56 protein-coding genes, 2 pseudogenes and 1 riboswitch (1 of these 59 only partly in view) are annotated in these 54,798 nt (G+C 62.7%); of the genes and pseudogenes, 23 read left to right on the top strand and 35 right to left on the bottom strand.

Annotated features, from left to right (window positions below):
• Positions 1–645, bottom strand: partial view of an ABC transporter substrate-binding protein gene (locus NKI37_RS26150; protein WP_023672498.1) — the 5' portion only. Its footprint begins 420 nt before the window's first position; only the first 645 of its 1,065 coding nucleotides appear in the window; its start codon is at positions 643–645; its stop codon lies beyond the left edge, outside the window.
• Between the two features lie 228 nt (positions 646–873).
• Positions 874–1,758, bottom strand: a complete 885-nt coding sequence (locus NKI37_RS26145; protein ID WP_023672497.1) for an AraC family transcriptional regulator — start codon at positions 1,756–1,758, stop codon at positions 874–876.
• Between the two features lie 309 nt (positions 1,759–2,067).
• Here NKI37_RS26145 and NKI37_RS26140 point away from each other — a divergent pair, with 309 nt between their 5' ends.
• The 4 genes from NKI37_RS26140 (at position 2,068) to NKI37_RS26125 (ending at position 5,944) form a co-directional block, all read left to right on the top strand.
• Entirely contained in the window at positions 2,068–3,129 is a 1,062-nt protein-coding gene (locus NKI37_RS26140; protein WP_352788692.1) for a maleylacetate reductase, read from the top strand.
• A 301-nt stretch (positions 3,130–3,430) separates the two neighbouring features.
• Complete coding sequence (locus NKI37_RS26135; RefSeq protein WP_352788694.1) at positions 3,431–4,312, top strand: metal ABC transporter solute-binding protein, Zn/Mn family; 882 nt, start codon at positions 3,431–3,433, stop codon at positions 4,310–4,312.
• Between the two features lie 26 nt (positions 4,313–4,338).
• Positions 4,339–5,133 (top strand): metal ABC transporter ATP-binding protein, encoded by a 795-nt coding sequence (locus tag NKI37_RS26130; protein WP_023828791.1) that lies wholly within the window; start codon positions 4,339–4,341, stop codon positions 5,131–5,133.
• Positions 5,117–5,944 carry a metal ABC transporter permease gene (locus NKI37_RS26125; RefSeq protein ID WP_023685454.1) on the top strand — a complete coding sequence of 276 codons (828 nt, stop codon included), beginning with the start codon at positions 5,117–5,119 and terminating at the stop codon, positions 5,942–5,944. The genes NKI37_RS26130 and NKI37_RS26125 overlap by 17 nt, the downstream gene beginning before the upstream one ends.
• A 741-nt stretch (positions 5,945–6,685) precedes the next feature.
• Here NKI37_RS26125 and NKI37_RS26120 read toward each other — a convergent pair.
• Entirely contained in the window at positions 6,686–7,039 is a 354-nt protein-coding gene (locus tag NKI37_RS26120; RefSeq protein WP_023685453.1) for a cupin domain-containing protein, read from the bottom strand.
• Positions 7,040–7,082: 43 nt separating this feature from the next.
• Here NKI37_RS26120 and NKI37_RS26115 point away from each other — a divergent pair, with 43 nt between their 5' ends.
• The gene (locus tag NKI37_RS26115; RefSeq protein ID WP_352794595.1) at positions 7,083–8,081 is read left to right on the top strand and encodes an SGNH hydrolase domain-containing protein; all 999 of its coding nucleotides are present in this window, start codon (positions 7,083–7,085) and stop codon (positions 8,079–8,081) included.
• Here NKI37_RS26115 and NKI37_RS26110 read toward each other — a convergent pair.
• Both NKI37_RS26110 and NKI37_RS26105 read right to left on the bottom strand, forming a co-directional pair.
• Positions 8,028–9,533 (bottom strand): ATP-binding protein, encoded by a 1,506-nt coding sequence (locus NKI37_RS26110; protein WP_081730947.1) that lies wholly within the window; start codon positions 9,531–9,533, stop codon positions 8,028–8,030. The two genes, NKI37_RS26115 and NKI37_RS26110, sit on opposite strands and share 54 nt — an antisense overlap.
• Positions 9,534–9,542: 9 nt before the next feature.
• Complete coding sequence (locus tag NKI37_RS26105; RefSeq protein WP_352788699.1) at positions 9,543–11,150, bottom strand: radical SAM protein; 1,608 nt, start codon at positions 11,148–11,150, stop codon at positions 9,543–9,545.
• 113 nt (positions 11,151–11,263) lie between these two features.
• On the opposite strand from NKI37_RS26105, the gene NKI37_RS26100 reads away from it, so the two are divergent.
• From NKI37_RS26100 to NKI37_RS26090, 3 genes are all read left to right on the top strand, one after another.
• Positions 11,264–13,036, top strand: a complete 1,773-nt coding sequence (locus NKI37_RS26100) for a PIN-like domain-containing protein (RefSeq protein ID WP_023828795.1) — start codon at positions 11,264–11,266, stop codon at positions 13,034–13,036.
• Complete coding sequence (locus tag NKI37_RS26095) at positions 13,033–14,682, top strand: ATP-binding protein (RefSeq protein ID WP_023828796.1); 1,650 nt, start codon at positions 13,033–13,035, stop codon at positions 14,680–14,682. The genes NKI37_RS26100 and NKI37_RS26095 overlap by 4 nt, the downstream gene beginning before the upstream one ends.
• Before the next feature lie 99 nt (positions 14,683–14,781).
• Positions 14,782–15,057, top strand: coding sequence for a hypothetical protein (locus NKI37_RS26090; protein ID WP_155923788.1), 276 nt, complete (start codon positions 14,782–14,784; stop codon positions 15,055–15,057).
• Here the strand turns inward: NKI37_RS26090 and NKI37_RS26085 are convergent.
• Entirely contained in the window at positions 15,054–16,424 is a 1,371-nt protein-coding gene (locus tag NKI37_RS26085) for a hypothetical protein (RefSeq protein ID WP_023828798.1), read from the bottom strand. The genes NKI37_RS26090 and NKI37_RS26085 overlap by 4 nt on opposite strands.
• 308 nt (positions 16,425–16,732) lie before the next feature.
• Between NKI37_RS26085 and NKI37_RS26080 the strand changes: the two genes are divergently transcribed.
• Together NKI37_RS26080 and NKI37_RS26075 are read left to right on the top strand one after the other, a co-directional pair.
• The gene (locus NKI37_RS26080) at positions 16,733–18,007 is read left to right on the top strand and encodes a DUF763 domain-containing protein (RefSeq protein WP_023828799.1); all 1,275 of its coding nucleotides are present in this window, start codon (positions 16,733–16,735) and stop codon (positions 18,005–18,007) included.
• A gap of 138 nt (positions 18,008–18,145) precedes the next feature.
• Positions 18,146–18,922 carry a COG3904 family protein gene (locus NKI37_RS26075; protein WP_352788703.1) on the top strand — a complete coding sequence of 259 codons (777 nt, stop codon included), beginning with the start codon at positions 18,146–18,148 and terminating at the stop codon, positions 18,920–18,922.
• 57 nt (positions 18,923–18,979) lie between these two features.
• On the opposite strand, the gene NKI37_RS26070 is transcribed toward NKI37_RS26075, so the two are convergent.
• Positions 18,980–19,864 (bottom strand): NmrA family NAD(P)-binding protein, encoded by an 885-nt coding sequence (locus NKI37_RS26070; RefSeq protein WP_352668572.1) that lies wholly within the window; start codon positions 19,862–19,864, stop codon positions 18,980–18,982.
• 204 nt (positions 19,865–20,068) lie between these two features.
• Between NKI37_RS26070 and NKI37_RS26065 the strand changes: the two genes are divergently transcribed.
• Complete coding sequence (locus NKI37_RS26065; RefSeq protein ID WP_023693854.1) at positions 20,069–20,377, top strand: hypothetical protein; 309 nt, start codon at positions 20,069–20,071, stop codon at positions 20,375–20,377.
• Between the two features lie 67 nt (positions 20,378–20,444).
• Here the strand turns inward: NKI37_RS26065 and NKI37_RS26060 are convergent, their stop codons facing one another.
• From NKI37_RS26060 to NKI37_RS26050, 3 genes are all read right to left on the bottom strand, one after another.
• The gene (locus NKI37_RS26060) at positions 20,445–21,044 is read right to left on the bottom strand and encodes a DUF6456 domain-containing protein (protein WP_352788705.1); all 600 of its coding nucleotides are present in this window, start codon (positions 21,042–21,044) and stop codon (positions 20,445–20,447) included.
• Between the two features lie 328 nt (positions 21,045–21,372).
• Complete coding sequence (locus NKI37_RS26055) at positions 21,373–22,065, bottom strand: GcrA cell cycle regulator (protein ID WP_023814871.1); 693 nt, start codon at positions 22,063–22,065, stop codon at positions 21,373–21,375.
• An 86-nt stretch (positions 22,066–22,151) separates the two neighbouring features.
• Complete coding sequence (locus NKI37_RS26050; RefSeq protein ID WP_023693857.1) at positions 22,152–22,526, bottom strand: hypothetical protein; 375 nt, start codon at positions 22,524–22,526, stop codon at positions 22,152–22,154.
• A gap of 80 nt (positions 22,527–22,606) precedes the next feature.
• On the opposite strand from NKI37_RS26050, the gene NKI37_RS26045 reads away from it, so the two are divergent.
• On the top strand, positions 22,607–23,269 hold the full coding sequence (locus NKI37_RS26045) for a LexA family transcriptional regulator (RefSeq protein WP_023727016.1): 663 nt from the start codon (positions 22,607–22,609) through the stop codon (positions 23,267–23,269).
• A 172-nt stretch (positions 23,270–23,441) separates the two neighbouring features.
• On the opposite strand, the gene NKI37_RS26040 is transcribed toward NKI37_RS26045, so the two are convergent.
• The 4 genes and pseudogenes from NKI37_RS26040 to NKI37_RS26025 form a co-directional block, all read right to left on the bottom strand.
• A complete protein-coding gene (locus tag NKI37_RS26040; protein WP_023814873.1) occupies positions 23,442–24,449 on the bottom strand; it encodes an ABC transporter substrate-binding protein in 1,008 nt (335 codons plus the stop codon).
• Positions 24,446–25,228: an ABC transporter ATP-binding protein gene (locus NKI37_RS26035; protein ID WP_352788709.1), complete on the bottom strand. Its 783-nt coding sequence runs from the start codon at positions 25,226–25,228 to the stop codon at positions 24,446–24,448. The genes NKI37_RS26040 and NKI37_RS26035 overlap by 4 nt, the downstream gene beginning before the upstream one ends.
• Positions 25,225–26,061, bottom strand: a complete 837-nt coding sequence (locus tag NKI37_RS26030) for an ABC transporter permease (protein WP_352510935.1) — start codon at positions 26,059–26,061, stop codon at positions 25,225–25,227. Before NKI37_RS26030 ends, NKI37_RS26035 begins: the two co-directional genes overlap by 4 nt.
• 255 nt (positions 26,062–26,316) lie before the next feature.
• Positions 26,317–26,924: pseudogene (locus NKI37_RS26025) on the bottom strand (YkoF family thiamine/hydroxymethylpyrimidine-binding protein).
• A riboswitch (TPP riboswitch) is annotated at positions 26,915–27,027 on the bottom strand. Its footprint overlaps the pseudogene before it by 10 nt.
• A 210-nt stretch (positions 27,028–27,237) precedes the next feature.
• Here NKI37_RS26025 and NKI37_RS26020 point away from each other — a divergent pair.
• Together NKI37_RS26020 and NKI37_RS26015 are read left to right on the top strand one after the other, a co-directional pair.
• Positions 27,238–27,627, top strand: a pseudogene (locus tag NKI37_RS26020) (GSU2403 family nucleotidyltransferase fold protein); the annotation flags it as partial.
• Positions 27,628–27,892: 265 nt separating this feature from the next.
• On the top strand, positions 27,893–28,144 hold the full coding sequence (locus tag NKI37_RS26015) for a hypothetical protein (protein WP_023684826.1): 252 nt from the start codon (positions 27,893–27,895) through the stop codon (positions 28,142–28,144).
• 157 nt (positions 28,145–28,301) lie between these two features.
• On the opposite strand, the gene NKI37_RS26010 is transcribed toward NKI37_RS26015, so the two are convergent.
• The 4 genes from NKI37_RS26010 to NKI37_RS25995 form a co-directional block, all read right to left on the bottom strand.
• The gene (locus NKI37_RS26010) at positions 28,302–28,541 is read right to left on the bottom strand and encodes a DUF2934 domain-containing protein (protein WP_023684825.1); all 240 of its coding nucleotides are present in this window, start codon (positions 28,539–28,541) and stop codon (positions 28,302–28,304) included.
• A 92-nt stretch (positions 28,542–28,633) separates the two neighbouring features.
• Positions 28,634–28,849: a hypothetical protein gene (locus NKI37_RS26005; RefSeq protein ID WP_023670360.1), complete on the bottom strand. Its 216-nt coding sequence runs from the start codon at positions 28,847–28,849 to the stop codon at positions 28,634–28,636.
• Positions 28,850–28,946: 97 nt separating this feature from the next.
• Positions 28,947–29,276 carry a DUF1236 domain-containing protein gene (locus NKI37_RS26000; RefSeq protein ID WP_023670359.1) on the bottom strand — a complete coding sequence of 110 codons (330 nt, stop codon included), beginning with the start codon at positions 29,274–29,276 and terminating at the stop codon, positions 28,947–28,949.
• A 342-nt stretch (positions 29,277–29,618) separates the two neighbouring features.
• Positions 29,619–29,921, bottom strand: a complete 303-nt coding sequence (locus NKI37_RS25995; protein WP_352788711.1) for a hypothetical protein — start codon at positions 29,919–29,921, stop codon at positions 29,619–29,621.
• A 161-nt stretch (positions 29,922–30,082) separates the two neighbouring features.
• Between NKI37_RS25995 and NKI37_RS25990 the strand changes: the two genes are divergently transcribed.
• Together NKI37_RS25990 and NKI37_RS25985 are read left to right on the top strand one after the other, a co-directional pair.
• Positions 30,083–30,412 carry a hypothetical protein gene (locus NKI37_RS25990; protein WP_352788714.1) on the top strand — a complete coding sequence of 110 codons (330 nt, stop codon included), beginning with the start codon at positions 30,083–30,085 and terminating at the stop codon, positions 30,410–30,412.
• A 140-nt stretch (positions 30,413–30,552) separates the two neighbouring features.
• Positions 30,553–30,783 (top strand): hypothetical protein, encoded by a 231-nt coding sequence (locus NKI37_RS25985; RefSeq protein WP_023702926.1) that lies wholly within the window; start codon positions 30,553–30,555, stop codon positions 30,781–30,783.
• Positions 30,784–30,803: 20 nt separating this feature from the next.
• Here NKI37_RS25985 and NKI37_RS25980 read toward each other — a convergent pair whose 3' ends face one another.
• The 3 genes from NKI37_RS25980 to NKI37_RS25970 all read right to left on the bottom strand — a co-directional run bounded on the left by NKI37_RS25980 (position 30,804) and on the right by NKI37_RS25970 (position 32,090).
• Entirely contained in the window at positions 30,804–31,025 is a 222-nt protein-coding gene (locus tag NKI37_RS25980) for a hypothetical protein (RefSeq protein ID WP_023670355.1), read from the bottom strand.
• A 266-nt stretch (positions 31,026–31,291) separates the two neighbouring features.
• Positions 31,292–31,699, bottom strand: coding sequence for a heme-copper oxidase family protein (locus NKI37_RS25975; protein WP_023693868.1), 408 nt, complete (start codon positions 31,697–31,699; stop codon positions 31,292–31,294).
• Between the two features lie 154 nt (positions 31,700–31,853).
• Positions 31,854–32,090 (bottom strand): hypothetical protein, encoded by a 237-nt coding sequence (locus tag NKI37_RS25970; RefSeq protein ID WP_023689015.1) that lies wholly within the window; start codon positions 32,088–32,090, stop codon positions 31,854–31,856.
• A 233-nt stretch (positions 32,091–32,323) separates the two neighbouring features.
• Here NKI37_RS25970 and dinB point away from each other — a divergent pair, with 233 nt between their 5' ends.
• The 3 genes from dinB (at position 32,324) to NKI37_RS25955 (ending at position 34,106) form a co-directional block, all read left to right on the top strand.
• On the top strand, positions 32,324–33,565 hold the full coding sequence (gene dinB / locus NKI37_RS25965) for a DNA polymerase IV (RefSeq protein WP_023742373.1): 1,242 nt from the start codon (positions 32,324–32,326) through the stop codon (positions 33,563–33,565).
• A 285-nt stretch (positions 33,566–33,850) separates the two neighbouring features.
• Positions 33,851–33,949: a hypothetical protein gene (locus NKI37_RS25960; RefSeq protein ID WP_023670351.1), complete on the top strand. Its 99-nt coding sequence runs from the start codon at positions 33,851–33,853 to the stop codon at positions 33,947–33,949.
• A 58-nt stretch (positions 33,950–34,007) separates the two neighbouring features.
• On the top strand, positions 34,008–34,106 hold the full coding sequence (locus NKI37_RS25955; RefSeq protein ID WP_023670350.1) for a hypothetical protein: 99 nt from the start codon (positions 34,008–34,010) through the stop codon (positions 34,104–34,106).
• A gap of 191 nt (positions 34,107–34,297) precedes the next feature.
• Here the strand turns inward: NKI37_RS25955 and NKI37_RS25950 are convergent, their stop codons facing one another.
• The 8 genes from NKI37_RS25950 to minC all read right to left on the bottom strand — a co-directional run bounded on the left by NKI37_RS25950 (position 34,298) and on the right by minC (position 41,104).
• Positions 34,298–35,500 (bottom strand): hypothetical protein, encoded by a 1,203-nt coding sequence (locus NKI37_RS25950; RefSeq protein WP_352788719.1) that lies wholly within the window; start codon positions 35,498–35,500, stop codon positions 34,298–34,300.
• A gap of 110 nt (positions 35,501–35,610) precedes the next feature.
• The gene (locus NKI37_RS25945) at positions 35,611–36,492 is read right to left on the bottom strand and encodes an EamA family transporter (protein ID WP_023735468.1); all 882 of its coding nucleotides are present in this window, start codon (positions 36,490–36,492) and stop codon (positions 35,611–35,613) included.
• Positions 36,493–37,090: 598 nt separating this feature from the next.
• Positions 37,091–37,672 (bottom strand): dihydrofolate reductase family protein, encoded by a 582-nt coding sequence (locus NKI37_RS25940; RefSeq protein WP_023735469.1) that lies wholly within the window; start codon positions 37,670–37,672, stop codon positions 37,091–37,093.
• A 165-nt stretch (positions 37,673–37,837) separates the two neighbouring features.
• The gene (locus NKI37_RS25935; protein WP_023695516.1) at positions 37,838–38,374 is read right to left on the bottom strand and encodes an SRPBCC family protein; all 537 of its coding nucleotides are present in this window, start codon (positions 38,372–38,374) and stop codon (positions 37,838–37,840) included.
• Complete coding sequence (locus tag NKI37_RS25930) at positions 38,371–38,802, bottom strand: ArsR/SmtB family transcription factor (protein WP_023693878.1); 432 nt, start codon at positions 38,800–38,802, stop codon at positions 38,371–38,373. The genes NKI37_RS25935 and NKI37_RS25930 overlap by 4 nt, the downstream gene beginning before the upstream one ends.
• Positions 38,803–39,139: 337 nt before the next feature.
• Positions 39,140–39,412: a cell division topological specificity factor MinE gene (minE, locus tag NKI37_RS25925; protein WP_023684809.1), complete on the bottom strand. Its 273-nt coding sequence runs from the start codon at positions 39,410–39,412 to the stop codon at positions 39,140–39,142.
• Positions 39,409–40,224, bottom strand: coding sequence for a septum site-determining protein MinD (gene minD, locus NKI37_RS25920; RefSeq protein ID WP_023670342.1), 816 nt, complete (start codon positions 40,222–40,224; stop codon positions 39,409–39,411). Before minD ends, minE begins: the two co-directional genes overlap by 4 nt.
• A 49-nt stretch (positions 40,225–40,273) precedes the next feature.
• Positions 40,274–41,104, bottom strand: coding sequence for a septum site-determining protein MinC (gene minC / locus NKI37_RS25915; RefSeq protein ID WP_023695517.1), 831 nt, complete (start codon positions 41,102–41,104; stop codon positions 40,274–40,276).
• A gap of 246 nt (positions 41,105–41,350) precedes the next feature.
• On the opposite strand from minC, the gene NKI37_RS25910 reads away from it, so the two are divergent.
• The 3 genes from NKI37_RS25910 to NKI37_RS25900 are packed head-to-tail and all read left to right on the top strand — an operon-like array spanning position 41,351 to position 44,362.
• On the top strand, positions 41,351–42,403 hold the full coding sequence (locus tag NKI37_RS25910; RefSeq protein WP_023695518.1) for a Bug family tripartite tricarboxylate transporter substrate binding protein: 1,053 nt from the start codon (positions 41,351–41,353) through the stop codon (positions 42,401–42,403).
• Complete coding sequence (locus NKI37_RS25905; RefSeq protein WP_352788722.1) at positions 42,403–43,305, top strand: tripartite tricarboxylate transporter permease; 903 nt, start codon at positions 42,403–42,405, stop codon at positions 43,303–43,305. Before NKI37_RS25910 ends, NKI37_RS25905 begins: the two co-directional genes overlap by 1 nt.
• Entirely contained in the window at positions 43,205–44,362 is a 1,158-nt protein-coding gene (locus tag NKI37_RS25900) for a tripartite tricarboxylate transporter permease (RefSeq protein WP_352794601.1), read from the top strand. Before NKI37_RS25905 ends, NKI37_RS25900 begins: the two co-directional genes overlap by 101 nt.
• 8 nt (positions 44,363–44,370) lie before the next feature.
• On the opposite strand, the gene NKI37_RS25895 is transcribed toward NKI37_RS25900, so the two are convergent.
• The 6 genes from NKI37_RS25895 to NKI37_RS25870 form a co-directional block, all read right to left on the bottom strand.
• Entirely contained in the window at positions 44,371–45,312 is a 942-nt protein-coding gene (locus NKI37_RS25895) for a class I SAM-dependent methyltransferase (protein WP_196814857.1), read from the bottom strand.
• On the bottom strand, positions 45,261–46,268 hold the full coding sequence (locus NKI37_RS25890; protein ID WP_023695521.1) for a hypothetical protein: 1,008 nt from the start codon (positions 46,266–46,268) through the stop codon (positions 45,261–45,263). Before NKI37_RS25890 ends, NKI37_RS25895 begins: the two co-directional genes overlap by 52 nt.
• A gap of 265 nt (positions 46,269–46,533) precedes the next feature.
• The gene (locus tag NKI37_RS25885; RefSeq protein WP_023695522.1) at positions 46,534–46,851 is read right to left on the bottom strand and encodes a DUF2934 domain-containing protein; all 318 of its coding nucleotides are present in this window, start codon (positions 46,849–46,851) and stop codon (positions 46,534–46,536) included.
• Between the two features lie 87 nt (positions 46,852–46,938).
• A complete protein-coding gene (locus NKI37_RS25880) occupies positions 46,939–47,526 on the bottom strand; it encodes a BA14K family protein (protein ID WP_023743854.1) in 588 nt (195 codons plus the stop codon).
• Between the two features lie 188 nt (positions 47,527–47,714).
• Positions 47,715–51,524 (bottom strand): methionine synthase, encoded by a 3,810-nt coding sequence (gene metH, locus NKI37_RS25875; protein WP_352788725.1) that lies wholly within the window; start codon positions 51,522–51,524, stop codon positions 47,715–47,717.
• A gap of 151 nt (positions 51,525–51,675) precedes the next feature.
• Positions 51,676–52,797, bottom strand: coding sequence for a KamA family radical SAM protein (locus tag NKI37_RS25870; RefSeq protein WP_352788728.1), 1,122 nt, complete (start codon positions 52,795–52,797; stop codon positions 51,676–51,678).
• 201 nt (positions 52,798–52,998) lie between these two features.
• Here NKI37_RS25870 and NKI37_RS25865 point away from each other — a divergent pair, with 201 nt between their 5' ends.
• Positions 52,999–54,645 (top strand): acyl-CoA synthetase, encoded by a 1,647-nt coding sequence (locus NKI37_RS25865; RefSeq protein WP_352788731.1) that lies wholly within the window; start codon positions 52,999–53,001, stop codon positions 54,643–54,645.
• Positions 54,646–54,798: the final 153 nt, after the last annotated feature.

Genomic DNA, 54,798 nt, shown 5'->3' with positions numbered 1-54,798 from the left:
GCCGCTTGCCCATTGCTGCGCCTTCGGCGGCGCCCATTCCGGCGTGTCGTATTCGGCAAGGATCTTGTAGCCGCTGTTGTCGAGGCTGGAATGGATGCCCTTCTTGATCAGCCCCGCGGCCGCGTCCGTCGGCGATCCGTTGATCTGCAGCAGGCCGCCGCTGGCCGGGTCGACCTTCAGCGCCTTGAGGTGTTCGACGAGCGAGTCGGCAATGGCCTTGCCGATGCCTTCATTGTTGAACGAGACGTAGAAGTCGGCAGGTGCAGTCGGGATCGGGCGATCATAGGCGATGACCTTGACGCCCTGGCTCTGCGCCAGCTTGACCAGCGAGGCGGCGGCGGTCGAGTCGACAGGGTCAAGCACGATCGCCTTGGCGCCCTGCGAGATTACCGAGTTGAACTGCTGCTGCTGGCGCGAGGCGTCGGCATCGGCGTTCTGGTAGATTACCTTGCAGCCGGGGCATAGTTTTTTCATCTCGGCGACGAAGCCGGGATAGTCGTGCTGCTCGTAGCGCGTCGAGGCCTGGTCGGGCATCAAGAAGGCGACCGTGGCGTCGGTAACCGGGGCGGCAAAGGCAGCGGTGCCGCCAAGAAGAGACAGAGTGAGCGCAATGGCTCCCGTCGATTTCCAGGCAAATCTGGTCATTTTGATAGCTCCGTTTCAAGGAATGGTTTCATGAAGCCCTGGACACCACATGGCGCCGGGCCTTGACTGTAGTCGGCTGTTGCGAGGAACAACGGAGCACTCGATCCGTGCTGCGCATCCCCTTGATATCGCTGGATTTCGGGACAGGCGATCTCCAGCACGGGGCGCCTCCAACGCACCCCGCGTTCTTACCTCAGTAAATGTCTAGGCTCCTCCCGGTCCTCCCTGTTAGGCGGCAATCTCCGCGCTGATGTTTTCCGCCAGCAGGGCCCTGAAGCGCGAAGGCGACATGCCTTTCTGGGTCAGGAACTGGCGGTTGAAATTCGAGATGTTGTTGTAGCCGGCGGCATAGCAGATCTCGGTAATCGGCATGTCGGCCTCGCTCATCAGCAGTTGGCAGGCGAGGTTGATGCGCAACCGGTTGACATACTGCACCAGCGCCATGCCGGTATGGCGGCGGAAGCTGCGCGAAAACGCGCTCGGGCTGCGGCCGGCGATCGCCGCCAGATCGCTTTCGCTGAACGGCTCGGTCAGGTTGGCGTTGATATAGGCAAGCGCCTTGTTGACGCCGGCCGACATGAAGCCTGAGGGATCTGGCAGATAGCTGGCGCTGGTGAGCGTCCGCACATCGGCGGCGCGGCTCAGAATATCGATCAGCTCCATGAACAAAGCGATGCGGCGAACGCCTTGCGCTTCGACCAGTTCGGCCAGCACAGGTGCGGCGAGCTTGGCGGTAGCGGTGGAGAACAGCGCGCCGCGGCGGCTGAGCTCGAGAATGTTTTCACAACCGGCAAGTTCCGGCAACGCGGCGGTGGCGTCGGCAATGAACTCTTGCGAGAACTGCACGACGCGGCCGCGCAGCGGCACGCTGGCGCCTGCCGGCACGTCGCTGACCCAGTTGTGCGGCAGGTTCGGGCCGGTGAGCACGAGATTGCCGGGCTCGAACTCGCCGATGAAGTCACCGACGAAATAATGGCCCGTGGTGGCGACGACGTGATGGATTTCGTATTCGGGGTGGAAGTGCCAGCGCACCGTGTGGAACGGGTAGCCGTGGGCCCAGGCTTTGAACGACTCGCCGCGTCTGATCTGGACGACTTCCAAGTCCGGATTCATGTCAGTTCCTCCCGGCGCCGGTCCGGTCATGCGACCAGTTGCAGTGCCATCTCCCGCAGGCCGCGTTTGCCGCTCTCTGCAGTGATCAAAGCTTAGGCGGCAATTCATGCAGCCGCCACCACGGTGTGTCCACCTCACTGATACTTTTTTGACGTTTTTGTGGTCAAGGCGATACGTTTGCGAGTACGCGGGAGAGATCAGGCCCCGCTTGCGAGACGGTGACGACGCAAACGATGTCGCCGGCGGCGAGAGCTGGTCGCTCGATTTCGGCTCCGTCACAGTGATAATATGCAAAGGGAGCGGATCGGCATGACAAGGACGTTCACCTACTCCGGCAGCCCTGCGCATATTGTCTTCGGCAATGGCGCGTCGTCCGAGGTGGGCACCTGGATCGAAAAACTCGGCTGCAATCGCGCGCTGGTGCTGTCGACGCCGCATCGGGCGGCCGACGGCGAGGCGCTTGCCAAATCCCTCGGCGCGCTGGCGGCCGGCACCTTTTCGGGCGCCGCCATGCACACGCCGGTCGAGGTAACCCAAACGGCAATGGCCAAGGCGACCGAGGTCAACGCTGACTGCGTTGTCGCGCTTGGCGGCGGCTCGACCACCGGTCTCGGCAAGGCGATCGCCTGGCGCACCGACCTGCCGCAGATCGTCATCCCGACCACCTATGCCGGCTCGGAGGTGACGCCGATCCTCGGTCAGACCGAGAACGGCGAAAAAACCACAATGCGTGACGCAAGGATCCTGCCGGAAGTGGTGATCTACGATTCAGAGCTGACCGTCGGCCTGCCGATAGCGATGAGCGTCGCGTCAGGACTCAACGCCATGGCGCACGCGGCCGAAGCGCTTTACGCGCAGGATCGCAATCCGATTTCCACCCTGATGGCGAAAGAAGGATTGCGCGCCATGACGGCGGCGCTGCCGGTGTTGACCAAGGAGCCTGGAAATATCGATGCACGCGGCGATGCGCTTTACGGCGCCTGGCTGTGCGGTACGGTGCTCGGCGCCGTCGGCATGGCGCTGCATCACAAGATCTGTCACACGCTGGGCGGCTCTTTCGACATGCCGCATGCCGAGACGCATGCGGTGATGTTGCCGCACACGATCGGCTTCAACGCCGTCGCGGTGCCCGACTTGTTGAAGCCGGTCGCCGACTTGTTTGGCGGCAGCGCCGGTAGCGGTCTCCACGATTTCGCCAAGGCGGTCGGCGCGCCCCTTACATTGAAAGAACTCGGCCTCAAGCAGGCCGACCTCGACCGCGCCGCCGAGATTGCGACCAGGAACCCATACTCGAATCCGCGGCCTTTCGACCGCGCCGCAATCCGCGCCCTGTTGCAGCACGCGTGGGAGGGAAGGCGTCCGCAAAACTGACGGCAACAAGCAGGAACTTACCCGCCGCGAATTCATCAGGATACCGCCACGACCGGTGTGTTCGCGGCGGCCTCGCGGTGCCGGCGATCGCCTGCCCTTTCGCATATAGCCGACAGGCATGAGTGGCTCCGCCTGGTCGGCGCAGGCCGCTCACGCTTTTGTGCGCGTGAAAAACTGCGCGGCTCGAAAAGCCCATTGACATCAGCCGTGTTTTCGACGCAAACGTTATATTGTTACTGTTATACAGTTACACAGCCCGCCTCTCCGGCGACATACATTTCAGACTGCAAGGAGACCACGGATGCGTCGCATTCCCTTTCTCGCCGCGCTGCTCGTCGCGGTGCCGCTTTTGACCGGCACGGCTGCCCGCGCCGAAGACAAGCTGACCATCGTGGCGGCCGAGAATTTCTATGGCGACCTTGCCCGCCAGATCGGCGGCAGCAACGTCGCCGTCACCAGCATCCTGGCCAATCCCGATAACGATCCGCATCTGTTCGAGACCAGCCCGTCGACGGCGCGCACCATCGCCGATGCAAAGATCGTCATCTATAACGGCGCCGATTACGATCCGTGGATGGACAAGCTGCTGTCCGCCTCGACAGCCAAGGATCGCACGACCATCGTCGCCGCCGACCTGATCGGCAAGAAGTCGGGCGACAATCCGCATCTGTGGTACGACCCGGCGACGCTGCCGGCCATCGCCAAGGCGCTGAGCGCCGACCTTGCCAAGCGCGATCCGGCCAATGCCGTGTATTATGAGACGAACCTGAAGGCATTCCAGACCTCGCTCGAGGCCATTGACAAGGAAATCACCGACGTCAAGAACACCTATGCCGGCACCGAGGTGACGGCTACCGAGCCGGTCTTCGGCTACATGGCGGAAGCGCTCGGTCTCAAGATGCTGAACTACGATTTCCAGGTGGCCTTGATGAACGATGCGGAGCCGAGCGCCACGCAGGTGGCGGCGTTCGAAAACAGCCTGAAGGACGGCTCGGCCAAGATCCTGTTCTACAATTCGCAGGTGACCGACGAGGCAACGACAAGGCTGCTCGACATCGCCAAGCAGAACAAGGTCACGGTCATCGGCGTCACCGAGACGGAACCGGCGGGCCAGACGATCCAGACCTGGTTCGGCGGCCAGATCGACGCGGTCCAGAAGGCGCTCGCCGCCCGCACACAATGAATGTGACTGCGAATGAATGTGACTAAATGAACGCAATCGAATTCGACAAGGTCACGCTGACCTATGGGGGACGCCGGGTTTTATCCGACGTCTCCTTTTCTCTACCGCAAGGCGCCTTTGTCGGCCTGCTCGGCGCCAATGGCGCCGGCAAGACGACGATGCTGCGCGCCATTCTCGGCCTGATCAAACCGGCCGGCGGCGCCATTTCGGTGCTTGGCAAATCGCCGACGCGCGGCGACGCCGACATCGGCTATATGCCGCAGGCGCGGCGCGCGCTTGGCGATGTCGGCGTCAGCGGCCTCGACTTCGTGCTGAGTGCCGCCGGCGGGCATCGCTGGGGCTGGCCCGTCGCATCGGCTGCCGAGAAGGAGGCGGCGTGGAAGGCTCTTGAAGAGGTGGGCGCCGGCGACCTTGCGCGGCGGCCGCTGGGCGAGCTTTCCGGTGGCGAGCGCCAGCGCATCCTGATCGCTCAATCGTTGATCGGCAATCCGCAACTGCTTTTGCTCGACGAGCCGCTGATCAGCCTCGATGCAGGCCATCAGCGCGCGATCATCGACCTGGTGCATCAGATCGGCGAGCGGCTCGGCATTGCCGTGCTGTTCTGCTCGCACGAGATCAACCCGCTGCTGCGCGCCGTCGACCGCGTGCTCTATCTCGGCAACCGCAAGGCGGCGATCGGCTCCGTCGACGAGGTCATCAGCGGTCCGGTGCTGTCGAAACTCTACGGCACGCATATCAATGTGGTGCGGGTTGCCGGCCGCATCTTCGTCATGGCCGACGATGTAGAACTGGAGAGCGGGGCGCATGTCCACGATCTTTGACTATGAATTCATGCGCAACGCCTTCTATGCCTGCACCATCGTCGGCATCGTTTCGGGCGCGGTCGGCTATTTCCTCGTGCTCCGGGGCCAGACCTTCGCCGGTCATGCGCTCTCCCATGTCGGCTTTCCCGGCGCCACGGGCGCCGGCCTGATCGGGCTGTCTCCGTTTCTCGGCCTCACCGTGTTTACCGTCGCCGCCGGCATCGGCATCGGCCTGCTGGGGGAGCGCGCGCATCGCGACGTCGCCATCGGCATCGTTTTGACGCTGTCGCTCGGCCTGGGCTTGTTGTTTCTGCATTTCTACACCGCCTTCGCCTCGCAGGCGACCAACGTGCTGTTCGGCAATGTGCTGGGCATCAGCCTGCGCACCGTTATCGTGCTTGCGGTGCTGGCGGTGGCGATCCTTGTCGCGCTTTTGCTGATCGCGCGGCCGCTGCTGTTCGCCAGCCTGCAGCCGGAACTCGCCGAAGCGCGCGGCGTGCCGCTCACTCTTGTCTCGACCCTGTTCATGGTGCTGGTCGCCGTCGCCACGTCCGAGGCGGTGCAGATCGTCGGCGTGCTGCTCGTCTTCGCGCTGATGGTGGCGCCTGCAGCCACCGCGCTCAGGCTTACCAGCGGCGTCGGAGCCGGCGTGCTGACGTCCATCGCGCTTGCCGTGATCATCGCCTGGATCAGCCTGACGCTCGCCTTCCTGACCGACTGGCCGACGAGCTTCTGGATCACGGCGCTGGGCGCGGCGGCCTATGTCGTCAGCGGCATGGTCCGGCGCCCGTCGGTCCGAGAGACTCAGAGCGCCGACGCCGGCCCCTGAGGCTTGCCCTCCGGCAGGTCGATCGGGCCGGCTGGGGTGCAAAACTGACGTGAGGGAAATACACCCAAAAAAAGTCAGGTCTACAATCCGGCTCCTGAAACGTTTCAGCCGCGAAAGACAAATTCATCCAATCGCCTAGATCGCGACCTCTGTCGCGCCAAAGGTCCCCTCCGGAGCGGCCGGAACACCCGGAAAACCGCCATTTCAAGCGCATTTTGCAGCGGCGAATGGCTTGCGCGAGGCCGGCTGGAAAGCTGGCCGGGAGGCGCAAAAGGGACCTCCCGCGGCCATTGCGGGCGGCGTTGACAGACCGCGGTGCTGCATGCGTATAGCAAGCCATGGGTCACGCCATGGCCGTGGCGGTTGAGACGGGGCTGGGGGGTTTCGTAACAACAGCATTGACGGCCCGGCGCCGGACGGGCGGCATGCACTCTCGAAGTGCGCCGCTCGCTCTTGGCTGACGCGCCGGCGACCCGGCAGCAGTCCTGGCCTGCGTTCTCTCGACCAGGCTCCGCAGAACGCCATCGTCTCAGCTTTTCGATCCGCATCGGTTCGAAGCGAACGAGGTGACGCCCTCTTAACCGATATTCGCTTCGCTACGTCCCCCTCCCCCTGCTGGGCGAGGGGGACGCTGGCGATGAACCGCGCCGGCCGACGTGTATCGGCACCGATCAGGAACTGCCGACGACGCGATCAAGCAAGCCTGACGACGAGCCGATCAGGCGACCCTGGCGACGTCGATCAAGCAAGCTTGACGACGAAGTGCTTGGTTACCGGCTCGAGAATATGCCAGGTGCCCTTGAAATCGGCTTCGACCACGAACGCATCGCCCGGACCGACCTCGACAGGCGTGCCGCCATCGGGCGTGATGATGATGCGGCCGGCGATCATGTGCACGAACTCATAGTCGGTGTAGGTGGCGTGATAAGTGCCGGGCGAGGCCCGCCAGGTGCCCGACAGCACCTTGCCGTCGGCGGTGGTGTGCTGCACGGCGGTCTGCATGGTCGGCCGGCCCGCGACAACGATCCAGCCCGGTAAGTCGCCGCCCTCGGCATGCTCGACAGCGCCGAATTTGAAAATGGTGGTGTTGGTCATGGGAGGCTCCGTTTGAATTGCATGGCTGCCGGTTGGATAGCCGATGCGTGTGACGGGAGCAACGCAAGGGCCGACCCCGGATGTCGGAGATTTGGCGAAGGAGGCGGTGGCCGCGCGTGGAGCGCCTGCCTGCATTGCCGTCAGCGCCGCGCAGCCGTCCCCGGCGCGCGCGGCCCGCTGTATTCTCTCCTTTGAGACAGTGACGCCGAAGGCCTGCGTGTTCGGCAACAAGGACGCCCGGCGCTCGATTGCGCTTTTCGGCGATTCGCATGCCGACCACTGGTCGACGCCGCTGATCGAGGCGGCCGAAAAGAACGACACCAAGGTCGTCACCTGGCTCAAATCCGGCTGCCGCGCCTCGCGGGTGACGGTATGGGCGACCAAGCTGAAGCGGAACTACACCGAATGCGATCAATGGCGCGCGCAATCGATCCGGCAGATCATCGCCGCGCGGCCGAACCTGGTGGTGATCTCGGAGATCGCGCTGGTCAGCCTCGACAAGATGGCAGCCGGCATGCAGGCGCCCGAAAGCCAGGAGGCCGACGGGCGCGCCGGCCTGCATGCGACGCTCACCGCGTTCAGCCAGGCCGGGCTGAAGGTTGCCGTCATCCGCGACGTGCCGTTCAACGACGATCATGTCGACACCTGCGTGGCGCGCGCGCTGTGGCGCGGCGAAAAGCCGTCGCTGTGCGACCAGAAGCGCACGGAAGCCGCCAACGACGCCAACGCGGCGGTGGAGCGCAACATCGTGCGCGCCGTGCCCGGCGGCAGCTACATCGACATGACCAGCCAGTTCTGCGACGCCAAGACTGCCACGTCTTCATCAACGGCAAGATCGCCTACCGCGACCAGCATCATTTGGCGACGCCGTTCGCGGAGACGCTGGAGCCGGCGGTGGAGAAGGCGCTGTTTTAGGGTGTGGTGGCGAAGGAGGGAGCGATCTGCCAGCGTTCCTGTCAGCTACCGGCGTTGTATCCGCGCCAAATCGTCAACTAACATCACGAAGATGCGCGTAGACATCCTTCAATTCATCCTTCGATAGTCCACTCTGAAGAGCAACTGACCGTAGTCGCCGCACAAGCTGCTTCTGCGGGAGAGATAATTTTGCTTCTTCACTTATTTGCGCGGTAGCGTCCGCAGCTCTTTCCGAGGCGAAGGATACGGTGGGGGCGTCATCCACCCTGAACTCCGATGTTGAGGGGTAGTCACGATTGGTGCCTTTGGTTACCCGATGCCCGGCCGCATCTGCCAGAGCGGCGGCCGCGAGCTCTGCTCGACGCACATTGTTGCGGGCGATCGATGCCGCGCGCGCCCGTCGCGCAATCTGCCGTGCAAGTGGCTCGAGTTGGGCTGTGAGGTTTGAGTAGTGGACGTTCTGCTCAAAGTTGTCCCGCCGGGCGTTGGGCAAAATGCGTGGATCAAGGACGTGCACTTCGCCGACTGCCCAGCTGTTGAAGCGCGTTTCCGGAAATATCTCTTCAAGTAAGTTCTCGCTGCCGACCTGGACGTTGCCTACGCGGGCGCGGATGCCGCCGATCTGCGACCGCACGGTTATCGAACCGAGGTAGCTGTGGTGTAGGAGCCAGCCGAGCCCAGCCACTCCTCCGTCGAGATCGGTAAGAGTCAGCAGCTCAAGCTCGCCGAGAGTGTCGGTGAGGGTGTCTGAAACCTTAAATGCGTCTGTGATAGGTCGAGCCAGCGGCACGCCGTTTGGCTCTAGTCTGATTTCTAGATTGCCGAGTCTCACTGGGGCTAGATGCGCCTCGATCTCCCTCCCCCAGCTAAATGTGGCATCGAACGGGACGGGCGCGATTTGGCTGAGATAGTCGGCCACGATGCTCGGGCTGAGCAAGGCGTCGCGCTTTGTACGGATCACGTCGCTGAGTTCGACCTCGAAGAAGCTGGTTGGCCAGCCATCACCATCGAGATGGCTTATGGTGACAACGCGTTGGATGACGCTGCCGATATCATCGCTCAGACGGACGTCGCGGAGAGCAGCCTTCAGGCGTTGACAATCCCAGCGCAACTCGAGCACCCCCTTGTCGCCAGCCGCTCGCGTCCTGAATGTCAAGTTCCGCCCGTACGCCAGCCCCGCCAGCCTTCCTACTCCTCGAAAACCCCTCGCCCGCGTCCCCCGCTTCGTGCTAGCGCCAATCGCTAGCAACCGCCCTGTTGCCTGCGCGATCGGGATACCCGCGCCATTGTCCCTGATACCGATGAGCCGCTTGCCGGAGTCGATTGTGATGTCAACTTTACCAGGAGCTTCTCTGGCAAGCACGCCCGCGGCGCGGGCATCGTCGATCGCATCCGCCGCGTTCTGAACATACTCGCGATAGATGGTCAGCGGGTCGACATACATTGCACTACTAAGTAACTCGAGCACATCCTTGCCTACAATGATCATTGATGGTGAAGGCGGCTGGGAAACCTTCGTTGCGCCGGGGTCAAGCGCGGAGAAGAGGGCAGAAGAAGCGACCTGTGATTTTCTGGACATTGTTGTTCCTCAGGCTGCTTCAAAGACGGTTTCTGAACGCGCGATTCCGATATCGTCGTCTTCCAAGCCCGCATCCTCAACACGATCCTCAAGCGGCATGGAACAGCTATCCGCCTCGATAGAGCGCTGCGCTTGCCAGATCTCGACCTCCGCCTGCTTGCTGATCGGCACGTAGAAACGCAGTGCCTCACGCATTATGGGATCGTTCGTGTCGGCCACCAGCGCATGGAAATGACTGGGATCGCTCGAGGAAACGAGATCGAGCAGCTCGTGCCGTTGTGAACTACTCAGGCGACCAACGGCGGACCGGTAGTCATCGAACTCGCCGCGCCCGCCACGATCCTCATACCACGTGCGGTTGAAGATAAAATGGTGAGGCCGTGCGAGGATTTCCTCGAACGCATCGAACGTGTCGCCAAAAGCGCGCTTAAAAAATTCCGGCTCGCCGCTCACAACGCCATGCGTTGCTTGGAGAATGATCTGCATTGAGCGCAGCTGATATCGCGTCCACTTTTCGCCGACGAAATTGCGATCCGGCCGATCAGTGGGCTGATAGCGCATCGGAAATGACCAGATGCGCACGCCAAGTTCCTCGTTGAACAGTACGTTGAGGCGCATGCGCTCGAACAGGTCGGCCGGTGTGTCGTGGAAGTTGTAGAGCATGTAGTTTGAGAGCTCGTGTAGTCCATACTCGTGCGCGATCCGAACGGCCTTTTCGTACGGGCCCTTGAGGCCGAGATGATCGAAAGCGATTCTCAGCGGTCGCAGACAAATCGTCGCGAGTTCGCGCAGGTACATTGGGTCTTTGGCGAGGATGCGCGCATCGACGCCCTGATTGAAGTCGACCCGGCGCTGGGAGGCGACCCGCTCGCCAGGGCGTTTAAGCCTCGCGCCAGCAGCAAAGCCCAGGTCACGGATCTCAGCGACTAGCTGCTTGAATCGCGGCGAGGCGACGACATTGTTGTCCATGAGCAGAAGATCACGCTTCTCGCCATGGCGATCGGCAATCGCGGTTATGATCGCAGAGAGCGAGGTCACATCGCGCTGCGCGCCTTCAAGCTTGGGCACGCCGCAAAAGTGGCATTTGCGGATGCAGCCTCGCGACGCATAGGCGAAGTACGCGTCCCGCACTGGGTATTCGTAGTCTGTCTGGTCAAGAATCGAATAGTCTGGGACGAGATCTTCGATCGGGATACCCGTTCGATCGTCTGAATAGAGTTCTTCGGCAAATTCGTCCAGTTCGAGCGCGATGGCTGGCGCCTCGCTGAGTAACCCTTTGATGAAGCGGACACCCGACCATCTCGGCTCGTTGCGGAAGCGCTCTGTCATAAGTGAAGCAGCGATACCGCCGACAAAAACCCGGTCGGCCCGGCCACCAGCTACCTCGAGCGCAAAATCAATCGTTGCCGCTATCTTCTTATATTCGAACGAAAAAAGTGTTGTTACGTAAATGCGATCCCAAGCAGTGTCTTTCAGAGACACGTCAATGCCTTTGCAGAAACGGACCTCGTCGCGCTTCCCATAAGGCCCGTGATAGGCCGCGAGCTTCATTAGCCCTAGAGGCGGATATTTATTCTTATACCCCGGCTCCAACAATAGAATCCGCCGACCTGCCATGGGAATCTCCAACCCGCCTTGTAGCCAGCCTAGCGTATTCTCTGCAAGAATGCGATCGTCGCCCTCGTTTATTTAAAAAAACTCAACATTCGTAAACTGGGATATCGCCGCGCATGCTCTTCCCACTGGTCAGTCCTTCGCTAGAGGAGTGCACCACCGCTATTTCTGAGGCCTTGCAGGACGATCACGGGCGCATATATCTCGACGCCAATGTACTTATCCATTGTTATGAAATGAGTTCGCGGGCGAGCGAGACGTTACTGCGAACGCTAGAACGCTATGGCAACCGAGTCGGCGTGCCTATTTGGGCAGCGCGGGAAACCTGGGACTATATTACGAAGCGCACTAATAAGCGTCCGCTTTATGCGCTATCTGAACGCATGCGGACGGATTTCACCCGTTTCCGCACAGAGACGACGCGATACATCGACAATAGCGCGCTCGGCGGTAGCAGCAAGGAGAACTATCAGAAGGAAGTCGTCGAGGCGTTCGGCGAAGCACTGACGCTGATCCAACGCGTTGCCCAGCACGAACCCAAGATCGATGAAACCACGGGCCGCTTGCTCCCGTTCATAGACGAGCGCCGAGTGCCTTCGAGGCTTACCGCCATCATTGAAGAGGTCTCGAGAACAGCTGCGGCGCGAATCGCCCACCGTGTCCCGCCCGGTTTTGCGGATGCGCCCCCGCCAAGCGTTGAGGAAGAAAACCACACGATCAAATCGAAAGGCAAGATAGTCAATCCGCATGGGGACATCATCATCTGGTTCGAAATCCTGGAAGACTGTCTCCGACACCAAGCGGAACATTTGGTGATTGTTACCCGTGACACTCGGAAGGAGGATTGGGTCTACTCACCCAAGAAAGTCCGCGACGATAAGGGCCGGCTCCAAGACAACAGAACTGGGATTACACTGGCGCTGCCACTCCTCGTCTATGAAGCGCAGCAGGCCTGTCCCTCGCTCAAAAGCGTTCACATCATATCGGTCGAGATGTTGGCAGCAATCTGGACGATGCAACGGTTTGACGTGTCGGATTTGGCCGCGGCATTGCAGGCTGATGAGGAAGAGCCAGCGCCTGACGACAATGCGCAGGACAGCGGCAGTGCACGTGGCGATGAGAGTGATGCGGCCTATACGGCAGAGTTTGGATCGGCTGACATGACGTACGAGCCTGATCCTGACGACGATCTCGACCAATTGATCGTGGACCTCAGTATCGATGGGTGGAAGGCGCAAAACCAAGCAGTGCGACGCCTCGAACCACAGCTAGGTTCGCTCAACCGCGCGCAACGCATTCAGGTGGGTCGCGAGCTGGTGTCGGCGGCAAATACCGGAGCAGTCGAGCCGGCGGAGGTCCTTGACCGCGTCTTGAGCAATAAGGGTCTAGGACGGCCGCTGCGGTCGGATCTGTTGATAGGCGCGCTAGCCGAGACCTACATCGCGGAAACTGGAGAACCAAAGAAACCGATTGCAACACGCGGCATCGCAGCTTCGCTATATCAAAGCCAGGGCGATGAAGAAGTAGCCGATGCCTATGATGCGGTCCTCAGTCGCCTTCGCGCGCTTAGACGTGAGTATTTGGCGCTGCCGCATGAAGACCCGCGCGAAATCAAGCTCGACATTGCGCTCCAAATGGGAGAACTGGTCAATGTTTCTGTCGGCGAATTCTTTCTGCTCGAACAAGATGCGCCGCCGGCGCGGGCGCTGCAGCGGAGCGGTAATGATGTCACCATGAGCATTGCTGAACTCGTTGACTTGCTAGCGGAGGAGTTCGTGGTGCCGGCGAGCGCCTTAGTCACCGACCTGTCCGCCACGACGAGTATTTCCGTGCCCGAACATCTCGGCTTTGTCGCATGGGGTCCGCAAACGGGGATGTATCTGCGATGACGCCGCTAAATAAAGCTCACCCCGCCGTACCGGCCGACCCAATCCAGGTCGGCTCGTTCTTTCTAGAAACGCTGACCACGGGGATGTACGAGGACCCATTCCACTCTATCCGCGAATATATACAGAATGGCTTCGACGCGATCCAAGATGCTGTCCGTGCAGGGAATCTCCCGGCGGAGGATGGCCGCGTCCTGATTAGCGTCAGCGGCTCCCAGCGCACGCCATCACTTGCTGTGCGAGATAATGGCGCTGGCATTTCTTCTGCCCGCGCCTATACCACGCTCGTTTCCCTCGGTGCTAGTCGTAAGACGCCGACACTCCATGCCGGCTTTCGCGGTATTGGCCGCCTCGCCGGTATCGCATACTGCACGACGCTTCGTTTTACCACCTCGGCTAAGGGAGAGGCGACTGCGACGGTAGTCGAATACGACTGCGGCCACATTCGTGGCTATTTTTCTCCGGGTGCCGAACCTGTGGACGTACGGGAGGTGATGCGTTCCTCGGTGAAGACTAAGGTCATCGGCGCCAACGAGATGGACCACTTCACCGAAGTGGAGATGCTTGGGCTGGTCAATCTTGGCAAAGAGTTTGTCGATCTCGTCAAGCTTCAGCCATATCTACGCGAAGTATGCCCCGTCGAATATGGAGATAACTTCGACTTTGCCGACCGCATACGAAATTTGGCGAACGGGTTCGGTGACGCGCTGCCAACGATCCATGTCGAGACAAAGGTCAAGCGCGAGCGCAAGCCGATCGTTAAACCATACAAGAATACCTATCCCACCTCCCGAAAGAACATCTTTTCTAGGCTTCACAATATCGAGACATTCACCTCGCGAGAGCATGGCTGGTACGGTTGGGTCGGCGTATCCAACTTCCCTGGCGAAATCGTCGATAGCACAGCGGCTGGAATAAGATTTCGTATCAAGAACATTCAGGTCGGTGACGCAGAGATCATTGAGAGTCTGGCGGGAGAACTAACCCCTACTGGATCGGAACGGCGCCTCCAACCGTGGGCCGTCGGCGAGATATTTGTTACCAACGCACAGGTCGTCCCCAACGCCCGCCGCGATGGTTTCGAGGACAGTGCGGCATGGCGCCTCGTTCGAGGAGACATTAAGGATCAGGTCGTTAGGCGGGTGATCAAGCTTGTGCGTAGCGCATCGACGACACGATCGGCGATGAGATTCCTGACCGAAATGCTACGAATACTAACCAACCAGGCCCAAGCGGCAACCTTGGACCAGCCCGAAAAGGCCAGGATCGAGGCTCTGATCAAAAGGCAACTGCAAACGCTCGGTTCGCCCGAGAAGCTCATAGGTGCCGATCCGAAGGAAGTCAGTACGCTGACATCTAAATTCAAAGAACTGGCTGAGCAGATGGCCAAACGAACTATTCCGGTTCCGGGCCCCGTTGCAGAGGAAGCCGACGGCGATGAAGGAGTGGAAGGCGATGAAGATAGCGACAGTGATGACGAACCCGAGGACAGTTCCGAAGATGGCGATGAAGGTGAAAACGAGGGCGAGGCGCCACGCCACACACGCGCCGATGTGATTCTCGCCGCCTTGAGTACAGAGCTCGCCGAGGAACAGGCCGCGAGGCTCACGGCCAAGATTGTACATGATCTCGAAAAGCAAGGCCTTTGATGGCCTTGGCGCTGGCCGAGGGAAGTATCGCTCATTCACTGCCAGCATTGACAAATGGACGCAGGGACGCTAGATCAAAACGAGAACGGAGTTCCATCGATGCACCTGCACCATGATGAGATCACTACGTCTCGATCAACTTCGACCGGTGGCTGGCGAGTTGCCGTAGATCGTGCTTGGCGCTCAGAGTCGATGCGCCGGCGCTTCGAAAAAGAGAGCGGCCTATCTCCCGTTGACGAGACCTTAGAAGCACAGGTGAACTCGGGTGAGGTCGACGTCTACTACAAGCAATTTGTTGTTTGGGCGACTCGTACGCTTGATCTGAACGATCAATTGCCAGCCTTCATGCAGCGGGTGATCTCGGCGCAGCCCTAGGCTCGTTCAATTGCTGCCACATGTGCGTCAGCGAGCAGCGCCACTCCGTCCAATAGCTTCGATTTGTTGTTGACGCTCAGTGCCTCAATGAGCGTACGGATTTTTTCATTCCGTCGCTCATGCACCTTGGTAAGTGCACCTCTCGCATCATTCATGGCTGCGATCGCGCTGACCAAGTTTGCGGCACCACCCATCAAACCAACGCCTGAGACGACGTTACCTAAGAGGGGAACGGTGCCTGCGCCGTCAAGTGCAAGGTCTGTTGCGGCGCGGTAGAATTCGGATTTGGCCTCAGCCGCTTCCTTCGTCCAATATTTAGGTAGTTCTGCGAGGACCGCAGTCCGAAACGTTTTCGCCAAATCCGAGACGGTTGTGCCAATAGCCTCTGGATCAATCGACTCGAGAGCCTCTCGCTTGTCTATCTTCGACGCGGTATTCAAATAGGTCTCAATGACTTCGTCGTATTTTTGCTGAAAGCCCTGGTCACGAAGAGCCCCGCTGAGAAGGTGAGCGTGTTTGAAAGAGAGCGCATCGATGATCTGAGACGGAATTGCGGCGGATTGGATGGTGTCTAAAGCTGTGGCTAGGAAAAGCTTAAGAAAGATCGCCTCCTCAGTCAGTTCCGCCTGTTGCTGTCCCGCTTGAAGAACGTCCTCCATTTTGAAGTCGGAGAGTGGGTTAAGGTCAGTTCCGGTTTCGCAGCGAACTACGCTGGTACCAACCATGTGGTAGCAGGCTGTTGCGAAGCGCATGATGGGGTCGCCGGCACCGTTTTGCAATTTGGATGTATAGTCCCGCAGACTGCTGCTGGTCCCGAACTCTAAGTCTTGAATCGTTGACGCGATGGCATCTCTCTCATCATGGTTGAGACCATGGTCACGGTCGAGTTGCCGAGAGATAGTGGATGTGTCGCTGCGAAGCCCCGCCACGACCATGTCGCAGTAGCGCTGCCCCACATCAGCAAGTTCCCAAGGCAAAACTTGACGAGCAGCTGCATTCACCCGTGCGATATGCTCCTCAACCTGGGTTCGTCCGATACCAATCTTGGTAAAACGTTCCATGTCTTCGATATAATCGGCGAGGTCATTTTTATCCCTTCGAAAGGCTGGCACGATGGCCTCACCATCAAGCAGGTCGGGATGCTTATCGAAGAGCCGAATCGCCAAGGGCGAAACAAGATGGCCGCAGTTCAACGTCACAAGTCCCTTTGCGATGATCTTGATCTTAAGCGCACGCGCGGTAACGAGGACACTCCCCGATTCGTTGTTCGCGTCGTACAAAGACGGAGCCAAGTCCGTGGAATAAACTCGAGGACCGCGAAGATCCTCTACCTTGATTACCTTCCGCCGATCGAAGAAATTCGCCACGATTGCCCCCCTCGCTTGCTCGACGCAATTTGTTCAACGGTGAAGTCGATAGAATGATTATCAACTTTCATCGTCGTTGATGAATATCGTAAATAACACCACATCGAGGATATGCGAAGGGCGTGTCTAGGAGTCTTTCGATCTAGGGCTTCCCAACCCGAGTTTTTTCGGCGAGCTGCTTCAATTCTCACCTCCGCCTATGCCCAGCCGGACTATAGGCGCTGCGGCACCCCGCTTGCAAATCTCCCCCCAAATGCCATCTACATGACAGGCGCACCGCCGGTGCGCCTTAGCCACGGAGCTTTCCCTTGACGCAGCGAAGCGGCAGTGCGGACTTGCCGCTGCATGGCGGGCGGGTTCCGAAATGGCTGGGCGATCGCATGACGCGGCTGGGCGCTGTGTTGTGCGAGGCGATCATCCATCACTATGGCCGCGACGAGCTGTTGCGGCGGCTGGCGCATCCGTTCTGGTTCCAGTCCTTCGGCGCCGTCATGGGCATGGACTGGCACTCCTCAGGCATCACCACCTCGGTCGTCGGCGCGCTGAAGCGCGGGCTGAACCCGATGTCGCGGGAGCTCGGCATCCATGTCTGCGGCGGGCGCGGCGCGCATTCGCGCAAGACGCCGCAGGAGCTGACCGCGATCGGCGAGCGCGTCGGCATCGATGGTGCGGCGCTTGCCACCGCCAGCCGCCTGGTCGCCAAGGTGGACAGTGCGGCCGTGCAGGACGGTTTCGACCTCTATCTGCACGGCTTCATCGTCACCGACGACAGCCGCTGGGTGGTGGTGCAGCAAGGCATGAACGGCGACAGCCGCCAGGCGCGGCGCTATCACTGGCTGTCGGAAGGGCTGACAAGCTTCGTCGACCAGCCGCATGCGGCGATCGAGGGCGAGCGGCAGGGCGAGATCGTCAACCTCACCGACCATCGCGCCGAGCCGTCGCGGACCGGACAGCTCGATTTGTTGAAGACCATGAGCCCGGAGCGGATCCTTGACGAGCTTGCCCTGCTGGAGCCGCCGCCGAAAGCGGAGCCTGCGAAGCCCCCGGCGCAGCCGATGCTGCCCAATCTGGTGATGCCGGCACATCATGACGTGCGCGAGAGCGACATCGTCATGCACCGGCTGCACGGCAACATTTCCGCGGCAATAGAAAGCGGGCCGGCCGATTTTCCCGAACTGCTGCTGGTGCCCGGCGTCGGCGCGCGCACAGTGAGGGCGCTGGCCATGGTGGCGGAAGTGGTGCATGGCGCGCCTTGCCGCTTCTCCGATCCGGCGCGCTTTTCGCTTGCCCATGGCGGCAAGGACCGGCACCCCTTCCCGGTGCCGCTGAAAGTCTATGACGAGACGATCGCGGTGCTGAAATCGGCCGTCGGCAAGGCCAAGCTCGGCCGCGAGGAAGAGCTCGGCGCGCTGAAGCGGCTGGATGGCGAGTCGCGTCGGCTGGAGCGCTACGTCACCGGGCCGAGCCTGAAGGAAATCGTCGCCGGCGAGTTCGATCAGTCGCATCTGCTGGGAGGGCGCAGTGTGTTCGGGTGGGAGGGGGCGGCGGAAAGCGACGACGGTTCAGACAGGGGCCGCCAGTAGCGGCCTGTCCATCATGCAGAGATAGTGCGCGGCCCATAGAAACACGTGCTCGGCTTGTTTTGATAATGCTTGCAAAGACCCATTTCTCAAGTGATGCTCTGCCAGGGGAGGCTCGGCATGAAGACATTCGGATGGACGTTGGTTTTCGTGCTGCTGGCGATTGGCGGCGCGATCGCCCAAACGACGCCTGAGCCTGCCATACTGGCATATACACCGCCGATGCACTTCGTCGTTGTACGCAACAGCACGCCAGGATGCGAGCCGACATGCCCGGAATGGATTTCGGCGGAAGGTCACATCGTGGCCGGCACGCCAGCTTTGCTGAAGGCTTTGCTGAAAAAACTCGGCCCCCGCAAATTGCCTTTGGCGTTGAATTCCCCGGGCGGCGAGACCGATGCGGCGATGGCGCTTGGCCATATGATCCGCGCCAGCGGGCTCGACACGATGGTTGGCAAGACGGAGTTCTCCGAATGCGCGCCAGACACAAAAGCCTGCGGGCCGGGCGACCTCCGCTTCGGCGTCGCCAACCCCGTCGGCGCAGTCTGTTCGTCAGCTTGTACGATGGTTCTTGCGGGCGGCGTACGGCGCCTGGCAGACAGCCGCGCCTTTGTCGGCATTCACCGGATCATGCTGCCGACCGCCAAGAAAATCCACGGCAAGAAGACCATCGTCCTCGTTCCGATACCCAAATGGTATGAACGCAAGGTCGACAGCTATTTCACCGAGATGAAAGCAGGTTCGTGGATCGTATCGGCCATGCAAAAAATACCCGAGGACAGCATACGATACCTCGTGACATACGAACTTTTGGACCTGAATCTGATAACCGAAACCGGTCACGGCGACACGCGCACCTCCATCGATATCTGCAAGACCACGCCGCCGGCGGGCAACTGCCGAACGGTCAGGCAATAGGAATAGCGGGCCACGTAGGTCGTCGAAGCGCCTGTTTCTCAACAGCAACCCTTCACTTTACGCGGCACCCTTCAACAGGTCTTCCGGCCGCCCCTCGACGAGCGCAGCAATATAGCTTTCCAGGCTGGTCGTGCCGCGCTCCGGGTTTTCCGGCTCCGCCGGCTTGTCCAGCGTGGCCCCGGTCATGCGGGTGTAGGACTCGGCCGCCGCTTTGGAGAAGCCGAGTTTTTCGTAGGTTTCTGTCCAGCGCTCGCGCGGCACCGTGACCACGCGCACGTTTTTGCGCAACGCCGCACTGAAGGCTGCGGCGACATCGGCGGCTGAGTAGCGCCGAGGGCCCTCGATATAGTGCGTGCCGGTCTTGTCCGTCGGCTCCAGCAGACGTCTCGCCGCGGCCTCGCCGAGATCCTGCGGCGCCACCATCGGCAGCTCGAAATCCGCCGGGAAGAAGGAGGTGATGACGCCGTCGCGCCGCGCCGTCTCCAGGGCCTGATCCCAGTTGCTCATGTAATAGGCGGCGCGGTTGATGCTTGCCGGAATGGCCTGGGCCTTCAGCTTCTGCTCGAGGCCGTAAAGGACGGTGAGATCGCCGACACCCTCGCCGGCCTGCGCGCCGTAGGTCGATTCCGCCACCAGCTTTTCAAGGCCGGAGCCCTCCAGCGCCGCCGCAATGGCGCCAACCGTCTTGCGCTCCTCGGCGTCGGTGTCGGTCGATGGATCGGCCGGCGGGTTGAGCAGAAACGCCCGCTTGCCGCGCCGCAAGACTTCACGCAGCGCCTCGACATCGAGCACATCGGCAACCGCGGCCTCCGCGCCCTGTTCAACCAACCATGCGGCCTTCGCCTCGTCGCGCGTCACCACCGTGACATCCTCGCCCTGCCGCAACAGCGCCATTGCCGCCGCCGAGCCGACATGGCCGGTACCTCCAAGAATGACATGCATGGTCTCGTCCTTCCCTTGCTGATTTCATGCCGGATTAATGGCTGGGGCGGCGACGGGTTCAAAAATCGGGGGACGATGCTGACAGGAGGTGACGCCGGCTTTCCTCGCAATGCACGGCGCAGGGGTCGTTCGCATCTTGCAAAATTATGGAACGAGGTCGTGCCCAGCGAGTTATATTAGCGCAACCTTGAATAGGAGGCAGCTATGAGAAAGCTCCTGCTTGCTTCGGCTATCGCTATCACTGCGGCGGCGGCGATGATCGCTCCGGCGAATGCCGGCGGGCGCGTCGTGATCGGCATCGGCAATGGCTACTATGACGATGACTACAATGACAGCTATGGCGACTATTACGATCGCTACGCTCCTCGCCCCTACTACCAGTATGATGCCTACGATAACGGCTTCAGGTACCACAGGTATCACAGGCACCATCGCCATTGCCGTATAGAGTTGGTCAAGCATTGGCGCCATCATCACAGGATCGTCGAGGAAATTCGCGTTTGCGAACGGTGATCCGATAGGGTGAAACCGGTTCGGCCGGCATCTGCCGGCCGGCCGCTTCACCACGCGGCTGCCGGCCTTATCGCTGCTTCCGCATCAGCATCATCCCGTAACCCACGGCCAAAAGGTCGAGCCCGACCTTCAACAGCTTCACCACCACATCTCGTCCCTCGCCGGTGCGTTCGGCGAGCGCCTTCACCGACTGGCCTTCGAGGCAGATTTTGCGAACCACCTCCGCCACTTCCCAGTGGGCCATGGCGGCGATGGCATGGGTGTGGGCGCGGCCGGCGTTGAGCACGCGGTCGGGGATGCCGCCATTGATGCGGCCGCCGTCAATGCGCTCTTCCCACGGCATCGGCCGCAGCCCGTCACGCGAGGCGCGCTCGAAATCGTCGCGAAACCGCTGGGCGGCCTCACGCTGCTGGCGGGTCAGCGAGGTGATGCCGACCAGCGGATCGACATTGCGCACCCGCACGATGCCGCCGGTCGCGGTGTAGCCGTCATTGGAGACCTCGTAGACGCGCCGCGCCTCTTCGGTGCCGACGCTCAACCGCTTGCGGCCGAAGCGATCGTCCTTCAGCGCGAAATCATGGCCGATCTCGCGGCGGATGCGCACCTGCTCGGCTTCGCCCGCAGGTAATTTCGGCGGTTTGGCTTTCTGCGCGGTTTTTTTGCTCATCGGGGGATCCTTGTGGGATTGGGTTGTTGAGCCGGAAGGTTGGCGTTCCTTCGCGCCCCCCTCTGCCCTGCCGGGCATCTCCCCCACTTGGGGGGAGATCGGATGTCGCGTCGGCTTTCGCCAATCACCACCGCCGTTGGAAGGCAGTGCGGGCGAGCTGCCAATCTCCCCCCGCGTGGGGGTTGAGGAGTGGTCCGCGAAGCGGACGGAAAGCCAATTGCTTGGCTTCCCGAGCGACGAACGTCCGGCAGGACAGAGGGGGGCGCTGTCCCGCCGGCTTTCGATCATTGGTGGGGTCGTCCGGAGGCGAGGAACGGAGCCCAGCCGCTCACACCACCTCGACCACAGGCCGGTGGAAACGCGTCTGATGATATTCGCAGTAGCTTTTCAGCGCCCTTGTGCGCAGGCCGCAGCACAGCATCTCGAGCCCCGGCCGACTGCCGGGAGCATCGTTGTCGGGGTCTTCCTCCAGCGTCAGGTCGAGCGGCGCGCGGCAGCGGTCGAACAGGCAGTCGATGAAGCGCATGGCGGCGACATGCGGCTGACGCCCGAGCGAGGCAGGGCGCGGCGCCGGCACATTGAAGCGGTAGATTTCGCCGTCCACCACCAGCCGTCCTTCGCCCGGGATCGAGGGCGCCGGACGGGCTGGCAACAGAGGCCTGGCCGATGGCTGACGGCTCGGTTTGGCGGCCGGTTTGACCGGCGCGGCCTGCTTCGAAACTCCTACTTCCCTTACGAGCTTGCTTGGCTGCGCCGGCGGATTCCTCTTGGCGGTATTCTCGTTTGCCGCAGTCTTCCCCGTCGCATTCTTCCTCGGTCGGCCGCCGGACCTGCCGCCTCTGGGGTTGGCGAAGCCGATGGTCTTCAACGCGCTGTTGCGGTGGACGATGCCGATGATGGCATTGCGCGAGACCGGACTGCCGCGCAGCGCCGTGAAGCGGACGGCGATCCCTGTGGCCGACAGGCCATCCCTCAGCCAGACGGCGATCTCCTGCAATTCGGTGTCGGTATAGGCAGTCATGTCGGTATCCATTGATTGCGCGCGCAAAGGCCGAGCGCCGGCCCCGAGGGCCCACGGGAAAAAATCAGAGCGGATGGTCGGTGCGGTCAGCCGATACTGGCGGCCGGCAGCGAGCCGGCGAGATGCCGCAAGGCGGCTTCGGCGGCCGCTTTGGTGAGGGCGGAAACCGCCCTGCCCGTCAGCCGGTCGAACAGGATGACGGTGCCATCTTCCGTGCGGATGCAGGAAATACCCTGCCCGCCGGAGACAGCCCTTGGCGCACCGGCGGCGCCATGGGCTGAAGAGGTGGCCGGAGCCGGGAGAGGAGCGGCTCCGGCCGTTCCGGTCGATCGGGGGGACGACGGTTCGACCGGATCCGGGGCAAGAGCCCCGGTTTGCGTCCGGACCGGGGAGGAGGACAGCCCGGACGATGGGAGAAAGCTGACGATGTCTGCGGAAACGCTTGCGGTTTGTTCGATCATGCGCTAAGCGTACGATATGTACGAAACGTACGCAAGCGAAATCGTACATATTGGACGATAAATTTCAGGCAATTTGTACGATGCAGGAACCGAGGCACAGATTGCAGCAGGCGCGGGCGGAGGCGGGCTATGCCTCGCCGAGCGACGCTGCGCGGGCATTGCGCGACATCAACAAGAACACGCTGATTAGTCACGAGAACGGTAACCGGCCGCTGTCGCGCAAGGCGGCGGAGAAATACGGCCGCCTGTTCGGCGTCGATCCCGGCTGGCTCTTGTTCAACGGTGACGGCGGCAGCCTTGCGGGGGGCCATTTCGGCTTTGACGAGTCGGGCCGGCAGATCCCGATGCCGTCGCTGGCCACCGTCGATGTGCCCATCGTCTCGTGGATCAGCGCCGGCGAACTCGGCAGCCAGGATACGGTGGTCAATCTCAGCGACTATCCGACCATCCCCACCACCGATCTGGAGCAGGGCCAATGGATTGCGCTGCGCGTCGACGGCCCGTCGATGAACAAGATCTCGCCACCGGATTCGATCATCTTCGTCAACCTCAGGGACAAGCGGCTGGTGACCAATGGCTGCTACGTCATTTCGGACGAAAGCGGCCAGGCCACCTACAAGCGCTACCGCCCCAACGAGAACCCGCCCTTCCAGCCGGCCTCCTACATGGACATCCCGCCGCCGGCGCTGGAAGGCGCCATCACCATCATCGGCCGGGTGAAGCGCTCGATGATCGACATGTGAGGGAGAAGGCGGTGAGGCGCAATCTCCCGCCTAGAGGGGGAGATGGCCGGCAGGCCAGAGGGGGTCGCCGCGCGTAAGGCGCTGACGTCCTCTGTCCGCGATAGGAAGTCGCGTCAGGACGTACCGACCCCCTCTGTCGCCTTCGGCGACATCTCCCCCTCGAGGGGGGAGATTACGCGCCCAAAAACTCGTTCGTGAAATACCCCCCGAAATCCGGCTTCTCCTTCAGAACCTTGCCATCGCCATCGAGCAATATGCCGGCGTTGAAGAGATAGGTTCCCATCGCCTCGATCTTGGCCCTGTCGATGGTGCCGATGACGCCGTCCTGGCTGCGCAAGAAATGCCCGTCGACGAGCATCTTCAGCGAAGCGTGGACCAGCGCCGGGTCGGTCAGCGCGTCCTTGTTGGACGCGATCAGCAGATCGCCGGCTTCCTGCGGGTGATCGCAGGCAAATTGGTAGCCGCGCCGCGTTGCCTCGACGAAGGCCGATGCGGCCTTCGGGTTTGCCTGGAGATATGCATTGCTGGAGGCGATCAAGGTGGTGTGCTCGTCGGGCACGCCGTAATCGGCGTAGCGGAAGCTGCGCTGCCTGACGCCTTTCAGCTCGGCAGCGACGCCTTCCCAGGTCGAGACCTCCAGCGTGAAGTCGACCGAGCCGTTGGCCAGCGCCTCATAGGCCGAGGTGCCGAGCGTCACGGTCTCGAAAACGCCCTTGCCACCATCGTGGCGGATGATGGTCGAGATCAGCGTGTTTTCCCAGGCGCTGCCGAAACCGCCATAGGTCAGGCCGTCAAGGTTTTTCGGGCCTTTGATCTCACTACGGTCCGCGTTGAAGACCAGCCGTCCGGTCTCCTGCTGGACCACGGCGTAGACCGCTTTGAGGTCGGCGCCGGCGGCCCGCTGGGTGAACAGGCCGACGCCGGCAATGCCGAAATCGGCGATGTGGTTGGCGACCAGCGTGCCGGCGCCGGTATCGCCATAGGGCAGGATCTCAACATCGAGCCCAGCCTCGTGGTAGAACCCTTTGTCGCGGGCAACGAACAGGCCGACATGGTTGGTGTTGACCGTCCAGTCGAGCGCGACGGTGATTTTTTGCGCAGCCGCATGAGCGCGCGAGGCAAGCGGCAGTCCGGCAGCCAGCGTCAGCAGCAAAGCCTGCCGGCGTGTGAATTCGGTCATGAAAAACTCCTTTGAGCGGTCTGCGGGAACGAGGGCCGGTCAGTCCCGGGATTGAGCAGCGTGTCGAGGATGTCGGCTTCGAGCGCGGCGGCCTGGCGCGCGGCATCGCTGCCGGTGGTGCGCGGGCGCGGCAGCGGCACGGCAATCTCGCCGATGATGCGGGCCGGCCGCGCCGACATCAGATAGATTCGATCGGAGAGGTAGACGGCTTCGCGCACGTCATGGGTGATCAGCAGCGCGGTCCAGCGGTGGCGCTGCCACATGCCTTCCAGCCAGCGCTGCATACCCGCGCGGGTCAGTGCATCCAGCGCGCCAAAGGGCTCGTCGAGCAGCAGCATGTCGCGCTGCTGCACCACGGTGCGCAAAAGCGCCTCGCGCTGGCGCATGCCGCCGGAAAGTTTCGCCGGCCAGGCGCGCTCAAAGCCGGCAAGGCCGAACTCGGCAAACAGCGGCGCGACCTGCTCGCGTGCCGCCTTGCGGCCAAGACCCTGAACTTCCAGCCCCAGCGTCACATTGTCGATGACGCGTCGCCACGGCATCAGCGCGTCGCGCTGCGGCATGAAGGCGAAGGGGCTGCCCTGCAATGGCGCGCCGTCGAAGCGCATGTCGCCCTCGCCCTTCAGAGCGCCGGTCAGCAACTGGAACAGCGTCGACTTGCCCGCGCCGGAAGGGCCGAGGATGGAGACGAACTCGCCGGCCGCGACGTGCAGCGAAATGCCGTCGAGCACCTCAAGCGCGCCGAAGCTTTTGCTGATGTCGCGGAGTTCAAGCCGTGTCATTGGCTGCTGTCTCCCGAAGATCTGACGTCGCGGCTTTCGCTCCCTGCATTCTCCCAAGGCATGGCGAAGCGCTGGACGAGCACCGCAATGGCGAACAAGACAAGCGTGAGCGCGGCGCTGACGGCGACCGCGGCGAGCACCAGATCGGGCCGAAAGTTGTTCTTGGCATTGAGCATGTAGATGCCCAGCCCCTTCGCCGCCCCCGCATATTCGGCGAAGATCGCGCCGACGACGGCGTAGGTGATGGAGATGCGCAGCCCGGCGAAGAAATAGGGCAGCGCCGAAGGCAGGCGCGCCTGCCAGAAGATACGCCAGCGCCCTGCCCCCATGGCGGCGAGCATCTGCGAAATCTCCTTGCTGGTCGCAGCAAAACCTTCGACCAGCGCGACCATCATCGGGAAGAAGGTGACGAGCGCCACAAGCAGGATTTTTGGCATCAGCCCAAAGCCGAACCACAGCACGATGAGCGGCGCGATCGCGACCAGCGGCAAGGTCTGGCTGACGATCAGCAGCGGAAACAGCGCGCGGCGCAGCGGGGCCAAGAAATCGACCAGCGCCGAAAGCACGAAGGCAGCGACCAACGAGCAGGCGAAGCCGGCTGATGTGGCGCGGATGGTAGGCAGCGTGTTGTCGGCCAGGGCGGCGCGATGCTCCCAGGCCTGCTGCAGCACGCGCGACGGCGCCGGCAGCACGGTGGGGGCGACACCGCCGTAGCGGGCGTAGAGCTCCCAGGCCGCGAGGAGCAGGGCGGAGGCGCAGGCGGCGGGGATGGTCTTGGCGATGGCTGCGGCTAATCTCCCCCCTCGAGGGGGAGATGTCGCCGAAGGCGACAGAGGGGGTCGTCTCGCATAGAGCGCCCACGCCTTGCCGATGCGAAAAGGACGTCGGCGCTCCACGCGCTGGGACCCCCTCTGGCCTGCCGGCCATCTCCTGCTCGAGGGGGGAGATTCGTGGGCATCGCGGTCTTCGCCAATCGCCAATGGCTCCCCTCCTCTTTGTGCTGAGGGGTCAGAGGCATCTCCTCCACGCAATGGGTCAGATAAACCAGCCACGGCAATATCCTCAAGGAACGACGCTTGAGCCGCGGCTCAGACGGCGCTCGGGCTGTTCGCCGAGATCGTGATGTCGAGGGTGACGTGGCCGGCGCCGGGGCCGAAGCGGCAGAAGGCCTCGTTGAGCGTGGCAAACACCGCACCGGCATCGCCACGCAATTTGGTGCAGAAGTTCTTTGAGCGCTCAAAGACGCCGGACTGTTTCAGGAAATCGATGCAGCCGTAGATCTCGTCCATATGGTCGCCCGTGCCCATAACGTAGAGCGAGAACTGCGCCGCCACCGGCTGGCCGGTCGACGGCGTGGCCTGGACAGCGCGGATCGCGGCGATCTTGCGCTCGTCCAGCGGAATGGCGGGGCCGCCGGTCTCGTCGGAGCGGCAGATCGGATCGTCGGGCTCGCCCGGACAGCCGCGCGAGACCGCCGCCGAAAGCACGCAGTGCTTGCCGCTTTTGGCCGCCGCGACGAACAGGTCGCGCATGGCGGGAAACAGCACCTCGGGCGGCCCGACCATAAGGGTCGAGATGTCATCGGTTTCGATCCGCAGCCGGTCGCGCCAGGGATCGAGCGCGCCGAGCGTCCGAGGATGACGCCGACGAAATCGTCGGTCATGGGATAAAGGGAAATCTGTGCGCCTGAAAACATCGCCCGCCTCGCTCCGCTGGTATTATCCAGATCAGCTTTAGGGTCCGAAGGCTTGCCGCCCTCATCTCAGCCCCGACGATACGGAGCACCCCTGTGGATGGGCGGGTTAAAGCACCGTTCGCGGCATTGGGGAAGCCGTTTGTTGAGGCACTGCGGGAAAGTGTTTTGGGCCAGACGTGCCGGGCGCCCGGGCGTTAACAGACGACTCGTCAGTTCGTTGCGTTATAACGTTTCCACGAACTTCTTATAACTGCGTTGAAATTCAAGCTGATAAACGTAATTATAAGAAAACGGCAGAGACTCCGCGCAGCCCTTACGGTTTCTGGATTTCCTTATCCGCGACCCCATCCGGACTGTGCTCCTGCATCGCTCGGGCTTGCCTGTGCTGGTCCCCTCGCCCCAGCGCTACGCCATCCACAAGCTGATCGTCGCCTCGCGACGCGGGCCGAGCGCTGGCGCCAAGCGGGAGAAGGATCTCCATCAAGCGCGCCTGCTGACCCAAGCGCTCGAAGCCACGCGTCGCCAGGACGACCTTGCCTTCGCCTTCATGGAAGCGTGGGACAAGGGCGAAAACTGGCGCGAGACGATCCGGGGCGGCTTGAACCTGTTCGACGCCGCCACGAGGGAAAACAGTCACACCATCCTGGGGAAATCCCTCCGCGAAATTGGTGCGACTCCTGAAGGATTCACGATGCGGGATTAGCTGAAGCGACCGCTGCTATATTCATTTCCATCGTCCCAACCGTACGAAATTGGCTTGACGCTTATTCGTACATAAAGTACGATATCTCTTTTCGCAGAGAGGAATGTCCTTGAGCACAGCGAACCATGTTGCCTTCGCCGATCTCTCTCGGCCTTTGCTGTCACCCCCGTCGTTGCCGCCGCCTTTGTTGCCGCCGCCTTTATTGCCGCCTCCTTTGTTGCCCTTGTCATTCGATCAGTGCCAACGCCTCGCCGGGGCTTGGCGAATGGCCAGCCAGGACATCGCCGACGACATCCGCTTCATCCGCCAATATCTGAAAGTCGTTGCCGAGAAGGACGAGAGGCTGTCGACCGGCACCCTTGTTCACAGCCGCGCCTATGTCGAGGCCTGCGCCGGCTGGCTGCCACAGACCGTGACGCGCTATCTGCGCCACCTACGCCAGATCACCGAATGCGAACTGGCCATGACAGCTGCCGGTATTCGCTTTGCGCTGTCGAGTTATGCCTGGGAGGCATGAGGGCGCCTGTCGCCAAACACAAGGAATTGCGCTGCCCATCGCAGGCGCAATTCGCCAGGTTGAGAGCTCGGGTGCGCTGAACGGCGGGCGCCAAGGATGGCCCGGCCAGCGAATTCCGGCCTTGCTTTATTTCGACTGGCCTTATTTCGACTTGGCCTTATTTCGATTTGGCTTTGCCGGACTTTGCGGCGGCAGGCTTCGCTGCCTTTGGCTTGGCGGCTGCCTTGGCGGGCTTGGCGTCAGCTTTCTTCGCCGCCTTTTTGGGCTTGGCGACCGCGCCATCGACTTCAGCCGTGGCCTGCTCCCAGTGTTCCTGATGCGCGCCTTCAGGCCGGCCGGCCTTTTCCCAGATCTCGTGCGCGCGCTGGCGAATGCGGTCCTGTTTGTCGTCCGTCACTTAAGCCTCCGTGGTTGGGTCCGGTCGGTTGGTCCAGATTCCACGAAAACATTAGCCGAAAATTCGGCCGGCGTCTTGAGTGACGAGACATCTCAGCGCGGGTCGGAAATCACCGCAACGCCGAGCAGCGCCGCTTTCTTGACGATCAGCCCCGCGAGGTCGGCATCCGAACGATCGGTGCCGGTGCGCTCCCGCAGGAGCGCGATCGCTTCCTTCATCGATAACAGCGCCGTGTTGCGCTCGGCCAGCAACTTGTCGCAACACGCCGCAACATTGGCGGAGTTCGGGGTCTCGACATGCGGCAACATGGCAATTCTCCTTTCATCATGTTCGTCATTCGGCCCTGCCGCCCTTTGGGAAGAACGACAGGGCCGTATCACCGATGAATGGTTAGGTTGTCGAGCGTTACTCGACCACCTCGACAATCCTGCGCGTGCTGGGGTCGACCAACACGGTATGGTTGTCGACGACGGCGTATCTGTACTGAACGTCGGGAACCTCCTGCAGCTCGACAGTGTCAGGCAAGGCAGTGCCGACATTCAATTCGACGCCGAGCAGATTGACCGAGGCAAGCGGATGTTTCTTTACGTACTGGTGCACGACCGTGCGCTGTTCCGGGGTGATGATCACCTGCTGCTGTGCCGGCTGCGTGACGATGACCTCGTCGGCGGCGGCAATGCCGATACCAGCGATCATGGCGAGCCCGGCGACGGCGGGAATAAGGATGGTTTTCATCTTCGTCTCCTGTCGTTGTTGGCGAGCTCCGCCGTGTTCCCGCATGAGGCGAAAACAGCGCAGATCGAGGTGGCGGGCTCCTGGAGGCAAACGCAGCCGGTACGGTCTTGTTCCGCAAGCGGAGACTAAATTGATCGGCTTCCCGGTCATGCCAGCAGAACCCGCACCCGCAAGATTCGCATTGAAGCACAATCCCTCAGGAGACCTTCGACGTGGATGATGCACGGCTCCAAATTCCGGTGGCGATCGCGGCCGGCGCCTGCATTGATCCGGTGACCGCGTCGCCCGGCCAAGACCGGAACCGACCGCCTTCGTGCCACGCCGTGAAGTTTCAAGCAAAGGTCATTGCTTCGGCGGCTGCGCAGGCACCTCGCCAGGCTTGATCACCGGCGTCTTGCCCTGGTCCGGCGGCGGCTGCGTCATACCCTGGTCACCGCTGGGCGGCGGCTGCAGCACGCCGCCGCAGGGACCGAGCGTGCTGGTCGATTCGCCACCGCCATTGGCGACCGGCGGCTTCTGAGCATCGTCCTGAGGCTGCGCCTGGCAAGGCGCGGCACGGCCGTGCTGGTCGCCATTGTCCTGCGCAGCCGCCGGGTCGGCCAGCGCCAGGAGCAGCACGCATGGGATGAGGGGGAAAGTCTTCATGGTCCAGCTCCTCTGGATTCATCTCCTTGGCAAAGCAGACTAGTCCTTGGCAAAGCAGACTGGCGGCAATTGGTTCCACGGAGATGGAGTGGTTGCCGGAACCTGACAGCCGGGAAGTGAGTTCCACCTTCTCGACGCAAAGCCGCCCGGAGGAGGCAATCATGGAAGAACGAAACAGAAAACCCAATGACGAGGTCGAGGCGCCACCGAGCAAAAACGATGCCCGCGACAGGATCGCCAATGACGAGGTGGAAGCGCCGACGCCGCGCCGGCAGGATTGGGATGCGCTGCGTGGCGCAACGGTCCTGCCCGACGGAGCAGATCAGGAAAGCCTGCCGGACACCACCGGTGTCGAGAAGGAAGGCGAATTGCCCGAGGAGGATGACGACAACCCCTACCAGGACAGTGACGATGCCTTGCCCGACGACGCCGAGGAAGCCGCCATTGGTCACGACCTGGCGAGGCGCGGCGGCCGGTTCGACGAGGTGTAAGGGCAGCGACCGCGGACTTTCGAGAGTTTCCCGGGACGTCCACGCCGTCACCAGTTGGACCAAGGATGAGCTGAAGGCGATGCCGGAGCATCGCGATATTTCGAAGGATCCGGCTGGCCGGATCCTTCGTTTAAGGCGCCTTGGCGGTTTGGCTTAGCCCTTGTGGTCAAGGGCTGGACGGCGACAATCTCGGCACCTTCGACAGCCGAGAAGCAGCCGAGAAGCACGAACGCGAAGCCCAATATTTCAAGCGCCGTCGAGGCCGCTCGCCTGAAATCTTCAAAGTGCGCAAGAAATCCCCGCCGCGGGCGGTGCAGACACGCTCCGGCATCGCGGCGCTGCGAACCGGGCCATCGACCGCCGGCACTTGAGTGCCGACGGGCTCTGACCTTCAATTCGACCCGGGATCGCCGAGCGCCTCGGTGACGAAGGACGCCGCGATCAGGTCGTCGGCGTCGAGGCGTAGGGAGCCTTCGACACCTCCCATGATGGCTGCGACCTTCTGGAAGGTCTGCATCTCGTGTTCAGTAACGCTGGCGTCTCGCATCCTGGCTTTCAGATCGGCGATGCGTCGGCCCAGTGAGGCCGACGTTCCGATTTCTCTGTTCGACATGGTGGCCTGCTCCTCCCCCAACCCATGCTGTGGACGTACTCAAGGCTGCCTATATATAAGGCAGCGCGAATACAGTCGCCGCAACGCGCGATATCTGGGAAGGTTCCGGCGCCAAATAGTCACGAAATAATACGTGGTGGGACTCGGGTATGTTAAGCGCCGACGCGGCGATAGACACCGCAGCCAGCGGCTGCGGCCATCGGCCTGGCCAACCCGTGTCGCGGGTCGCGAATGCGGGTCGGACTTTGATCGCCGCGCGCGAACAGTCAGCGAGAGGCCGGAACCACGCCGGACACCGAGCGCGCCGTTTCGGGCGAAAACACCACGAAAGCAAAAACCAGAACGGCAGCGGCGATAATGAGCGAGCCGCCGGCGACGATCGGTTCAAGCGCCGGGTTTCCCTGCAGCATCACATACAGCGCCGGCAGCATGATCACCAAGCCGAGAGTGTAGAGCCCGTAGTGGATCATGGCGACGCGACGCGCCGCCTTTTGCGGATTGAGCGCGTAGTAGCCGCCGAAGATGGCGCTCGTCACCCAACCGAGCAGATTGATATGCGCGTGCGCCGGAAAAGCGGCGTGGTCGCCCGAGATCGCCATCTGCAGGCCGGCCGCAATCCCCAACATCAGGAACAAGATGGCAGTTTTGAAAAAGAGTTCCGAAACCCTCGGCATGTCATTTCTCCCCCTATGCGGTCTGCGACCGCTTGCGTCCTGGAGAATACACCCACGCGCAGAAATTTTCCACGCCCCGCTTATGGGGCCATGCCTGCACAGCTTTTTGCACGCTGTTCGACTTTTTCTGGCTGCCACAACCCGGCGCCGCCCGCTACGGCGTCAGCAAGATGTCGGCGCCCGCTCGCTCATCGAACACCACCGCGCAGCCGCGCCCCAGCGCCACTGCCGACAGCGCGTTGGCCACCGTCTCGTCCGGCGATACGAAATCACCGGTCAGCACTCGCAACTCCTCTACCGCCCTGGCCATTGACACGCAGTGCCCGGCAACGCGATCGCTCGTGCAGGCGTCAACGACGCTGACGAGGTCGATCATCTCGAACTGGCCCATACCGGCCTCCACAAAAACAGCGTCCCGTCGCGGATATGAACGCTGAGGCGAGAGACAATGTTCCGCAGGTCCGATGCCCAGGCGGAGCACTCGACAGCCCGATCTGGAACGGACCGGCCGGCGACAACCGCTTCGCTTGACAATAGGCCCTGTTTGTTCACTATTTGTTCGGCAAAAACGCCTCTCACAACAGACGCGGCTAATGCTGCAACGCCGCAAAGGGAACGGTCGGGATGGAGCCCACCATCCTGCATGCGGATCTCGACGCCTTCTACGCCTCGGTCGAGCAGTTGCTCGACCCGGCGCTCAGGGGCAAGCCGATCGCCGTCGGCGGCGGCGTCGTGCTTGCCGCCTCCTACGAAGCCAGGGTTTTCGGCGTGCGCGGCGGCATGCCCGGACGACGCGCGCGCGAGCTTTGCCCCGGACTGATTTTCGTCGGCGGCCATTTCGCCGACTATCAGCGGCTGGGCGACGCCGCCATCAAGGTGCTCGACGATTTCACGCCGCTGGTCGAGCGGATTTCCATCGATGAAGCCTTTGCCGACGTCGCCGGCTGCACGCATCTGTTCGGGCCGCCGGCCGAGATCGCCGCCACGGTGCGTCGGCGCGTCCGGGCAGAGCTCGGCCTGCCGATCTCGATCGGCGTGGCGCGCACCAAGCATCTGGCCAAGATCGCCTCGCAGGTGGCCAAGCCCGACGGGCTGGTGGTGGTCGATCCGGACACCGAACTTGCCTTCCTGCATGATCTGCCGGTCGGGCTGATGTGGGGCGTCGGCCCGGCGACCAGAGCGCGGCTGGCCGAGATCGGCATCGAGACCATCGGCCAGTTGGCAAAGACGCATGGTGGGGCGCTGCGAAGATTGCTCGGGCCCGCCGCCGGCGAAAAGCTGTCGTCGCTGGCATGGAACCGCGACCCGCGAAAGCTCGAAACCCACAGGCGGTCGCATTCCGCCGGCGCGCAGTCGGCGCTTGGCAGACGGCCGGCCGAGGCGCGTATCTTCGGACCCGTCCTGCTGCATCTGGCAGACCGGGTCGCCAGCCGGCTCAGGGCGAAATCACGGCCCGGGCGCACGGTGACGGTGCGCGTGCGTTTCGCCGATCTGCACGCTGTCACACGCTCGCTGACGCTCGAGCAGCCGATTTCGGCAACCGCGATGCTGGCCGAAATCGCCGGGGAGCTGGTGCGCGGCGTGCTGGCCGCCAACCCTCGGGAGAAGACCATCTCGCTGCTGGCGATCTCGGTGTCGCAGCTGGAAGAAAGTGTCGAGCTACAGTTGGAGCTGCCGCTCGGGCTTGCCGACGAAAAGCAACGGCCCGGCAGCAGGCAAGGCCTGGCGCGCTTTGGCGCCGACCGCGCCATCGACAAGATCCGCCAGCGCTTTGGCAGAGAGGCTGTCGGCTATGGCGCCGTGGCGCTGGAAGCCCGGCGCTCGGTTCCCGACGCCTTCCGCGAACTGGCGGAGAAGGAACTGTGAGTGCGGCGCGACGGCAAGGCCAATGTTTAGGCTGGACCCCTCCGCGCTGCATTGCCGCTCTGTTTGAGCAGGCCGACCAACCAGGCCAGACCCGCCGCAGTTTCGGACATTTTTCGCACCGCAACCCGGCCACGCCATGCACGCCCAAGAACAACGCTTTGTCGATGAAGGTGGACTTGCAGTTAGCGCATCGGCGCCAAGAAAAACCGGGATGGGACAGCGAGGCCGCGAAGGTTGACAGTGCCGATCCGTCTGGCATTATCGCCTAAGCTTGGAGGATTCACTATGAAGAAAACCTATTCGAAGCCTGTTCTGGTCAAAAAAGGCAAGCTTTCGCAGGTTACGGCGCTCGCCAATGGAGCGGGTTCCGGCCCGATCGAGTGAGGTCGTTGAGTCCGACTGTCGCCTGATCTGGCGGCTCGCCTGACACTGGAGATGCGGCATGAAGAAGACCTATTCGAAGCCGGTGCTGGTCAAGAAGGGCAAGCTCTCGCAGGTTACAGCCGATAATGGTAACGGCTCCGGGCCGGTCACCATCTGACAGCCGATCATCCGGACGCCTCGTGCCGTCTGGCCGGGAACAGGGCTTTGGGTGCCCGACGTGGAGAGTGGAAATGAAGAAAACCTATCTGAAACCGGTGCTGGTCAAAAAAGGCAAGCTCTCGCAGGTCACCGCGAACGGTGCTTCCAATCCGCGATAAACCCTTTCACCCCGATTGATCGCGACACGCTTCAGCGCACAACCACCAGATCGTCGAGCACGAGCTGCCAATAGTGGCTCGTTGAAAAACGCACGCGCGTCACCGCCGCCAGCATCGGCGCATAGTGGACGGGCGCCAGTGCCGACAGGACGATCGTGTCGCTGGCGATCAGCCGGTCGCCAAGCCAGCTCTCGACCAGTGCGGTTTCGCCTTCGGACTTCAACCATGCCGCTGTCAGCATCACGGAATGGAACCCGAACGGTTTGTCGCTCGAGAATTCGGCCGGGTGTCCGCTGCTCGTATAGCAGACATGGTCTCCCGAGATATTGCCGTTGACGTAGCCTTCGCTGCCTTCAGTATGATCGCACGCCAGTGCGTTCAGGTTGAACCAAGTCAACCCGGCATAACCGGACGGCACCTTGCGCAGGCCGCGCGTCGTGACATCGTCGAAACCGATGGCCTGCAAGGACGCGGCGCTGTCGACTGCCGCATTCTCGGGCGACAGCAGGCCGAGCTCGGTCGGGTAGGCCGACAAGGCCAGTCGTCGTTCCATGCCATCGCCGGTGACTTCGATCGCGTCGGCGTCATCGGGCAGATCGAGACGGAAGCCAGCCCCAGCACTTAGCGGATGCACCGCCACCTCTTGCCCTTTCGCCATCACCGAGATGCTCGCCGAAGCACCGTCCGCTACGCGGCCGCTGAGCCGGCGTATCGCAAACAGGCCGACCGGCTGCAGCATTGCTTCCGAGACCAGCCCGGTGGGCGAGCCCGGCAGCGGCCGGAGGTGCTGCGACTGGACCTCGTTGGCGCTGCTCGAGCGCCAGCCGGGCGGCACAGACACGCTGAAGCGGTAGCTGCCCGGCACATGGATGGGCGCGGCGCGACGTTTCGTCGACGCCAGGAAATTGGCAAAGCCGCCGCGATTGCTCCGCGCCGCGGCGACGAAGCGGCCGTGGCCATCATGCAGTCTGACCATGATGCCGGCCATCGGGCGGTCGCCGAGCCCGTAGCGGCCGTCGCGATCGGCATCGAAATAGACAAAGGACGAATGATTGAGCTTGCCGTGGTTGCCCGACCAGTCGCGGCGCACGGCGTAGTCGTTGGCCGGATCTTCACGAAGCCGGGCTCTGCGACGAGACCGCGCCAGCCGCCAGGCCAAAGCCGCAACGACAGCGGCGAGCCCGACAAGGAGTATTGCCTTGATCACGGACGGCTCAAGCAATGCTGTCGGCATCTGGATCTCCTGCGCATGCATCGATCATATATCGATGCTGCAGGCGCTTGAGCAACCGGACACGGGACCGGCGGACCACGGCATCGGCGTCACATACCCATTTCAGGCACCTATTCCGGCGACGGCACCGGCGGCCTGGTGGTCAGCGCGGCTCCGAAGGCGGCGACGACCACGGCGGCGATGCCCGCGCATTGCAACGGGCTCAGGATCTCGTGCAGGAACAGGAAGCCGGCCAGCGCGCCCAGCGCCGGCTCCAGACAAGTCAGCGTGCCGTAGAGCCTGGCCGGCATCCGGGTCAGCGCCACCATCTCCAGCCAGAACGGCAAGGCGCTGGAGAACAGCCCGACCAGCAGCGCGCTGACCAGGATCGCGGGTGCGATCAGGCCGGTACCCGCCTCGGCGAGGCCGAACGGCAGGGCGACGGCAGCGGCTATGACCAGCCCGTAAGCCGTGGTCTGGCTGCCGAGCTCGGCGCCCGCCTTTTGCGCAAAGACGATGTAGAGCGCCCAGCAGCAGCCGGCTGCCAGCGCCAGCATCACGCCGAGCGGGTCGAGTGCACTGCCGGAGTGGATGAAGGGCGACAACAGCAATATGCCGGAAACGGCCAGGACCACCCAGACGAAGTCGGTGGCGCGCCGCGACGACAGCGTCGCCACAAGCAGCGGGCCGGAGAATTCGAGCGCCACCGCGACGCCGAGCGGGATTCTGGCGAGCGCTGCGTAAAACAAAAGGTTCAGCGCCGCGAGGTTGACGCCGTAGGCGATGAGCCAGGGCAGCACGGCGCGCGACGGCCGCACCCGCCACGGCCTCAGCACCGCCGCCAGCATCAGCGCGCCCACGACCAGCCGCAGCGCCGTGGTGCCATTGGCGCCGATCAGCGGAAACAGGCCCTTGGCGAAGGTGGCACCGATCTGGATCGACACCATGGCGCCAAGCAACGCGCCGATCGGCAAGGCCTTCGCTTCAGCTGAGGCAATCGGCGTCGACGTCAATTCCAGTCCCTCCCCGCGCGACCAGCAGGCCGTAGCGCAGGCCGGAGATAGGGATAAAGGGCCTGGCTGTCGTGTGGCACGAGCGGGCTGTTGATAGGGCAAGGGTGGGAGGCGAACGCCGACGCCCTTCCTCTCCCCCGTCGATCGGGGGAGAGGTGTCGAGCAAAGCTCGACGGAGTGGGGTCGACCGTCCATCACATCCGCCCGATTGCCTGCTTGCCGGAGGCGGCGACCGTGGGTTTCATGAGCGCCTTCCCCCACTCCGTCGCCGCTTCGCGGCGCCACCTCTCCCCCCTCCGGAGGGAGAGGAAAATGCCAGCTCGCATAAGCTCGCGCCCTTCCTCTCCCCCGTCGATCGGGGGAGAGGTGTCGAGCGAAGCTCGACGAAGTGGGGGTCGACCGTTCATCCGCCTGATTGCCTGCCTGCAGGCGTTTCGCCTCGCTTCCGTCGCTCCTGTCTTGCGGCGACCGTGGGTTTCATGAGCGCCTTCCCCCACTCCGTCGCGGCTTCGCGGCGCCACCCCTCCCCCCTCCGGAGGGAGAGGAAAATGCCAGCTCGCATAAGCTTGCGCCCTTCCTCGGGGGAGAGGAAAAGAAGCTAGCTCGCCAGCCCATACACCAGGCTCACACGTCCATCCGACAGCGCCTCGGCCTTGCGCAGCTCCAGTCCGTGCCGGGCGTGCACCGTGCCGAACAGCGCCTTGCCGTCGCCGGCGAGCAGCGGGTAGACGATGAGCCGCATTTCATCCACTAGCCCCGCCCCGATCAGGCTGGCGGTGATGCTCGCGCCGCCCATGAGGTAGATGTTCTTGCCGGGCTCGCGCTTCAGCGCGGCGATGTCGTCGAGGCTGCGCAGGAAGCGCGTCGATGCCCAGGCGGCCGAAGTCATGGTGTTCGACAGCACATAGTGCGGTGTCTTGGCGGCAAAGCGCGCCCATTCGAGTTCGGCCGGGTCGACCAGCCTGCCGGTCATTGGCAATGGCTGGTCCGGCTCGTTCTGTTGGATCGCGCTCCAGTAGCGCTCATAGCCGGCATACATGACGCCGCCGAGCAGGCAGGCGTCGATCCCGGGCATCAGGCCGTATTCCTCCGACCAGTTGTCGACCCAGTCGGCGAAGCCTTCGGGGCCTTCCATCTTGCCGTCGATGGAGATCTTCATTCCGGTGATCAATTTACGCATGACTTCCTCCTTCGGGCTTGCGGGATGCAAGCACGTTGCCTGGTTTCACTTCCGATGACGCGCCGCGGTGTCTGGCGAAGGCGCGTGTTTCGCCGGCCCTTGCGCCGGCATCCGGCGCAAGGGATCGATGGTGCCCGGTTGGACCGGGCGATGCGTTAGGTCAGGTCAGGCCGGCAGGCGCCGGTCGTATTCCGCCACGATACGGCTAAAGCTGTCCCAGAACGGTTCGGGCTTCTCGGCCGCCACGCGGGCAACCAGGAGGTCGAGATGCACGTGCCAGCCGGCGGCATGCATCATCAGGCTCGAGCGGTCCGGCAGGCGGCGGTGGACCAGGGTGAGCAGGACGTCGTCGCCGCGCTGCGCCAATTCGAAGGTGACATTGCCGCTGCCGTTCCAGGTGATGGTGAGCTTGCGCGGCGGATCGCACTCGACGATCTGGTTGTGCATCCGCTGCTCGCCGCCACTGAAGCTGGCCGGCCTGTCGCCGGGCGGGTCGGTCAGTTCGTCATTGCGCCAGACCAGCTCGAAGGAAGAGCCTTCCTCCATCTCCATGTCGCCGGCCGCCAGCCATTTGCGGCGCAGATCGCTCTGCGTCAGATATTCCCAGACGCGCTCCCTGGTTCCGGGCAAAAGCCGTTCGACCCTCAACGTGGCCGGCTGGATCAGCTGGGCGTAGCCGTCGAAGCTGTTCATCTGGTTCATCGGTCGTCTCCCTTGGAAGGTGTTGGCCTGGGTGATTCCGGCTTCGATGGTTCTGGATTTGCCGGTGCCGGCGTTGACGGCGTTGTCGACGTTTTGCGCCCCGCCTCCTCGCGCAAAAGCTGTTCGAGGACATCGAGGCGGCTGTTCCAGAAACGCGCGTATTGGCCGAGCCACTGATAGGCGGTGGCCAGCGGGCGGGCCTCGAGGCGGCAGACATGGGTGCGCCCGCGCACTTCGCGCCGGATCAGCCCGGCATGCTCCAGCGCCTTGATGTGCTTGGAGGCGGCGGCCAGCGACATGGCAAAGGGTTGAGCCAACTCGCTCACCGTACGCTCGCCGCCGGCGAGGTGGTTAAGCATGTTCCGGCGCGTGGCGTCGCCGAGGGCGTGAAAAACCTGGTCCATCTGGGGCGCCTCTAATTCAACCATGTAGTTGAATATAGAGGCGAGATTTTAGATAGTCAACTAGTTGGTTGAATGTTTTTTGGGGATTAGCGCAAACGCCCTACCTCCCCCTTGTGGGGAGGTCGGACCGCAGGTCCGGGTGGGGGTGGTTGGCGCAGGCGAGCGCGAGGAGCGCAATCTCCCCCCTCGTGGGGGAGATGTCCGGCAGGACAGAGGGGGGCGCGAAGGATCGCTACATCTCAGCGAATCCAGATCTTCGGCAAAGCCGTTGCTACATGTAATCGACAGGCCGGCGGGACAGCGCCCCCCTCTGGCCTGCCGGCCATCTCCCCCACAAGGGGGGAGATCAGCAGCTTCAATCTCACCCCGCCATCGCCAGCGGCACCGCGCTCTTGTTGGGGATCTGGATGTCGATCTCCAGCGTCGACATGGTCTCGCCGCGGTCCATCGAAACTTGCAGATAATCCTGGTCGATCTGCACATGCTTGGCGATCACCGCCATGATCTCCTCGCGCAGGATGGAGACGAGATCGGGCTGGCTGCGGTTGCGGCGCTCATAGGCGAGAAGCACTTGCAGCCGTTCGCGCGCCACCGGCGCGCTGGTGCGCCGCTTGAAGATGTCGAGCAGGTTCATGCCGCCCTCCTTCCCAAAAGACGATCGAGGAAGCCCTTGCGTTCGAAGGGCACGATGACCGGCAGCTGTTCGCCCTCGAGGCGCTTGGCCGCGTCGATGTAAGCCTTGGCAGCGGCGTTCAGCGGCTCCGACAGCGTCACCGGCGAACCGAGGTTGGAGGCGCGCAGCACATCCTGGCTCTCGGGGATAATGCCGAGCAGCGGCACCGACAGGATCTCCAGCACATCGTCGATCGACAGCATTTCGCCCCGCGCGGCGCGTCCCGCATCATAGCGCGTGACCAGCACATGCTTGGCGATCTGCTCGCCCTCCTCGGCCCGCAAGGTGCGGGAATCGAGCAGGCCGATGATGCGGTCGGAATCGCGCACCGACGACACTTCCGGATTGGTGACGATGACCGCCTCGTCGGCAAAGCGCATGGCGAGCTGCGCGCCGCGCTCGATGCCGGCCGGGCTGTCGCAGAAGACGTAGTCGAACACCGAGCGCAGCTTGCCGATGACCTCGGCGACGCCCTCCTCGGTCAGCGCATCCTTGTCGCGCGTCTGCGAGGCCGGCAGCAGGAACAGCGTCTCGACCCGCTTGTCGCGGATCAGCGCCTGCGACAGCTTTGCCGAGCCCTGGATGACGTTGACGAGGTCGAACACCACGCGGCGTTCGGCGCCCATGATCAAATCGAGGTTGCGCAGGCCGACATCGAAATCCACCAGCGCCACCTTCTTGCCGGTCTTGGCGACCGCCGCCCCCAGAGCCGCGGTAGAGGTCGTCTTGCCGACGCCCCCCTTGCCCGAGGTGACCACCACTACCTTGCCCATCAATAAAGCCTCCGTTGTTGTTCGTTATGTCGTTGTCGGGCGAGACGCATTAGCTGAAAGGGGCGATGCGCAGCATGCCGTTTTCGAGAAATGCCTGCACAGGCTTGCCCCGGACTGACGGGTCCATCTCCTCGGCCGTGCAATACCAGCCATCGACCGAGAGAAGTTCGGCTTCGTTCCTGCGGCAGAAGACACGCGCCGCCGTGTTCCCTTGAGCGCCTGCCGAAGCGCGGCCGCGCAGCGTGCCATAGACGTGGATGGAACCAGTGGCGACGATCTCGGAGCCGGACGCGACGGAGCCCAGCACGATGACATCGCCATGCGGATGGAAGATCAGCTGCCCTGAACGGATCGGCGAGCGGATCATCAGCGTGCCAGCGTCGGGTGCGGCAATTTTGGCGTCTTTCGGCTGTGCCTTGGCATCGCTCGCCGGTTTCAAATCGCCCGCCTTCAAATCGCCGGCCTCTGCCTTGATGTCACCGGCCGCCTTCATGTCGCTTACCGCAGTGTCCTCCTCCGCCCTGCCCGCCTTGCGGCTCGGCTGCAGCAGCCCGTCGGTGGTCGCCTCCTTGGCGCCGACCAGCACCGGCGGCAGATGCGTGCCAAGCTCGGCGCCACCATCGAGTTCCATGGCATAGATGCGGATTCCGCGCTGGCCGAGCAGATCGACCAGCGCTTCGATGGCCACGACATCGGGCTTGAGCACGTTCAGGTCGAGCACCACCGGGCGCCCCGCAAAATATCCCGGCGAATTGCCGACCCAGCGATCGAGGCTCTCCAGCCAAACGTCCAAAGGCGCCTCGGGCGTCAGCGTGAAAGCCACGAAGGAGCGGGCGCGAAAGCGAATGGATTTGGCCTCGAGGGGAGCGGCAAAGGTCACGGCGGGCGATTCCTTACTGAGAGGTAAACGCTAGCGGTGGTATGGTTAATGAAAGGTTAATGGACTGAATAACCGCATGGCAGATCGCAAGAAATTTGAAGATCGGGGTAGACGCCGGTTGCGGACGCCAATTGGCCACACAGACCGCGACATTCACGAACCTAAGCGCGATTGCTAAGGAACAACGCTGGCGTTGCAAGGGCTTTCTAAAGTATCACCACTGGGTGAAATCTGGGGCTTGGCGAGATGAAGTTCTTTCGTGTGGCGTTGGCGGCAATCACCGCCGCGGCAATCTACCTGCCGTCCGCGGCAAGCGGCGGCGAGATCGCTTGCGCAACCACCTACGCCGGCCGGCGAATCACCCTCGTTGTCCCCAACGCTGCCGGCGGCGGCTATGATACCTATGCCCGTGCATTTGCGCCGGCCCTTGCCAGCACGACCGAGCTCAATGTCAGGGTCGTCAATATGCCTGCGGCAGGCGGATTTGCGGCGCTAAAGCGTGTAACCAATGCCCCGTCCGACGAACTGGTCCTTATGATTGAAAGCGTCTCAGACATAATTTCGCAAGGTGACATTCCGGCTGGCGTCGACAACTGGATGAATCGGCTAAATCCGATAGGACTGATTCACATCGATCCCGAAGCGTGGATTGTTCGGAACGATGTCGATTTGCAAAGCGCCAAACATCTGGTCGCGTCGGTTTCATCGCTTGAAGCCGGCATCCTGCCGATAGTGCTCACCGCGCACCTCCTCGATATCAAGGTCGACGTGGTCTCGGGCTATGAAGGCAGCGGCGCACTCATGTCCGCGCTCCTGCGTGGCGAAGGCGATATGACATCCAATTCATTGACGACAGGCTTGCGCTCGACCGCCGCAGGCGAAGCCAAAGTCGGTCTGGTTCTCACGGAGGGACCTGACCCGAACGCGCCAGGCGTGGCTTTCCTGGCGGGTGAAGGAGGGTTGGTGTGGCAGCGCAGCCAAGGCCTTTCCAAGGAGAAGCAGGAAGAACGATTGCGGTTGGCCATCGCCGTCGCGAAAGCTTCGGCGACAGCGCGGGGATTTTTTGCCCCTGCCGACATGGAGCAGAAATCGCTAGGTTGTCTTCGTGACGCCGTCTCCGCCGCGGTCAAGAGCGATGGGTTCAAGGTGGCGCTTGAAGCTCAGAAACGTCCAATCGAGCCGCGCGACGCTGACCAGACCGTCATCGTGATCAACGATATGCTCAGTGCCTTCCATGAGGCGGAAGCGTATCTGAAAAAACACCCGGAACTCGAGCGGGATGCGCGAGCAACGCGCTGATGACCGGATATTGGGCTGCCCTCGGCACTGGACTGGGCAATGTATTCTCCTGGCCGAACATACTGATCCCGGTGCTTGGCACCTTGGTTGCCATGGCTACGTCCTTTCTTCCAGGGATTGGCGGCGCCAGCCTTGCAACCCTTCTGCTGGTCGCAACCGTGCATTGGGATCCGGTATCGGTGTTGTTGCTGTTTGGCGCCCTGACCGGCGGCGCGACCTTCATGGGATCTATAACGGCTATCCTCTTCAACATACCGGGCAACGCGCCAAGCGCGGCAACCCTGCTCGACGGCCATCCGATGTCCAGGGCCGGCCTGCCTCGCACCGCGATAGCCGCCGCGGCAACGGCCTCGGCCGTCGGATCGGTTTTTGGCGTCCTCGTCCTCATAGCGCTCATGCCGATCATTCGGCCGTTCATCCTGCAATTCGGACCGTTTGAATACGTGCTGCTCGGCGTGTGGGGCCTGTCGACGATCATTGCGGTTCCAAGCGCGTCCCGTCTGAAAGCGCTGGCGATGGCGCTGCTGGGGCTTTTGGTCGGTCTTGTCGGAACTGATCCGACCTATGGCCAACCACGCTGGACGTTTGGGAGCATCGCTCTCTTCGACGGCGTCGACATGGTCGCGCTGCTGCTTGGCTTTTTCACCGTTTCTGAAATCATCTCGTGGCGAAAAAGATTGCAGCTTGAAAAAGCGGCTGGCCTGGAAAACCCGAACGACTCGATCTGGACCGGTATGCTTGCTGTCTTTCGTCATTGGGGACTAACAATGCGATCGTCGGCCATCGGCGTGTTGGTCGGGCATCATTCCAGGTGTTGGAGGAACGGTCGCCAGCTTCGTTGCCTACGGGCAGGCGATCCAGACAACCCCCAGGGACCAGCGCTCAAGGTTCGGATCTGGTGACATCAGGGGCATCATTGCGCCGGAAGCGGCCGTCGATTCGAAGGACGGAGGCTCGCTTCTGCCGACCGTTGCCTTCGGCCTTCCCGGCAGCGAGGGCGGCTTGATCCTGCTGACAGTCCTGACGGTACACGGCATCGTTCCGGGCATACCGATGCTGACGACCGGCTTGCCCCTGACGTTCACGTTGATTACCGCGCTGCTGCTGTCGAACCTGCTGACGTCCGCAGTGGGATTGGCGTTGACACCATATTTTGCGCGCCTGACTGCTCTCAGGATCGACCGCATCGCGCTCCCGATCATTGTCGTCAGCTTCGTGACGATCGTGCAGCTAAACGGGCTGCTGATCGATCTGTACGTAGCCGTCGCTTTCGGGCTGGCCGGCTACATGCTGAAGCGCCTCGCCTGGCCGCAAATTCCTTTTGTCATATCATTCGTCCTGGGCGGCTTCATCGAGCGAAACCTGGCGCTCAGTGTGGAGTTGGCCCGTGTCGGCAGGCTGAACCCTCTACAACGGCCGGCGTCGTTGACGATCATGGTCATAATCGCGCTTTCCCTCGCATGGATCGTGCGCGGTGGTGTTTTGCCGCCGCGACGTGTCAAGCCAAAGCGTGCCGATGCCGCAGTCGCATGGCTGTTGACCGGTGGATGCGCTGTGATGGCAGCGATATCGCTCCAAGGGCAGCCAGGCTATTCGATCTTCGCGCAGGCCGTGGCCTGGTGTTGTCTGTTTGCGATGCTCGCGGTCGCCCTTGTGCAAACGATCTCGCTTGTTGGCCACGAGAAACAGGGAGGCGGACGGACCCATACGATCCCGGAAAGCCATCGTGTGCCGTTGATGATGATGCTCCTGTTGCCGGCCGCTGTCTGGCTGGCGGGCCTCCCGGCGGCGCTATCCCTGTTTACCCTGATATGGATTGCAGCCGGTCAGAAGCTGACCTTGAAGTCGGCGGCACTGGCATCTTGCACCTCGGTTGCGGTCGCAGTGGCGACCTGGTTTTATCTAGATCGGATAGCGGCTATCGACCTTCCCGCTTCTGCGATGTCGCACTTGTTCTAGTGGTCGGGCTACATCCTGACGGCGACGATTTCGTATCTTGGAATTGTCTGGACGCTGTCGGCAGCGGCAAGCGGGGAAACGCTTTTCCCGGTATGATGCTGCTCCGAGCCGACAATCGTCAGGTTGGATTGCTTCAGCATATCCGCAAGGTCTGAATATGTAGTGCGATCTTCATGCAGCGGTTCACCCCAGAGCGCTTCGACGGCCGTCTTCAGCTCCGCCACGGCAGCGGCAGGAAAATGCGCCGCGACGGCGGCCTTCTCGATGGTCGAAAGCCTTCGGCCGATTTCAGCGATGCCGCGAGGCCCCCTCGGCTGGTCTTTTTCCGATAGCAACCTCTGGGAGAGAAGCAGGCGTCCGCCAGGCTTGAGACTACGCGCCCAACTGTCGACCACCTGCTGGCGTGCGCTGCGGTCGAAGAAATTAAGAACGCTATGCGCGACAACTGCCTGCACCGGCGCACAGTCGCAACCGCGAATGTCGGCGCGGTGGGTCTCGAGCGCAAAACCGGCGGAGCGGGCAAACAGCCTGTTCTGTTCGACCGTCGTTTCACAGCGATCGATCAGCACAAATTCGGGCTCGATGCCGACCGGCCTCGTTTGGCCCAGAACCATTGCCGCCAGGCCGGTGTCGGCCGCGCCCGACAGGAGAATGCGACAGCGGCCCTCCTGGGCCACGGCAGCCAATTCACGTCCAAAGAACCCCCCGCCGGCCGGCTTGGCACCTTTCGATTCCAGCAGGCGGATCATGCTCCACGTGCGATGGTAGGGCATACACCCATGGCTCGGGTCACACAGCACCTCAGCCCAATCAAACGAAAAACGGGCAAGTTGCGTGAGTGGTTCGTCGGTGTAAATCGAGAGCCGTTGTCCTGCCGGTGGGCTTTCTCGCGGGCCGTTCATTGCGATTGCATCTTCCTTCGCCGGGCCATTCTTGTTCTCCAAAGCCATCTCACCGGCCATATCCAGCGGCCCGACTGAATGAATTGGTAAGATCCGGCTGAAGGCAGGAAGTCGATTCTCCCGGTGCCGGAACTGTCGATTGCCTCGAATGCAACTTTCAACGCCGCGATAATGTGGCCACGTCGTTCCTCACGGGCGGCTGCGCCACCTTTGAACTTCGGAAAAGTCGGATTGGGGTTGACCTCGAATATCACCAATGCGCCGTCTCGCAACGTGTAGTCCACGCGGCCGAACTGGATATGGCCCGTATTGCAGGCGCGAAGCAGGTCCTCAGCGTGCGGATTGTCCTTTACGAAGGCGAGTTCCTCGCGCACGAAATCCGGGTCGGTGCTGCTTGCCGATGACTTAACGTTCCAGTCGACGGACCTAAGTATGTGCTGGGACACAATCGCGTCCCCAATGCGGAATGCGCCATACTTTCGATAGTAGCCGTTCGAATCGCGATCGGCTTCAAAGGAGACGGCGATGCGCCGCTTCATCGGCTTGGCGTTGCCCTGGAGAACGGCGATCGCCTCTTCAAGTTGGCGTGGGTTTTCCAGAAGCTTGGTTTCCGGCCCCCAGAAGCCATCTTCCATCCGGATAAAAACAGGGTAACGGGTTGGTCGCTCATCCTGCTCCAGACGCGATACTTCGACCGGGTTGATTCCTCTAATACGAAGCCGGCGGAGCAGGGCGAACCGCTCCAGGACAGTCGCGGGATGGTTTAGAATTCGAGCATCAGGGTCGGCGCGCTTTGCGGCTTCGGCAATATCCGCCGCCGCCATCATTTCCATGCCATTCAGATACTCAAAATCAGTAAAAACCAAGGTACCCGCGGGAAAGTTCAGTCGGCGGAAGACTGACTGATAGGTTTCCATGCGCAAAAGCGGCAACAAGTGCCCTGCCGACGAAATCAGCCGCCGCATCGGCGTCTGATTCAACTCGTGCACCAACACTGTGATCATCGTTGCTCGCCACCCCGTCTCGACGTCGTATAGAGAAAGTGGCGAGAGTGTCTACAGGCACGCTGGTGCCGCGAAGTGGTTGGCACTTCGTATCGCAGCATCTGGGCTGCTTCGCCGGCATCGGCACCGTCCGCTTACGGATGTTGCTATGGCCAGCACGGATCAATTTAGGCGCAAAGCTGTCAGAGAATGACGGCCTCTGTCGCGACTGCCAAAATGATAAGTGTCAACAAGACCACTCTGAAAGATCGTCCTGGGCCTCTGATCAGGACGTCGCCCGCCTCTTCCCCTCAATCCCCCGCGCAGCCTGCTCAACCACCGCCCGGTCCGTGCCCAGCCTGTCGATCAGCTCCTGCGCCTCGTCGCCCGATATGCCGGTGCGCACGGCGAGTTCCTCGACGGTCAGGACGTCGGTGCTGGCGATCTCGCGCGGCAGGGCGTCGTCGGCCGTCAGCGGCAGGGCTGCTTCGCGGTCGATTTCGGCCTCGGCCCGGTGCCAGTGGTGCTCGGGGTCGCCAGTGCCTTCGCGCTCCCAGATCTGGTAGGCGCGCTGCTGTATCTTATGATGCCTGTCGTCGTTCATAGTGGTTCCTCCCCTGGGCTTTGAGGACGATCCGAACGATCCCAGAAATCGCGCGGTCGCAATCGTTCGCGGCGCCCTTCGCGCTGGCTATTCGCATTGCCGTCTCGGCCCGCCGGAATATGGCTGGTAGCTGTTGTCTTCCGGACGGTAGGAGCGATAGCGGCTGAAGCAGGAGGCGACATGGTCCGGTTCGCCGCCGGCGGCCGCGTAGGCGCCCGCGCCCTCGACATAGCTTGCCTCTCGCGGCGCGGCGCGGTCGGCGGCGAGATAGGGCGAGACGCAGGTGCGCTGCTGTCCGCTATAGGACATGTAGCTGTTGTCGTAGGGATCGTAGGAGCGGTAGCGGCTGGCGCACCAGGCGAGATGCGGCGGCGGCAGTTCGGTCCGCGCGATGGCGCCGGTGACTGTGGGATCGGGCTGCTGCCTGGCCGGGTCCTGGGCTGGCTCCTTGGCGGCGATGTCGGCAGGCGCGGACTGCTCGGGCACACGTTCGAAGTCCTGCGCCGTCTTGTCCACGGGCCGCGCTTTCCGGGTCCACAGTTCCGCCACGCTGACGGTGGGCCTTGCCTCCCGCACAGGCTTGGCGGCAAGCAGCCAGGCTGCGAAAACCAGCCCGCTGCCGAACACCGCAAGGGTCAGCACGAAGCCGCCGACCAGTCCCAAAATCGCTTTCACTCGACACTCCTTGTGTCCCTGCCAATAAAATGCGGGACATCACGGCTTGTTCCAGAAAAGCAGGCGCGAGGGACCTAAGTCTGACCGACCCACAACCGGCAGCTCGCCGAGAACCGGGTGCGGCGCGATTTTTTTCGACGGTGAAAATCAAGGGAGCGGTCGAGCCATTGGGCCAGATCACGTCCCGGCTATTCCGCCGCCTCGGCATAATCCACGGGCACATAGTTGAGGATCGGCCCAAGCCAGCGCTCGGCATCGGCCAGCGGCATGGCTTTGCGGCGGGCATAGTCCTCGACCTGGTCGCGCTCGACTTTGGCGACGCCGAAATAATAGCTTTCGGGATGGGCGAGATAGATGCCGGACACAGACGAGCCCGGCCACATCGCATAGCTCTCGGTCAGGCCGACGCCGGCATTGCGCTCGCCGTCGAGCAGCCGGAACAAGGTCGCCTTCTCGGTATGATCGGGCTGCGCGGGGTAGCCGGGCGCCGGGCGGATGCCGCGATAAGGCTCGCCGATCAGTTCGTCGGGCGCCAGCTTCTCGTCTGATGCATAGCCCCAGAATTCCTTGCGCACCTTCTCGTGCATGCGCTCGGCAAAAGCTTCGGCGAAACGATCGGCCAGCGCCTTGACCATGATCGAGGAATAATCGTCATTGGCGCGCTCGAAGCGCTCGGCGATCGCCACCTCCTCGATCCCCGCGGTGACGATGAAGCCGCCGATATAGTCCGGCTTGCCGCTGTCGGCCGGCGCGACGAAATCCGACAGCGCGACATTGGCCTTGCCGTCGCGCCTGGTCAGCTGCTGGCGCAGCGTGAAGAAAGTGGCAAGCTCCCGCCAACGCGCCTCATCCGTGAACAGCCTGATGTCGTCGCCGACGGTGTTCGCCGGCCAGAAGCCGATGACGCCGCGCGGCGCGAACCATTTTTCCGCGATGATCTTTTTCAGCATCGCCTGCGCATCCTCGAAAAGCTGGCGTGCCGCCGGTCCCTGCTTCTCGTCGTCGAGGATCTTGGGGTAACGCCCTTTCAGCTCCCAGGTCTGGAAGAACGGCGTCCAGTCGATGTAGCGCGCGAGCTCCGTCAGGTCCCAGTTGCCGAAAACCTTGACGCCGGTGAAGGACGGCTTCGGCGGCTCATAGGTCGACCAGTCGACCTTGTGCGCATTGTCCCTGGCCTTGGCCAGCGGAAGCCGCTGCTTGTCGGCCTCGGAGCGGGCATGCGCGTCGGCGACCTTTTTGTACTCGGCCCGCACGGTGTCGACGTAGCCGCCCTTGGTCTCGTTCGACAGCAAGGATGACACGACGCCGACCGCCCGGCTGGCGTCATTGACATAGACCGTCTGTCCCTTGGAATAGCGCGGGTGGATCTTCACCGCCGTGTGCACGCGGCTGGTAGTCGCGCCGCCGATCAGCAGCGGAATGTCGAACCCTTCGCGTTCCATCTCGGCGGCCATGTGCACCATCTCGTCCAGCGACGGGGTGATCAGGCCGGATAGGCCGATGATGTCGACATTTTGCTCGCGAGCCGTCTGCAGGATCTTCGCCGCCGGCACCATGACGCCGAGATCGATGATCTCGTAATTGTTGCAGGCCAGAACGACGCCGACGATGTTCTTGCCGATGTCGTGGACATCGCCCTTTACAGTCGCCATCAGGATTTTGCCGGCTGTCTGGCGCTCGCCATTGTCGATCCCATTGGCGGCATTCGCCAGTTTTTCCGCCTCCATGTGCGGCAGCAATCCGGCCACCGCCTGCTTCATCACGCGCGCCGACTTCACCACTTGCGGCAGAAACATCTTTCCAGCGCCGAACAGATCGCCGACGACATTCATGCCGGCCATCAGCGGGCCTTCGATGACATGCAGAGGCCGCTCGGCCGCAAGCCGCGCCTCTTCGGTGTCGGCGTCGATGAATTCGGTGATGCCGTTGACCAGCGCATGCGAAATCCGCTGCTCGACCGTCCAGTCGCGCCAGGCGAGATCGCGCTCCCTGGCTTCCTTGCCGGCCGTGCCCTTGAAACGCTCGGCGATCTCCAGCATGCGTTCGGTGGCGGTGCCGCCGGCCCTGGGCGCGCGGTTGAGCACGACGTCCTCGCAGGCTTCGCGCAGCTCCGGCTCGATCGTGTCGTAGACGGCCAGCTGGCCAGCATTGACGATGCCCATATCCATGCCGCGCTGGATGGCATGGTAGAGGAACACCGCGTGCATCGCCTCGCGCACCGGCTCGTTGCCGCGGAAGGAGAAGGACAGGTTCGAGACGCCGCCCGAGATATGCACATGCGGCAGCGTGGCGGTGATCTCGCCGGTGGCCTCGATGAAGTCGACGCCGTAATTGTCGTGCTCCTCTATGCCGGTGGCGACCGCGAAGACATTGGGGTCGAAGACGATGTCTTCGGGCGGGAAGCCGGCCTGTTCGGTGAGCAGCTTGTAGGCGCGGGTGCAGATCTCGACCTTGCGCGCCCTGGTGTCGGCCTGGCCGGCCTCGTCGAAGGCCATGACGACCACCGCGGCGCCATAGGCGCGCACCAGTTTCGCGTGATGAAGGAAGGCTTCCTCGCCTTCCTTCATCGAGATGGAGTTGACCAGCGGCTTGCCCTGCACACATTTCAGCCCGGCCTCGATGATCTCCCATTTCGAGGAGTCGACCATCACCGGAACACGGGCGATGTCCGGTTCGGCGGCGATCAGGTTGAGATACTCGACCATCGCCTTTTTCGAATCGATCAGGCCTTCGTCCATGTTGATGTCGATGATCTGGGCGCCATTGGCGACCTGGTCGCGCGCCACATCGAGCGCGGGGACATAGTCGCCCGCCGTGATCAGTTTTCGGAACTTGGCCGAGCCGGTGACGTTGGTGCGCTCGCCGACATTGACGAAGGGAATCTCGTCGGTCAGCGTGAACGGCTCCAGCCCGCACAGGCGCATCTTGCGCTCGATCTCGGGGATGGCGCGCGGCGGATACTTTTTCACGGCGCCGGCGATGGCGCGGATGTGGTCCGGCGTCGAGCCGCAGCAGCCGCCGACGACATTGACCAGCCCTTCGCGCGCGAAATCCTCGATCTGTGCGGCCATGAAGTCCGGGCTCTCGTCATAGCGGCCGAATTCATTGGGCAGGCCGGCATTCGGATAGGCGCAGACGAAGGTGTCGGCGGCGCCTGAAATTTCGGCCAGATGCGCGCGCATCGCATTGGCGCCGAGCGCGCAGTTGAGGCCGATGGTGAAGGGGTTGGCATGGCGCACCGAATGCCAGAAGGCGGTCGGCGTCTGGCCCGACAGCGTGCGGCCGGAGAGATCGGTGATGGTGCCCGAAATCATCACCGGCAGGCGCACGCCCTTTTCGAGGAAAATCTCGTTGCAGGCAAAGATCGCCGCCTTGGCGTTCAGCGTGTCGAAGATGGTTTCGATGAGAATGATGTCGGCGCCACCGTCGACCAGGCCGCGCAGCTGCTCGCCATAGGCCAGGCGCAATTCGTCGAAAGTCACCGCACGGTAGCCGGGATTGTTGACGTCGGGCGACATTGAGGCGGTGCGGTTGGTCGGCCCGAGCGCGCCGGCGACGAAACGGCGCTTGCCATCTTCCTGCTGTGCCCTCGCCGCTGCCCGACGCACCAGTCGCGCGCCGTCGCGGTTCAGCGCGTAGACGGCATCCTCCATGCCGTAATCCGCCTGGGCGATCGAGGTCGAGGAGAAGGTGTTGGTCTCGAGGATATCGGCGCCAGCGATGGCGTATTGATAATGGATCTCCTCGATCGCCTTCGGCTGCGTCAGGATCAAGAGGTCGTTGTTGCCTTGCTGGTGGCAGGCGCAGCCGGCGAATGCCTCGCCGCGAAAATGCTCCTCGTCGAAACCGAGACCCTGGATCTGCGTGCCCATGGCGCCGTCGAGGATGAGGATGCGCTCGCGTGCCGCCGCGGTGAGCGCCGCAAGCACTTCCGAACCGTCGGGCTTGGCCGCGACGGGGCCGAACAAAACGTCCAGCGATGCAGAATTCTGCGACATTTTTTATCCTTGAGGCGACAACCATCACATAAGGATATCTTTATGTCAACATATGGAATGCAGGCGAACGCGTCGTGGCGAGAGTTTGGTGCGATCGGTCATCCCGATCGACAATGTGACGGCGGCGGTCATCGTCGCCGCTGCGCCGTGCCTACACCACCACGTCCCGATATACCCTCACCTCGCCATCCTGGCCGCGGATGCGCCAATCCTGCCCGTCCCGTCCCTCGACATGGCATGGCCCGAGCGGCACCTTGCCGCCGCCATCCGGCAGGTCCAGCACATAGACCGGATTGCAGATGCCCGACAGGCGGGCGCGCAGCGCGCCGGCCAGCGCCTGTCCCTGCGCAATCGTGGTGCGCCTGTGCGCCATGCCGCGCGCGAGGTCGCCATGGTGCAGGTAATAGGGTTTGACGCCGAGCCGGTACATCAGTTCGCGGCAGAGTTCCTCCAGCACCTCGACCGTGTCGTTGACGCCCTTGAGCAGGACACTCTGGTTGAGCAGCACGAAGCCTGCCTGGCGCATGACGCGGCAGGCCAATTCGGTGGCCGGCGTGATCTCCCGCGCATGGTTGAAATGGGTGACGATTGTGACCATCAGCCGGCCCTGCAACGCGCCAACCAGCCCCGGCGTGATGCGCGCGGGCAGTACGACAGGCACGCGCGTGTGGATTCGCAGCAGCCTGACATGCGCGATCGCCTCGATGCGGGCGCGGATTTCGGCCAGCGCCTTGTCCGGCAGCGACAGCGGATCGCCGCCGGTCAGGATCACTTCGCGGATTTCGGGATGGCCTTCGATATAGGCAAAAGCCTCTTCGAGCGCTTCTCGCGTATAGCCGCGGCCGATCGAGGTCAGGGATTCCTTGCGGAAGCAGAAGCGGCAATAGACCGCGCATTGGTAGGTCGCAAACAACAGCACGCGGTCGGCGTGGCGGTGCGTCAGTCGCGGCACCGGACTGAAGGCATGGTCGGCGATCGGATCGTCGAGCTCGCCTTCCGTTTCCGTCAGCTCATCCGGCGATGCAATGACCTGGGCGCGGATCGGATCGGCGGGATCGTTCCAGTCGATCAGGTCGAGATAGGTTTTGGGGGCACGCACCTTGTGGCGCGTAGCCGCCTCCTGCGCCGCCGCGTGCTCGGCGGGTGACAGCGGCAGCGAGGCGAGATCGCGGACGTGGCGCACACCGGCGCGGATGTCGTCCTGCCACGCGGTGTCGGCGTCGCGTCCTTCGTCGGCTGTGGCCGCGTCATCGAAAGTTGAGTTTGGGATCATTGGGGCCTCGGGGCAATTCTGGCGGTGCTATCGGCCGGATGGACGGTTCGGTCAACAGCAGTGGCTCGGCGCGGATTGTCGCTGCGCTGCGATCCTTCGCATCCCCCGACTATCGCCGTAATCGACCAGCGCAGCAATTTCAGGCAATCTGACCGATAAGGCGCTCCAAGGGGAGATGGGCGCCGCTTAGGGAGGACCGCAATGAGCAAAATGCCGCGCTATGAGGATGCCGTTCAGCGCTTTCGCATCGAAGATGAGATCGCGTGGTTGTATGGCAACCCTGGAACCGGCATCAATGCCTATGTCGAATGCTGCGGCCGCTACACCGGACAAAACCGGCTGGCGCTGCGCGCGATCTCGGCCGGCGGTGAGCTTCGCGAATTCAGCTTCGACGATCTCGCCGACATGTCGGGGCGCGCCGCCAATGTGCTCAAGGCCGCCGGCGTCCGTGCCGGCGATGTCGTCGCCGGCATGCTGCCGCGCGTCCCCGAACTGGTGGCGCTGATCCTCGGGACGTGGCGCATCGGCGCGGTCTACCAGCCGCTGTTCACCGCCTTCGGTCCGAAAGCCATCGAGCACCGCCTCGGCTATAGCGGCGCCAGGATCGTGGTGACCAACCCGGCCGATCGCGGTAAGCTCGACGAGGTCGAGACATCAGCGCAAATCGCCACCATTCTTGGCAATGGCGATGTGCTGCCTGCAGGCGACATCGATTTCCGCGCCGCGCTTGCCGCCGCCTCGCCCGACTGCCAGCCGGTGATGCGCAAGGGCGACGACTTGTTCATGATGATGTCGACGTCGGGAACGACCGGCCTGCCCAAGGGCGTGCCGGTGCCGCTCCGCGCCCTGCTCGCCTTCGGCGCCTATATGCGTGACGCCATCGGCTTGCTGCCCGACGACATCTTCTGGAACATCGCCGACCCCGGCTGGGCCTACGGCCTCTATTACGCCATCACCGGCCCGTTGCAGCTCGGCATCGCCACGACCTTCCATGAAGGCGCCTTCAACGCCAAGAGCACTTACGACATCATCGAGCGGCTCGGCGTCACCAGCCTTGCCGGCTCGCCGACCGCCTATCGCCTGCTGATGGCGGAAGGCGCGGAAGCTGCGGCCCGTGTCAAAGGCAGACTGCGCGTGGTGAGCAGCGCCGGCGAGCCGCTCAACCCGGAAGTCATCCGCTGGTTCGACGCAAATCTCGCCGCGCCCATTCACGACCATTACGGCCAGACCGAGAACGGCATGATGGTCAACAACCATCATGGGCTCTCGCATGTCGTGCGCGCGGGCTCGGCCGGCTTCGCAATGCCCGGATATCGCATGGTGGTATTGGACGAGGCCGGCAACGAGCTCGGCCCCAACCAGCCCGGCATCCTCGCCGTCGACATCGCGAAGTCGCCGCTGCGCTGGTTCGACGGCTATCACCAAGCCGAGACGCCGGCGATCACGGGCGGCTACTACCGCACGGGCGACACGGTGGAGTACGAGCCGGACGGTTCGGTTTCCTTCATCGGCCGCGCCGACGATGTCATCACTTCGGCCGGCTATCGCATCGGTCCGTTCGACGTCGAAAGCGCGCTGATCGAGCATCCGGCGGTCAACGAGGCGGCTGTCGTCGGCGTGCCCGATCCGCAGCGCACCGAGATCGTCAAGGCCTTCGTCGTTCTGGCGCCGGCTTACAAGGGCAATTCGGAGCTCGCCGAAGAGCTGGCCCAGCACGTCAAGAAACGGCTCTCGGCGCACGCCTACCCGCGCGAGGTCGAGTTCATCACGGAACTGCCGAAGACCCCAAGCGGCAAGATCCAGCGCTTCCTGCTGAGGAAGGCGGAGGTGGAGAAGCGCAAGGCGTGATTAGGCGCCAATCTCCCCCCTCGAGGGGGAGATGTCGCCGAAGGCGACAGAGGGGGTCGTTGGGCGTGAAGCGCGAACGTCGTCTCGCGCTGGAAAAGGGGTCAGCGCGTCGCGCGCGGCGACCCCCTCTGGCCTGCCGGCCATCTCCCCCTC

It is taken from the genome of Mesorhizobium sp. M0626, assembly GCF_040320665.1.
Lineage (GTDB): Bacteria > Pseudomonadota > Alphaproteobacteria > Rhizobiales > Rhizobiaceae > Mesorhizobium.
The sequence above is the reverse complement of the archived record's forward strand: the minus strand, read 5'-3'. Positions and strand labels throughout refer to the sequence as shown.

Excerpts from the sequence above, each read along its gene's own strand:
- NKI37_RS26015 (WP_023684826.1), top strand. The coding sequence starts at position 27,893 with ATGGCCAGCCAGGACATCGCCGACGACATCCGCTTCATCCGCCAATAT.
- NKI37_RS26065 (WP_023693854.1), top strand. The coding sequence starts at position 20,069 with ATGAGAAAGCTCCTGCTTGCTTCGGCTATCGCTATCACTGCGGCGGCG.
- NKI37_RS26120 (WP_023685453.1), bottom strand. The coding sequence starts at position 7,039 with ATGACCAACACCACCATTTTCAAATTCGGCGCTGTCGAGCATGCCGAG.
- NKI37_RS25870 (WP_352788728.1), bottom strand. The coding sequence starts at position 52,797 with ATGATCCCAAACTCAACTTTCGATGACGCGGCCACAGCCGACGAAGGA.
- NKI37_RS26115 (WP_352794595.1), top strand. The coding sequence starts at position 7,083 with ATGCGTGTGACGGGAGCAACGCAAGGGCCGACCCCGGATGTCGGAGAT.
- NKI37_RS26070 (WP_352668572.1), bottom strand. The coding sequence starts at position 19,864 with ATGCATGTCATTCTTGGAGGTACCGGCCATGTCGGCTCGGCGGCGGCA.
- NKI37_RS26090 (WP_155923788.1), top strand. The coding sequence starts at position 14,782 with ATGCACCTGCACCATGATGAGATCACTACGTCTCGATCAACTTCGACC.
- NKI37_RS26055 (WP_023814871.1), bottom strand. The coding sequence starts at position 22,065 with ATGACTGCCTATACCGACACCGAATTGCAGGAGATCGCCGTCTGGCTG.
- NKI37_RS26130 (WP_023828791.1), top strand. The coding sequence starts at position 4,339 with ATGAACGCAATCGAATTCGACAAGGTCACGCTGACCTATGGGGGACGC.
- NKI37_RS26095 (WP_023828796.1), top strand. The coding sequence starts at position 13,033 with ATGACGCCGCTAAATAAAGCTCACCCCGCCGTACCGGCCGACCCAATC.
- NKI37_RS26045 (WP_023727016.1), top strand. The coding sequence starts at position 22,607 with ATGCAGGAACCGAGGCACAGATTGCAGCAGGCGCGGGCGGAGGCGGGC.
- NKI37_RS26035 (WP_352788709.1), bottom strand. The coding sequence starts at position 25,228 with ATGACACGGCTTGAACTCCGCGACATCAGCAAAAGCTTCGGCGCGCTT.
- NKI37_RS25970 (WP_023689015.1), bottom strand. The coding sequence starts at position 32,090 with ATGGGCCAGTTCGAGATGATCGACCTCGTCAGCGTCGTTGACGCCTGC.
- NKI37_RS25960 (WP_023670351.1), top strand. The coding sequence starts at position 33,851 with ATGAAGAAAACCTATTCGAAGCCTGTTCTGGTCAAAAAAGGCAAGCTT.
- NKI37_RS26105 (WP_352788699.1), bottom strand. The coding sequence starts at position 11,150 with ATGGCAGGTCGGCGGATTCTATTGTTGGAGCCGGGGTATAAGAATAAA.
- NKI37_RS25895 (WP_196814857.1), bottom strand. The coding sequence starts at position 45,312 with ATGGCTTTGGAGAACAAGAATGGCCCGGCGAAGGAAGATGCAATCGCA.
- NKI37_RS25990 (WP_352788714.1), top strand. The coding sequence starts at position 30,083 with ATGGAAGAACGAAACAGAAAACCCAATGACGAGGTCGAGGCGCCACCG.
- NKI37_RS25940 (WP_023735469.1), bottom strand. The coding sequence starts at position 37,672 with ATGCGTAAATTGATCACCGGAATGAAGATCTCCATCGACGGCAAGATG.
- NKI37_RS25885 (WP_023695522.1), bottom strand. The coding sequence starts at position 46,851 with ATGAACGACGACAGGCATCATAAGATACAGCAGCGCGCCTACCAGATC.
- NKI37_RS26140 (WP_352788692.1), top strand. The coding sequence starts at position 2,068 with ATGACAAGGACGTTCACCTACTCCGGCAGCCCTGCGCATATTGTCTTC.
- NKI37_RS25865 (WP_352788731.1), top strand. The coding sequence starts at position 52,999 with ATGAGCAAAATGCCGCGCTATGAGGATGCCGTTCAGCGCTTTCGCATC.
- NKI37_RS25935 (WP_023695516.1), bottom strand. The coding sequence starts at position 38,374 with ATGAACCAGATGAACAGCTTCGACGGCTACGCCCAGCTGATCCAGCCG.
- minD (WP_023670342.1), bottom strand. The coding sequence starts at position 40,224 with ATGGGCAAGGTAGTGGTGGTCACCTCGGGCAAGGGGGGCGTCGGCAAG.
- NKI37_RS26110 (WP_081730947.1), bottom strand. The coding sequence starts at position 9,533 with ATGTCCAGAAAATCACAGGTCGCTTCTTCTGCCCTCTTCTCCGCGCTT.
- NKI37_RS25890 (WP_023695521.1), bottom strand. The coding sequence starts at position 46,268 with ATGATCACAGTGTTGGTGCACGAGTTGAATCAGACGCCGATGCGGCGG.
- NKI37_RS26005 (WP_023670360.1), bottom strand. The coding sequence starts at position 28,849 with ATGTTGCCGCATGTCGAGACCCCGAACTCCGCCAATGTTGCGGCGTGT.
- NKI37_RS26040 (WP_023814873.1), bottom strand. The coding sequence starts at position 24,449 with ATGACCGAATTCACACGCCGGCAGGCTTTGCTGCTGACGCTGGCTGCC.
- metH (WP_352788725.1), bottom strand. The coding sequence starts at position 51,524 with ATGTCGCAGAATTCTGCATCGCTGGACGTTTTGTTCGGCCCCGTCGCG.
- NKI37_RS26060 (WP_352788705.1), bottom strand. The coding sequence starts at position 21,044 with ATGAGCAAAAAAACCGCGCAGAAAGCCAAACCGCCGAAATTACCTGCG.
- NKI37_RS26100 (WP_023828795.1), top strand. The coding sequence starts at position 11,264 with ATGCTCTTCCCACTGGTCAGTCCTTCGCTAGAGGAGTGCACCACCGCT.
- NKI37_RS25975 (WP_023693868.1), bottom strand. The coding sequence starts at position 31,699 with ATGCCGAGGGTTTCGGAACTCTTTTTCAAAACTGCCATCTTGTTCCTG.
- dinB (WP_023742373.1), top strand. The coding sequence starts at position 32,324 with ATGGAGCCCACCATCCTGCATGCGGATCTCGACGCCTTCTACGCCTCG.
- NKI37_RS25930 (WP_023693878.1), bottom strand. The coding sequence starts at position 38,802 with ATGGTTGAATTAGAGGCGCCCCAGATGGACCAGGTTTTTCACGCCCTC.
- NKI37_RS26135 (WP_352788694.1), top strand. The coding sequence starts at position 3,431 with ATGCGTCGCATTCCCTTTCTCGCCGCGCTGCTCGTCGCGGTGCCGCTT.
- NKI37_RS26145 (WP_023672497.1), bottom strand. The coding sequence starts at position 1,758 with ATGAATCCGGACTTGGAAGTCGTCCAGATCAGACGCGGCGAGTCGTTC.
- NKI37_RS26000 (WP_023670359.1), bottom strand. The coding sequence starts at position 29,276 with ATGAAAACCATCCTTATTCCCGCCGTCGCCGGGCTCGCCATGATCGCT.
- minE (WP_023684809.1), bottom strand. The coding sequence starts at position 39,412 with ATGAACCTGCTCGACATCTTCAAGCGGCGCACCAGCGCGCCGGTGGCG.
- NKI37_RS25910 (WP_023695518.1), top strand. The coding sequence starts at position 41,351 with ATGAAGTTCTTTCGTGTGGCGTTGGCGGCAATCACCGCCGCGGCAATC.
- NKI37_RS25955 (WP_023670350.1), top strand. The coding sequence starts at position 34,008 with ATGAAGAAGACCTATTCGAAGCCGGTGCTGGTCAAGAAGGGCAAGCTC.
- NKI37_RS25995 (WP_352788711.1), bottom strand. The coding sequence starts at position 29,921 with ATGAAGACTTTCCCCCTCATCCCATGCGTGCTGCTCCTGGCGCTGGCC.
- NKI37_RS25905 (WP_352788722.1), top strand. The coding sequence starts at position 42,403 with ATGACCGGATATTGGGCTGCCCTCGGCACTGGACTGGGCAATGTATTC.
- NKI37_RS25980 (WP_023670355.1), bottom strand. The coding sequence starts at position 31,025 with ATGTCGAACAGAGAAATCGGAACGTCGGCCTCACTGGGCCGACGCATC.
- NKI37_RS26050 (WP_023693857.1), bottom strand. The coding sequence starts at position 22,526 with ATGATCGAACAAACCGCAAGCGTTTCCGCAGACATCGTCAGCTTTCTC.
- NKI37_RS25950 (WP_352788719.1), bottom strand. The coding sequence starts at position 35,500 with ATGCCGACAGCATTGCTTGAGCCGTCCGTGATCAAGGCAATACTCCTT.
- NKI37_RS26125 (WP_023685454.1), top strand. The coding sequence starts at position 5,117 with ATGTCCACGATCTTTGACTATGAATTCATGCGCAACGCCTTCTATGCC.